The sequence below is a fragment of the Paenibacillus planticolens genome (genome assembly GCF_013141725.1).
Lineage (GTDB): Bacteria > Bacillota > Bacilli > Paenibacillales > NBRC-103111 > Paenibacillus_E > Paenibacillus_E planticolens.
Map to the genome: position 1 here is coordinate 1 of NZ_WHNZ01000010.1, position 57,671 is coordinate 57,671.

At 42.7% G+C, this 57,671-nt stretch carries 29 protein-coding genes and 1 pseudogene (1 of these 30 running past the window's edge); 4 read left to right on the forward strand and 26 right to left on the reverse strand.

Annotation, left to right across the window (positions count from 1 at the left end):
• The 4 genes from GC097_RS02495 to GC097_RS02510 all read right to left on the reverse strand — a co-directional run.
• Positions 1–4,617, reverse strand: a 4,617-nt coding sequence (locus GC097_RS02495; RefSeq protein WP_171681779.1) for a discoidin domain-containing protein, incomplete at its 3' end; no start/stop codon positions are given.
• Between the two features lie 192 nt (positions 4,618–4,809).
• Positions 4,810–6,399 carry a DUF3502 domain-containing protein gene (locus GC097_RS02500; protein WP_171681780.1) on the reverse strand — a complete coding sequence of 530 codons (1,590 nt, stop codon included), beginning with the start codon at positions 6,397–6,399 and terminating at the stop codon, positions 4,810–4,812.
• 183 nt (positions 6,400–6,582) lie between these two features.
• On the reverse strand, positions 6,583–13,119 hold the full coding sequence (locus GC097_RS02505; protein ID WP_246293904.1) for a discoidin domain-containing protein: 6,537 nt from the start codon (positions 13,117–13,119) through the stop codon (positions 6,583–6,585).
• A 279-nt stretch (positions 13,120–13,398) separates the two neighbouring features.
• Positions 13,399–14,988, reverse strand: coding sequence for an ABC transporter substrate-binding protein (locus GC097_RS02510; RefSeq protein ID WP_171681782.1), 1,590 nt, complete (start codon positions 14,986–14,988; stop codon positions 13,399–13,401).
• A gap of 377 nt (positions 14,989–15,365) precedes the next feature.
• Here GC097_RS02510 and GC097_RS02515 point away from each other — a divergent pair, with 377 nt between their 5' ends.
• On the forward strand, positions 15,366–16,355 hold the full coding sequence (locus GC097_RS02515) for an ABC transporter permease (protein ID WP_171681783.1): 990 nt from the start codon (positions 15,366–15,368) through the stop codon (positions 16,353–16,355).
• Between the two features lie 32 nt (positions 16,356–16,387).
• Positions 16,388–17,281, forward strand: coding sequence for a carbohydrate ABC transporter permease (locus GC097_RS02520; protein ID WP_171681830.1), 894 nt, complete (start codon positions 16,388–16,390; stop codon positions 17,279–17,281).
• Between the two features lie 130 nt (positions 17,282–17,411).
• Here the strand turns inward: GC097_RS02520 and GC097_RS02525 are convergent, their stop codons facing one another.
• The 9 genes from GC097_RS02525 to GC097_RS02560 form a co-directional block, all read right to left on the reverse strand.
• Positions 17,412–18,536, reverse strand: a complete 1,125-nt coding sequence (locus GC097_RS02525) for an ABC transporter ATP-binding protein (RefSeq protein ID WP_171681784.1) — start codon at positions 18,534–18,536, stop codon at positions 17,412–17,414.
• An 87-nt stretch (positions 18,537–18,623) separates the two neighbouring features.
• Positions 18,624–18,791 carry a hypothetical protein gene (locus GC097_RS02530; protein WP_171681785.1) on the reverse strand — a complete coding sequence of 56 codons (168 nt, stop codon included), beginning with the start codon at positions 18,789–18,791 and terminating at the stop codon, positions 18,624–18,626.
• 223 nt (positions 18,792–19,014) lie between these two features.
• On the reverse strand, positions 19,015–19,494 hold the full coding sequence (locus tag GC097_RS33830) for a helix-turn-helix domain-containing protein (RefSeq protein ID WP_216625627.1): 480 nt from the start codon (positions 19,492–19,494) through the stop codon (positions 19,015–19,017).
• Entirely contained in the window at positions 19,487–19,789 is a 303-nt protein-coding gene (locus GC097_RS33835) for a response regulator (RefSeq protein ID WP_216625628.1), read from the reverse strand. Before GC097_RS33835 ends, GC097_RS33830 begins: the two co-directional genes overlap by 8 nt.
• Positions 19,767–21,506, reverse strand: coding sequence for a sensor histidine kinase (locus GC097_RS34910; RefSeq protein WP_171681786.1), 1,740 nt, complete (start codon positions 21,504–21,506; stop codon positions 19,767–19,769). Before GC097_RS34910 ends, GC097_RS33835 begins: the two co-directional genes overlap by 23 nt.
• Positions 21,507–21,579: 73 nt before the next feature.
• Positions 21,580–22,644 (reverse strand): HupE/UreJ family protein, encoded by a 1,065-nt coding sequence (locus GC097_RS02545; RefSeq protein ID WP_171681787.1) that lies wholly within the window; start codon positions 22,642–22,644, stop codon positions 21,580–21,582.
• Positions 22,645–22,662: 18 nt separating this feature from the next.
• Positions 22,663–23,580, reverse strand: coding sequence for a TIGR03943 family putative permease subunit (locus GC097_RS02550; RefSeq protein ID WP_171681788.1), 918 nt, complete (start codon positions 23,578–23,580; stop codon positions 22,663–22,665).
• Positions 23,577–24,578 carry a permease gene (locus tag GC097_RS02555; RefSeq protein ID WP_171681789.1) on the reverse strand — a complete coding sequence of 334 codons (1,002 nt, stop codon included), beginning with the start codon at positions 24,576–24,578 and terminating at the stop codon, positions 23,577–23,579. The genes GC097_RS02550 and GC097_RS02555 overlap by 4 nt, the downstream gene beginning before the upstream one ends.
• 365 nt (positions 24,579–24,943) lie before the next feature.
• Positions 24,944–25,480, reverse strand: coding sequence for an S-layer homology domain-containing protein (locus tag GC097_RS02560; RefSeq protein ID WP_246293906.1), 537 nt, complete (start codon positions 25,478–25,480; stop codon positions 24,944–24,946).
• A gap of 238 nt (positions 25,481–25,718) precedes the next feature.
• Between GC097_RS02560 and GC097_RS02565 the strand changes: the two genes are divergently transcribed.
• Complete coding sequence (locus tag GC097_RS02565; protein ID WP_171681790.1) at positions 25,719–26,231, forward strand: sensor histidine kinase; 513 nt, start codon at positions 25,719–25,721, stop codon at positions 26,229–26,231.
• Here the strand turns inward: GC097_RS02565 and GC097_RS02570 are convergent.
• From GC097_RS02570 to GC097_RS02615, 10 genes and pseudogenes are all read right to left on the reverse strand, one after another.
• Positions 26,166–26,456 (reverse strand): annotated as a pseudogene (locus tag GC097_RS02570) (AraC family transcriptional regulator); the annotation flags it as partial. The gene GC097_RS02565 and the pseudogene GC097_RS02570 sit on opposite strands and share 66 nt — an antisense overlap.
• A 151-nt stretch (positions 26,457–26,607) precedes the next feature.
• Positions 26,608–29,376 (reverse strand): immunoglobulin-like domain-containing protein, encoded by a 2,769-nt coding sequence (locus GC097_RS02575; protein ID WP_171681792.1) that lies wholly within the window; start codon positions 29,374–29,376, stop codon positions 26,608–26,610.
• Positions 29,377–29,442: 66 nt separating this feature from the next.
• Positions 29,443–33,204 (reverse strand): GH92 family glycosyl hydrolase, encoded by a 3,762-nt coding sequence (locus GC097_RS02580; protein ID WP_171681793.1) that lies wholly within the window; start codon positions 33,202–33,204, stop codon positions 29,443–29,445.
• A 366-nt stretch (positions 33,205–33,570) separates the two neighbouring features.
• A complete protein-coding gene (locus tag GC097_RS02585) occupies positions 33,571–34,356 on the reverse strand; it encodes a response regulator transcription factor (protein ID WP_171681794.1) in 786 nt (261 codons plus the stop codon).
• A 358-nt stretch (positions 34,357–34,714) separates the two neighbouring features.
• Complete coding sequence (locus GC097_RS02590; protein ID WP_171681795.1) at positions 34,715–39,796, reverse strand: discoidin domain-containing protein; 5,082 nt, start codon at positions 39,794–39,796, stop codon at positions 34,715–34,717.
• 390 nt (positions 39,797–40,186) lie between these two features.
• Positions 40,187–41,854 (reverse strand): ABC transporter permease, encoded by a 1,668-nt coding sequence (locus GC097_RS02595; protein WP_312875599.1) that lies wholly within the window; start codon positions 41,852–41,854, stop codon positions 40,187–40,189.
• Between the two features lie 113 nt (positions 41,855–41,967).
• Positions 41,968–43,026 carry an ABC transporter substrate-binding protein gene (locus GC097_RS02600; protein WP_171681797.1) on the reverse strand — a complete coding sequence of 353 codons (1,059 nt, stop codon included), beginning with the start codon at positions 43,024–43,026 and terminating at the stop codon, positions 41,968–41,970.
• A 293-nt stretch (positions 43,027–43,319) separates the two neighbouring features.
• Complete coding sequence (locus GC097_RS02605; RefSeq protein WP_171681798.1) at positions 43,320–44,339, reverse strand: S-layer homology domain-containing protein; 1,020 nt, start codon at positions 44,337–44,339, stop codon at positions 43,320–43,322.
• 170 nt (positions 44,340–44,509) lie between these two features.
• A complete protein-coding gene (locus GC097_RS02610) occupies positions 44,510–49,399 on the reverse strand; it encodes a discoidin domain-containing protein (protein WP_171681799.1) in 4,890 nt (1,629 codons plus the stop codon).
• A 565-nt stretch (positions 49,400–49,964) separates the two neighbouring features.
• The gene (locus GC097_RS02615) at positions 49,965–51,524 is read right to left on the reverse strand and encodes an ABC transporter substrate-binding protein (RefSeq protein ID WP_171681800.1); all 1,560 of its coding nucleotides are present in this window, start codon (positions 51,522–51,524) and stop codon (positions 49,965–49,967) included.
• 223 nt (positions 51,525–51,747) lie between these two features.
• Between GC097_RS02615 and GC097_RS02620 the strand changes: the two genes are divergently transcribed.
• Complete coding sequence (locus tag GC097_RS02620) at positions 51,748–54,102, forward strand: helix-turn-helix domain-containing protein (RefSeq protein ID WP_171681801.1); 2,355 nt, start codon at positions 51,748–51,750, stop codon at positions 54,100–54,102.
• A gap of 501 nt (positions 54,103–54,603) precedes the next feature.
• On the opposite strand, the gene GC097_RS02625 is transcribed toward GC097_RS02620, so the two are convergent.
• The 3 genes from GC097_RS02625 to mglC form a co-directional block, all read right to left on the reverse strand.
• Positions 54,604–56,262 carry a response regulator gene (locus tag GC097_RS02625; RefSeq protein WP_171681802.1) on the reverse strand — a complete coding sequence of 553 codons (1,659 nt, stop codon included), beginning with the start codon at positions 56,260–56,262 and terminating at the stop codon, positions 54,604–54,606.
• 52 nt (positions 56,263–56,314) lie between these two features.
• The gene (locus GC097_RS02630) at positions 56,315–56,497 is read right to left on the reverse strand and encodes a hypothetical protein (RefSeq protein ID WP_171681803.1); all 183 of its coding nucleotides are present in this window, start codon (positions 56,495–56,497) and stop codon (positions 56,315–56,317) included.
• Positions 56,498–57,420: 923 nt separating this feature from the next.
• A protein-coding gene (gene mglC, locus GC097_RS02635; protein WP_171681804.1) for a galactose/methyl galactoside ABC transporter permease MglC crosses the window boundary here: on the reverse strand, positions 57,421–57,671 show its 3' end. 781 nt of this gene lie beyond the right edge of the window; only the last 251 of its 1,032 coding nucleotides appear in the window; its start codon lies beyond the right edge, outside the window; its stop codon occupies positions 57,421–57,423.

The window sequence follows — 57,671 nt, forward strand, 5'->3', positions numbered from 1 at the left end:
AATCGATTGGGGAAGAACGTCGGATTTATTCCACTTTGTATGCCAGATCGTATCTGGGTTTCCGTCCACAGCCATTGAGGCTGCGTTGTTTTCGCCAGCCGTTTCCTCACTTGTCGCCGTCGCCGTCATTTTTGACTGAGGGACAGTATCAACAACTGCATTTATGGTCATAGAACGACTTATAACGGTCACCCCGTCTAAAGTAACTTTTACAGCAACGGTTGCATTAAACCCAGTGCCAAGTTCACCTTTCGCAATGATCGTATTGCTGCCTTCAACAACGGATAACCTTGCATCGCTAAATTGATATTCTACAGCAGCCCTTGATAAATCAGCGCTGTCTCCTGTACTTAATAAGCCATTAATTGTGGCAACGATTGGATTGTTGAGTTTAATTGTATTTTTGTTCAAAGTTAAGTCAATTTTACTCAAATAGGGAGCTATAACTATTTTTCCTGACTCATCAACAAAAAGATAAGTAACCTCTTCAATAGAACGTCCGCCTATTGTTGCTCTTATGTGAATCTTTGCCATACCTTTTGAAACAGCGGTCAGCAGGTTTGAATCGCCCACCGTAATCACACCCTGGTTTTCACTTGTTACTGTGATCACCGCATCTTTCATATCAATCGGTGCACCAGCACCCGTAAAAGCCTTAATGTCATACTTACCTGTAGCAGCATTAGCCGGCTTAAACTCATATTGGAAGCGATCAAATAAATTGGACATATCCACTCCATTTATTGCCACTTCAAGCAAATCAATCGTTGAACCGTTTGAACCGCCGTCAAATAGTAATTTAACGTATTGAGCATCCGTGTTTAAAGCGTATTGGTCATAGAATCCAAAATTAGCAGTACCCGTCGGACCGTTAACGGTTTTGACATCAGTCCATGCCACGCCATCAGCGCTAGTTTGAATTTTTATTGTTTTAGGCGTATTGATATATTTTTGTTCCAAAGAATTGAAGTTAAGATTGATATTGGAAATCTGAGACTTTGTCGGCAGATTAAATTGAATCCACGCCTTTTCATTTGCAGGTGCCGACCATTTGGATTGATCAAAATGAATGCCTTCAATTGTTTTTCCATCAACTAAATGACTTACTGCATCTTGATTATGACTAGCTGTAATTTCAGTGCTTCCTGCAAGATTTTGGTATGGCAACAGGTCCATGAATATTTTATTTGTTGTATATGTTTGGCCGTCTAACGTTACATCAGCCCAAACGACTCCACGCGTAGGTTGTTCTACGAACGGCGCAATAATTTCATTTTTGTTGAAAGTAAATCCATTTGTTTCTCTGATCGATACAGGCTTATAATTGTCACCCGCTTTTAAATCAACGACACCGCAGTGCCATTGAATTTGTGCCGCATCAAGCCCTATTGCTCCGCCTTTCGATGATCTGCCTTCGATTTGATATCTGAGTTTTTCTAGTGTACCAACCTCGCCGTAAGCTTCCTTTCCATCCACGAGTAAAGTTGCGCCAATCATATTTTCCCCAACATAAATTTTGCCGTCTCTTGCTGTTACTTTTAATGTATCCTGTTTCGTTACACCTTCATAAGTACCGCTAACTGTGATCGTCGTTGTTCCGTTTGATACCGGTGTTACGATTCCGTTAGCATTAACTGCCGCTATTGCAGGATTCGCGCTATTGTATGTTAAACCTGAAAGATTTGCTTTGAGCGCCGTATATGTCATGTATCCCTCAGTGTTGATTTTGAGCGATGAGGGTGTCAACTGCTCGCCAGTTGCTTTGACATTAGTAAGCGAATATTTGCGTGCAGAATTATCCGTTACAATCTTGATGATGGTATCAATCGGATCCTCCTGGACATTGGCAAGATTGACAGTCAGATTATCTCCATTTTGTACAAAAGAAGTGACAGGAATATCCTCGTTCAACCAGCTTACGGATGTCACATGGTCTGGAACCGGACGAATGGTTAAAGACTTTCCGGCAATGGCATCAAACCCTTTTTTGCTGTCAGGTCCTTTCATAATATGAAGATAAACATTGTTGTCTCTGTACGTTGCGTATCCCCATTGTGGGCCTGTAGTACTGTTAGCTAAAGCAAATTTTTCATAATTGCCTTTTCCATCATCTTCGTAACCATAGCCCGAGAGGAAATATGGCATTGTACCTGTTGTTGACTCATGTCTTTCCGGTTTTCCTACAGGTGCAAACCATGCTGCCAAGCTTTCTCTCACATCAATGTATTCCTGTTCTGCTTTAGGATACCTTGTCGCAATTTCCTCAGGGGAGTTCCAATTGGGCCCGCGACTATCTACAGGTGTCTGATCATTATTATCCACATAGCCTCTGCCGGCATTCATGACCATTTCCTTGGCAACTTGCCTGTAGTCATCTCGTTTACCGTAATAGGGAGATAAGGCGTCTTTTGTGTGTATCATTTTCCATGGTTCCATCGTAGTACGTTTTAAAAGATGATTTGCAGCGCCATTAGAGTAAATACCAGATGCTTCTTCGGTTCTTAAATCAGGGTCTCCATACTCCGCCCCCCATGCATTGGAGTTTACGATAATGTCATCGCTATAATTGCGTACAACGCTGTATATCACATCAAAGTTTTGGTCTGGAATACCTTGCGGTCCATCAAAATAAAGATACGCAGGCGCATAGCGTTCAATCAAATCAGACACATTCTGAACATAAAGATCGGTTGTGTAAACTTGTACCCCGCCGCCATAATATAGCCCAAACTTCATTCCATGACGCTTTACTGCCAGTTCAAACTGTTTCAACCCATCTACTACCTTACCGTTTTCATTCTTCGGAAGATAAACATGCCTTTCATTTTTTGGATCCGCAAATTTAGACGGCCAGAAATAAGCTTGTTGTACCGATTCAATCGATACCAATGAATGTCCCTGACGTTTTGCTCTTTCAGCCCATAAATCAGCAGAGAAATTGGGGTCTACAAAGTAACTGTAAATTGGGATCGCATGACTTAAAGCGCCCACTCGCCCTTCTTCGAACCATTTATTGGGGCGATCCTTTACTGTAATTGTCATATTCTTTCTAGCCGTATTTCCATTATGGTCAGTTACTTGCACAGTAAAGTTATAGTCTCCAGGTTTGGAGTTAATACTGATTATACCTTTGCTGCTATTTAAATCGACATTTCCATTCACTAATCCATCTGCGATTGTGCCATCCGCATTTAATTCCAAGCCATCAGGCAGTTTGCCCTCAACGATACTCCAAGTATAACCTGGTGCTCCCCCGCCCGCCATAAATTGAAATGCCGATGCCGCAACACCGTATTTATTATTGGCCTTCGATTTATTCCATACATAAGGCCATTCTTTGTAGCCAATCGGCATATTTTGGGTTGGAAGTGGAGTCTTAATAGCATCCTCGGTTGATAGTCCTTGTGTTACAATTTCTAGAGCTGCAGCCTCGCCTTTAACCGAAGGAACAAGTCCATTTATTTTATTGCCATTTTGATCTGCGACTCTTCCATAGAACCCAATGTAAGCTACATTTTGATCTAATGGTGTCGGTACATTGTTTGAATTAACATCTTCTGTAAACGTATGCTTGATTTGAATCATCAGTTTATTCCAACCCTGTTTTAACAGAATCGCTTGTTTTGTCAAATCCTTTTGCACCTCCACAGGTGTGGTCGGTGTGGTTACAGCCTTATCGTTTACATAAAGTCGATATGAACCGCTGGCGCCTACATTAAAATATGCTTGCTGTTCTACTGGGCTGTATACGTATGTGTGAGCGTATACATATTTGTTTCTAGTATCGATACCTTTTTTCACAGCATAATAACCATATAAATCTTGATAATCATCGTAGTTTCTGTTATAAATGCGATCATCGAAATATTCCCATTTATGACTTTCGCTATTCAAGCTTAACGGATCGCCGATTTTGGGAGTGATCGTAGCAGCGCCAGAACCAGATCCGGTTGACGGCTTATTATTTACCTCTATTTCTGAAATGCCGGTTATGTTAGGGTATGGTGTTCGTCCTTTATCGATTTCAACTTTCATTTCAACTACATTCTTCAACCCGGATTGTATAGCATACACGGTTGGTGCGGATGGGTTGGAAGATGTACTATCCACCTTTCCGGATTCTACGATGCTGCCATCATTCAGCGTGAAAGTAAGATGATACCAATTGTTAACGTGACGCCCATCGCCCCATTGCGCTATTTTGACTTCATTAATAGCGATAGGCTCCTTCCATTTCAGCTTTACCCATGGATTAGCATCGTTTTCTGTCACCCACTGATTTTTTGTACTTCCATCAACTAGATATGAAACAGGGTTTACTGCAAGTGTTGAAGATGATGCTGTTATTTCGGATGCCAAAGGCGCGTAATTTACGTTTCCCCCCACTTCAGTTCCATAAATTTGGTCCACTACTGGCGAATCAAATGGACCTGATACCAACCACGAGTTAATAAACGGTGCATTGCCTGTCACTTGCTGTGCGTTTACTTTCGTGCTGGAGAAGGCAAACATGGATGTAGCGATCATCGCTGTTGCCAACACCACTGAAGTTATTTTTTTTAATTTTTTTATCATTCTTTTCTTTCCTCCTTTTGTAAATTCCCACTCGATTCTCAATCCCTCTTCTCAACATTTTGCCTTCAAAATAGCGAATCGCCCACAGATGTCAGGCGCTAGGTGAACACGCTTTCAAACCATTACGCAAGCAGAAGAGGAAGCGAGTTCAATCACATAACTGTGCTAAGTCTGCTTCCCCTCCCTTGATAAATCCAGCTAAATGCTAGCGCTTGTCATTCTTTGCTTCCATGCTTACTTGCCATTCTGCTTTCTCCACTCGTTGATCTGTTTCTGCTTTTCGGCGATAATATCGTCTGCTCCGGCATTCTTCAATTTTTTAATAAATTCCTCATAATATTTATCAGGATCTGCTGTGCCCGAATCGAGCGCATAGAGAAGTTCTTTCAAAGTCGCGTCAACGTTTGCCATTTGGGTTTTAACCGGTTCCGTATTAAATACAAATCCCATTACAGGCGATATCATGGCTGTCTTATCAGCTTGATAAATGATGTTTAGAGACTTTTCACGCGATTCGACATCGGTGTTCTGATCCCACAGCATCCTGCCATAAGACTGTCCGATTTCCCATTCAGACCAGTTAAAATTGTATTGGTCTTTGATCATGTCAATTTTCTTTTCGCCAATCTTCTTGTAGTCTTTCCCATCTTGACCGAAAGCCAGGAGATGGAATAGCTCGTCATTCGTATTCAGCAATTCGATCAGTTGAACCGCCTTTTCGGGATGCTTCGAGTTGGCGCCTACAGCAACTAGTGCAGTTGAAGGAGTATTGGCAGAGATAAAGGGCTCGGTAAACCTCTTGGTGTAACTGTATACCTTGTCATCGGGCGGCGCCATAGCCATGAAAGAAGAGGTGCTAAGCTCAGGCATGTCAACCAGGTCAGGATACGGGTTGGCATATAACGCGGCAATTCGTTTGGCTTTTCTGTCCGGTACATAATCCTTCATCGTAGCGGCATCTTTCTTAATGTAGCCTTTTTGATACCAGCTTCTGAACAATTTAAGATAATCCTTATATTCCTGAGTTTCGTATTGATTGATTACCTTGATATCTTTATCGTTATACCGAACCCAGCCGGGAATTTTATTATCTCCCACAGAATCCATGCCATAAACGACCGACATATCTGCAAAATTGTCTTGCTGAATGCTGTATTCCCAAGGAATCATATCAGGTTCGCCCTTTTTCACGGCATCCAGAAATGGCGTCAGGTCCTCCCATTTCTTTGCTGATTTCCAATCGAACTGGTATTTGTCGACGAAGTCTTTTCTAAGTTGCACCCCTCTGGCTCCGGCCATCCCCCATACCTGGTAATTAATAGATCCGAATATTTTACCATTCACTTTAATGCCTTGCCATATATTCTCGGGCACTCTCGACTTGGTCGTTGGAGCATACTTATCCAGAAGCTCGGTGATATCTTTGAAAGCTCCTTTGGAAGCATTCTGGAAATAGTTCAATTCTCCAAAACTTCCGGTAAAGGCGAGATCAAACGGTTCACCCGAGGAAATCATCAGATTAACTTTTTGCGGATACGTGCTCCAGTCGGTAACGACAAGCTTTAAAGTTGCGTTAATTTTTTCTTTAATGATCTTATTTGCCGCTTCCATAATTCTATCCATGTCTTTAACAGGTGAATTAGCAATATAAAATGTCAATTCTACCGGCTGTTCATTCTGTTGTCCTTTAACCTGGGCTGTCTGGCTTGGTGACACTTCCTCTTTTTTACCCGAAGTCGTATCTGTTCCGCATCCGGCGAGCGCAAGGGGCACAATGAGGGATAAAGCTATTGCTGATGCAATTTTCTTTTTCTGTTTAAGCATTTTGTCCTCCTTTTTTTTGATCCGCATTGACTGCAATTTCATAATAGTAGATTACGAAGATCATGAATGCAGAAAAAAATAATTTCCATTGATAATTCGCTATTGTGATCCTTCAAAAAGTAAACAATTCATTAATATGTGAAGGGGGAAATAATCTCCCCCCATTTCACTGCCGATCAATCCTCATTGCAAGATCGCTTTGGCTACAATGGCAAGGTCTAGAACGTCAACTTTGCCGTCATGGTTTACATCCGCTTTCTCATTCCAGCCCGCTTGACCTTGTTGTGTACCGTAAGCCGCAGCTACGATTGCCAAATCTCCAATCGTGACACCGCCTACTCCATTAATATTTGTGGATATCCGCTTGGAGTCAAACACTTGGACTGCCGCTTCCAATGCATCTTTCGCGCTATCCACCTGCTGCTGGGTGGCATTCGAATCGTTTACTGCCACTTTGGCTGCATCGATAGCTGACTGCAATTGTGCTTTGGAGCCAATCGCATACAGTCCATCTTCATTGCCTTCCACTGCTGCATCGTACTTCGCCTGGGCGTTTGCGATCGCCATGTTCAAGAGCGACTTGTCTACAGGTATACTAGATATAGTTATTTGTATATCACGGGAGGCTCCGCCGACTTTCAGCTCATTCCCCTCCCCGTTAGCAATAACAACATTGCCTACAGAAATTGTCGTATTGGTTGCCTGGGTTACAGATTTGGCCGTAAATTTGATTGCGAGCAAATCGCCTTGGGCAGGCACATTCGCGCCCACGCTGGCAGTCACAATCCGGAGTTGACCCGGCGCCGTCTCTTTTTTATCGATGACTTGGAACCCGTCTTTCAGGGATGTCACCGAATCGAATTGCACACTTGAAGGGTCATACTTTAATGTAAAATCCTGAGCGTATAGTTGCTGGTACACACTTTGCGTAACGTTCAATCCCATCGTTACATCAAATGTCTGGCCAGAGGTCACCTGCTGCGCACTCTTCAAAGTAGCTTGACTTGCCACCGGCTCATCTCCAACTACTCTGTAGATCGCTTTTGCTTTGACTGAGGTTCCAGCTACCGTGCCGTTTACTGTAAATACTCCTGCATGTGATACCATATCTACAGTAATGGGGGCCCATGCAACGTCAACTAATCCAGTTGTTCCATCGTTGTATACAGCCTCGATCTGTGCAGGCAGCGATGGTATTTCACCTAAGTTCGTATCCATAGCAACCGACTTGTAATCTACAATCGTCTTTACAAAATCTTTATTCGCTGCATATACCTCAAATTCTGAAAGACCAAGTTCACCCTGTTCAACTGGAGAAGAATTCGGGAACTTATTATCAGGGTCAATCGTGAATTTAATCCAGCTAGTCACAATCGGCGTATCAAAAATAACAAAGTTGTCAGGTTTACCTTCCCACTTGATATTCTCTACCTTCTTGCTTCCTCCTTCCCATTCCAAAATCCCCTCTCCAATCTCATTGATCTTGTGGCCACGGTCTACCAGGTTCACCTTACCAATTGTTAATGGAGCAGCGAAATCCAATTTAATCCATGGAGCCTTGGTATTATCATTGGGAGATGATGCCCAACTTGTATCCTTGTCACCATCTATCGCTTTTATACCAACATATCTGGAATCATCATACCTGACAGATATTACGGATACACTTGCTATATTCGCTATGTTTCCATCTACTAGAGCTGAAATCGTCTCCTGATTGGTCTCCAGGGTTACTCCATCCAGAGTTACATTTGCTTTAACAGTCGAGAGGAAAGCTCTATTCAAATCTCCTTTGATCACAATTGTGTTACTGCCCGGAACAGCCTCTAATCTTGAATCACTGAACACATAATGTACAGCAGCTCTTGATAAATCTGCCTGTTCGCCAGTATTTAATGTTCCCACTAAAGTCCCGACAATCGGTTCGTTCTTCTTGATGACTTTGTTATTAAAAGAAAGCTTAACATCTTTTAGAACGGGTTTTAAACCAGGTACTACTCTGCAGATCACTTTTGCTTGGACTGAGGTTCCTGCTACTGTGCCGTTTACTGTAAATACTCCTGCATGTGATACCATATCTACAGTAATGGGGGCCCATGCAACGTCAACCAATCCAGTTGTTCCATCGTTGTATACAGCCTCGATCTGTGCAGGTAGTGATGGTATTTTACCTAAGCCCGTATCCATAGCAACCGACTTGTAATCTACAATAGTCTTTGCCACTGCTTTTACTTCAAAGATATTGATCTCCGCAGCCGATGCAAAGCCGCCAGTACCCGCCGTTGCTTCGAGCTTGACATATGATGCATTTGTCGGTGTAAATGTCGCGAATTTCTCTTTATTGTCGTTTGCCCAAGTTCCGCTTGCAACCTTGGCAAAGTCCACTCCATTCGTACTTACATATACGTTATAGCTTGTAATATTTCCATTGCTGCCTCCATCTTGTCTTGGTAAATAGTCGATTGTATCGATATTGTAGGTTCCTCCAAGGTTTAACTTAATCGATTGGGGGAGTACGTCGGATGTCCATTTTGTATGCCAAAAAGTTCCTGAGTTTCCGTCAATCGCCATCGAGGCTACGTTGTTAGCCCCAGCAGTTTCCTGACTTGTCGCCGTTGCCGTCATTTGTGACTGAGGGATATTATTCCTAACTGAAGCAATTGTCATAGGACGACTTTCAACGGTTTCCCCGTCTAAAGTAACCTTCACAACAACAGTCGCATTAAACCCACTACCTATATCGCCTTTAACAATGATTGTATTGCTACCCTCAACAACGGATAACCTTGCATCACTAAATTGATATTTTACAGTAGCCCTTGATAAATCAGTTGTTTCTCCTGTATTTAATAGGCCATCAATGGAAGCAATGATTGGTTTATCGGATTGAATTGTAGTTTTATTTAGAGAAAGCTTTACTTCTTTCAGAAAAGGGTTTAGAACTATTTTTCCCTCAGCATCTACAGTAACATAGAAATAATCGCTTGCGATGTAGCCGCCCTTCTTAACAGATACATTGATCTTGGCCTTGCCTTCTGCCCCGGCTGTAATAACCCCATCTGCGCTAACTGCTGCAACGGATGATTTGTCGCTTGTGATCGTAATGTTCGCATCGGTTAGGTCAATAGGATCGCCTAGATAGGAAGAACCTTTTACTCCAACCGTTACCGTTTTGTTATCCGTTGCGATTTTCGGATCAAGCTTAATGCTGCCAAGCGCTGTTAAATCTGCTGATGAGAATACTTGAACATCCAGCACATCAATCGGGCTGCCGCCTTGACCGCCGCCAGGGAAGGATACTCTTACATAACGCGCCTGCACGTCGGGTTTGCTCGGATCAATGGGATAGTTGTAATACAAGCCCTCTTGCTCCCAAGCATACAAGGTTGTATCGCTTTTCGGAACTGCCAGTGTATTTCTCGATGTCGGCAATCCACCGCCGGACAATGTGTTTGTTTCGTTGCCTGCTATCCAATTTGTTCCGTCAACGCTATACTCAATCTTTACCTTATTCGGCACGTTGTAGTAAGTAACGTTGTTGGCATTCGGCATATGGTGATTAAAGAAGATATTAACGCGGTTAAGCTTTTGCAGTTTGCCCAAATCATACGTGATGCTCGGATTTGCGTCGCTTGCCGGCGCTACCCATTTTGAGAGATTGCCGCCGGTCGAATCGTTGATTATGCCGTCAGATAATTTGGCTGCGTTACTGCTGTCGCTTGTAACTGTTGGCGTAATTCCAACTGCAACGTTTACATCCGGGACAAGTGTAATGTAGTTACGTGTCGATGTATATGTCTTTCCGTCTACAGTGATGTCAGCCCAATAGCTGTACATCGTAGGAGTGGAAACTTTACTTGTAAATTGCATGGTGTTGCCATTTACAACGAACGGTACTTGATTTGCTGGCACTTCAGTTACAATGATTTTACTTGCAGGGTTGTTACGGTTACCGTCAACGGTTGCATAGTGGTACTTGATATTAGTGCCGCCCAGAATATCAACCGTGCCGCCCTTTTCTGTGAATCCCTGGAATGTCACAGCAATGTCTTTGTTTGTGGAGAATTGTCCCCAGAACAAAGCCCCATTCGTGAACATATTAACACCAACAAGCGGAAGTGCTGCTGAAATCGCACCGCCCGAAACCTTTACAGGATATGTGTCGGTCTTAACCTGAGGAGCGTTCACACCATCATCATAGGTTGCCGTAACTGTGATTGTAGCTGTACCGTTACCGACAGCTGTTACCAAACCTGTTGCAGAGTCTACAGTTGCTACGCTTGTTTTGTCGCTTATGTAGCTAAGTGTAGCAGGTGCGAAAACATTGGTGTAGTTATTCATATAGCTCTCTGCTCTAAGTTTCAGTTTGTTTGGTTCAGTTTGGCTGCTGAACAATTTAACACTTGTCATTTTGTATTTTCTTGCAGGGTTTTGTGTTGTAATTTTAATGATTGTATCAATAGGGTCGGCAACAACACTTGAGGTGTCAATTGTAATATAGGTTTTGCCATTGCTTTGTTGTGTTGTGAATGGCAGGGAACCACCCTTGTTCAGCCACTCGACCTTGTCAACCGGGTAATCGAAGGGACCAATTCCGCTCATCGAGGCTTGGCCGGTAAATCCTGCCTTGCTCGTATTGGGAATCAAGTTTTTGATCATGTGCATATAAACATACTGGTCACGAGACATGGCGTAACCCCAATCTGGACCCTGACCATTGGCGATAGCCTTCTGCGGATCAGTTTGCCAGCCTGATTTAATGGTGTAATCCATGGTGTATGGCAGGGTGCCGTACATGGACTCACGCAGGTCCGGACCACTGGCATTTGCCATCCATTTTGCAATGTTGCTACGCATACCTAGCAAATTCTGTGACTCAATAGGAATCATTGAGAAGATATTTGTGTTATCCAAATTACTAAACAGGTTATCCATACCGCGGGTTCTACCAATGGACTGGTCATAATTCATGACATAACCGTGTCCGTATTGGTCAATGATTTCCTTTGTTAACTGAATCCAATTGTCGCGTTCGTTGCCACCTGCGTATTGTGCCCAGACATCGAATGCAGTTGTAAATGGATCGTTCCATTCCTCATGGGCAACTTTTCTTGTTTGTGGTAAAATATTTTTTTTCCAGCCGTTGTTATAAGGTTCATCGTACCAGAATCCACGCTCCATAAGTGTAATATCTTGGTCACCCGTTTGAGCATTGGGGTTTGCATCAAATAAAATACGGTCGTTATAGTTACGGGCAGAACTCCACGACACGTCAAGATTGGTATCGTTCTGGGGGTTACCATCGACAAAGATATACCATGGATTGTATCTTGCTACCAAAGCTTGAATATCGGTATCAAAAACATAACGACCTTCATACAATCCCGCAACGTACAAACCGAACTTCATGCCATAACGCTCTACAGCCTGCTTTGCCTGCATAACTCTGTCTTGTACATGCCATTTGCCATCTTCAGACTTGTATAATGAGTTGTACTTGTACTGTACGTTACTGTCGCTCGGGGTTAAGTTTGCGTTGGGTGACGGCCAGTAGTAAATGGTGTTTTGCAAGGTTTCTGTCGAAAGCATGGTCATTCCCAATTCTTTAGCTGCCTGTGCCCACGCGTCATAGTTGTAGTTCGGGTCATAAAGATTCGGATAGGTGCCTGTCGTGTGTGACAGCGCCGACATCTTGCCCTCAATAAACCAATCAACCGGGTTTTCCTTGACCGTTATCGTATATGGATGTGTTGCAGTAGCACCTTGAGCGTCCGTTACCTTCACTGTGAAGGCATAATCTTTTTGTGATGTGCCTTGAGCGCCGTCTGCAACAATGCCGTCAATGTGACCGTCGGATGCCAATGTCAGACCGGGCGGCAACTGACCAGCGGCAATTTCCCAAATGTAGCTGGGATCTCCGCCCGCAGCCTGGAATGTAAAAGGAGACGCCTGCGCGGCACTAGAATCTGTATTCAGTTGGTTGTCGATTTTGGGAACCATCCATACATACGGATTTTCATCGTAAGCGTATGGAAGTGTGTTTGAAGGATAGTCGTTTGCCGGGACATTTGCATTGCGGGCATCAAATGCCTGTTTATCAATAGCAAGGCCCTGTGTAACAATGTTCAATTGGTTGTTTGTTACGTTTGGTCCCCATACGGAGTAGGTGAGACCGGGAATTGCGTTTCCTTTGCTGTCGCAAAGTCTTGTATAAAATCCTAGGAAATTCTTATTAGCGCCTGGGTTTTGATGCTGAATTTCGATGAGAAGCTTGTTCCAACCTTGTTTTAAATTGACTGTATATCCTGTACCATTCTTGTTCAGACGATCTGGTATCTGAGTTTGTTGTCCACTGAGAATATCGTTGGCAAAAAGTTTATACACACCCGAACCGCCTACCTGCCACTGAACCGTTTGTGCTGTGGGGCTGTAAACATAGGTACCGGCCACTACCCACTTATTGAGTGTATTCTGCCCCTGTTTGACATCAAAATAACCCATCAGGTCATTGTAATCGTCATAATTGCGGTTGAAGATACGGTCGTCGAAATATTGCCAGGTGGATGTTTCCGTGCTGTTCGGATCGGTAAAAGAATTGCCAATGACAGGAACGATGTTTCCAAGAGATTGCTCGTTGGTAAAAGGACCGGATACCGCCCATTGGTTCATGTAGGGCGCGGTGCCGTTCGTTTGAGCCGCTTCTACTTTATTAGTATTCATATACGAAAACGACGGAGCCATTATAGCGGTTGCTATTAATACAGAAAAAAATCGCTTTAATTTGTTTCTCATCAGATTATTCCTCCATTTAAGCTTCTTTGTAAAAGACTCCTTACTAGTCGTTTGGCCTGGGATGATACCGTTTTCACAAACACTCAGATGAACCATTACGCAAAGCAGAAGAGGAAGCCAGGTCAATCACATAACTGAGCTTAACCTGCTTCCCCTCCCTTGATAAATCCCGCTAAAAGCTAGCGCTTATCATTCTTTGCTTCATGCTTACTTGCCATTCAACTTTTTCCATTCGTTGATCTGTTTCTGCTTCTCGGCGATAATAGTGTCGGCTCCGGCATTCTTCAATTTTTTAATAAATTCATCATAATATTTGTCAGGATCTGCCGAGCCCGAATCGAGCGCATAAAGAAGTTCTTTCAAAGTCGCGTCAACGTTGGCCATTTGGGTTTTAACCGGCTCCGTATTAAATACAAATCCCATCACAGGCGATATCATTGCTGTCTTATCAGCTTGATAAATGATGTTGAGAGACTTTTCACGCGATTCAACATCGGTGTTCTGATCCCATAGGATCCTGTTATAAGACTGCCCGATCTCCCATTCAGACCAGTTAAAATTGTATTGATCCTTGATCATATCTATTTTCTTTTCGCTAAGCTTCTTGTAGTCTTTCCCTTCCTCGCCAAAAGCCAGGAGATGGTATAGCTCGTCATTCGTATTCAGCAATTCGATCAGTTGAACCGCCTTTTCGGGATGCTTCGAGTTGGCGCCTACAGCAATTAACGCACCTGAAGGTGTATTGGCAGAGATAAAGGGCTCGGTAAACCTCTTGGTGTAGCTGTAAACCTTGTCATCCGGTGGAGCCATAGACATGAAAGTAGAGGAGGCAAGCTCAGGCAAGTCAATCAGGTCAGGATACGGGCTGGAGTATAATGCTGCAATTCGTTTGGCTCTTCTGTCCGGTACATAATCCTTCATCGTCGCGGCATCTTTCTTAATGTAGCCTTTTTGATACCAGCTTCTGAACAATTTGAGATAGTCCTTATACTCCTGAGTTTCGTATTGATTGATTACCTTGATGTCTTTATCGTTATACCGAACCCAGCCGGGAATTTTATTATCTCCCACAGAATCCATGCCATAAACGACAGACATGTCCGCAAAATTATCTGCCTGATTGCTGTATTCCCAAGGAATCATATCAGGCTCGCCTTTTTTCACAGCATCCAGAAATGGTGTAAGATCCTCCCATTTCTTTGCCGATTTCCAATCAAACTGGTACTTGTCGACCAAATCTTTTCTAAGCTGCACTCCTCTGGCTCCGGCCATCCCCCAAACCTGGTAATTAATGGAGCCATAGATTTTACCATTTACTTTAACGCCCTGCCATATTTTCTCGGGCACTCTCGACTTAGTTGTTGGAGCATACTTATCCAGGAGCTCGGTGATATCCTTGAAAGCTCCTTTAGAAGCATTCTGGAAATAGTTCAGTTCTCCAGAACTTGCAGTAAAGGCGAGATCAAATGGTTCACCTGAGGATATCATCAGATTAACTTTTTGCGGATACGTGCTCCAGTCGGTAACGACAAGCTTTAAAGTTGCGTTAATTTTTTCTTTAATGATTTTATTTGCCGCTTCCATAATTCTATCCATGTCTTTAATAGGTGAATTACCAATATAAAAGGTCAATTCTACCGGCTGTTCATTCTGTTGTCCTTTAACCTGGGCTGTCTGGCTCGGTGACACGTCAGGTTGTTTACCCTGATTCGTATCTGTTCCGCATCCGGCAAGCGCAATGGGCACAATAAGGGATAAAGCTATTATTGATGCAATTTTCTTTTTCTGTTTAAGCATTTTGTCCTCCTTTTTTATGATCCGTATTTTGGACTGCTGTTTCACAATAATAGAATACGAAGATCTTTAAAACAGAAAAAAATATAACTTCCTTTAATAATTTGCTATTGTATTTCTTCAAAAAATATAGATTTCATAAATTTGTAAATTTTCCGATTCAAATCATTTTTGAATCTCAGCCAGCCACGGGTAGGCTCGTGAAGTTTGTTCTACCTTATATCAAAAATACAAATTAAAGAAAACATCATTTTTTATAGAGCTGTCATAACGAATTATTAAAGGAAAATATTTTTTTTACTGTTTTATGATTTTCATTGTTCAGCTATTGTGGAATTGTGACCAAGCATAGATGATTTTCATTAATGAGGAGTGGGTAAATGAATAACAATGTACAAGCCGCAATTACTGTAAAGAATGGTTTCAAAAAGGCCGGCTCCGTGCATCGGCAAAGCTTTTTATCGGAAATTTTCAAACGCTGGCCGTTCTACGTCATGGCTCTGCCAGGATTGCTTTATTTCATCATATTCAGTTACTTGCCAATGTTCGGGGCGGTGATCGCTTTCAAGGACTATAATCCGGTAAAGGGAGTATGGGGCAGCAAATGGATTGGGTTTAAAAATTTCGAGTTTTTTTTCAAGTCCGATGCGCTTTGGAGGGTTACGTTTAATACGATTTTTTACAACCTGATCATTATTCTGATGGTAACCGTTATATCCGTTGTTTTCGCCATCTTATTGCAGGAAACCGGCAGCCGGTTACGGACAGCGCTTTATAAAAGCGTGATGTTGCTTCCGTTTTTCCTATCTTGGGTAGTAGGAGAGTATATTGTGTACGCCTTGCTAAGCCCTGATCAGGGGGTACTGAACGCGATTCGAAGATCACTAGGATTAGAAGATATACAATGGTATGGTGAACCGCTGTATTGGCGTTTTATAATGCCATTGGCATTTATTTTAAAGTCAGTAGGCTATACTTCGGTGGTTTATGTTGCGGCTTTACTGGGAATATCGTCGGATTATTATGAAGCCGCAGAAATCGATGGGGCGAACAAGTGGCAGAAGGCAAGACATATTACGATTCCATTGTTGATGCCCGTTGTCATTATCCTCTTACTCCTTTCGCTCGGAAAGATTTTCAACGGCGGGCTTGGCGACTGGGGGGCATTTTACAATCTACCACGGGAATCGGGGATGTTATTTTCGACGACCGATGTTATCGATACCTACGTTTTCAGGTCATTGCGTACTGTAAACGATATCGGTATGTCATCTGCAGTTGGACTGTATCAATCCGTTGTTGGATTTGTGTTGGTGCTGATTACCAACTTTCTGGTCAAAAAATATGATTCCGATAGTTCGCTATTTTAGCGCACTAATATGAGGAGCGTGTAAAAGTGAAAATGGTATCCTTCACAGGATGGAATATAGTACCGAAGATTCTGATCAATTTAATGTTTGTCGTGTATAGTGCGATGTGCCTTATACCTATATTACTAGTGCTGTCCATTTCCTTAACAGATGAAAAATCACTCGTGACCGACGGATTTCACCTGATACCGAAATTATTTAGTCTTGTAGGTTACGAGTATGTATTCTCCGGGACTTCAACCATTTTGAATGCTTACAAGGTTACAATCCTCGTCACAGTTGTTGGCACATTACTTCACTTATTTGTGACCTCACTGATGTCCTATGCTATTTCCAGAAATGAAGTCAAATACAGGAATCAGATAGCGTTCCTTGTGTTCTTTACGATTCTGTTCAACGGAGGATTGGCTCCAACCTACATTCTGATAACCAGATACCTCCACTTGAAGGATACATTGTTTGTTCTAATTGTCGTGATGCTTGTATCGCCGGTACATGTGATGATCATGCGCAACTTTTTCAAAACGCTGCCAGACGCAATCATTGAATCGGCGAGGATTGACGGCTCGGGGGAATTCATGACTTATTTCCGGATTGTACTCCCTCTGTCTACGCCTGTTCTTGCGACGATCGGGTTATTTATTTCTGTCGCCTATTGGAACGACTGGTTCACCAGCGCGTTGTTTATAGAAAACAACAAGCTTTATAGTCTTCAATATTTACTACAGTCCTTAATGACGAACATTCAGAATTTGCAAAGCAACGAAAGCGCCTCAAGATCTATTGAACAAGCGATAGGTATGCTTCCGGGAGAAAGCGCCAGAATGGCTACCTGTGTATTATCTATTGGACCGATCATTTTAGCGTACCCTCTCTTACAAAAGTATTTTGTTAAAGGGCTGACTCTTGGAGCGGTAAAATCATAGAAGGAACCACATAGGCCTGCACGATGCGATCGTTAAGACAATTGAAAAAGCTCCCTGATATGAGAGGTTAGGCAGTCTCTGACCAATCCCCTCATCAGGAGCTTTTTTCTAATCAAATTTAAACTTGAATTTAGCCAAATTTAATCACGCCTTTGATTAAGCTCTGTTCTCCATCGTCGGTAAACACATTGATCTTATCTCTTTTCGGAGCCAGATAAACCTTTTCTTGAATATCGTAAAATTTGCTTGTATGCCCCAAATCCTGAACAAATTCACAAGTCAGACTCTCATCCATTGTGATATCTCGTTGGAATGTCACCTCATAATTGATATATTGTCCCAAAAAGGTGCTTTTGCTAATTCTAGCTTCCAAGCCGCTCTCCGCAATTGAAAATTCTTCGGGTCTAACCGATATAATAACGTTCTGTCCATCGAACACATCATCAACCAAATTATCCATAGGTATGCTATAGCCATTCTTGAACATGATGCATTTTTCAGTTGATTTTAGCTGGATTGTTCCCTTGAAAAAGTTGGAATGACCAATGAAGCTCGATACAAATCCATTGGCCGGACGAGTGTAGATATCTCTTGGCTTCCCCACTTGCTGAATCACGCCTTCTTTCATGACGGCAATTCGATCGGATATGGCCAAAGCCTCCTCTTGATCGTGGGTTACATAAACAGTCGTAATGCCTACGTCCCTTTGTATATCCCTGATCGCTGTTCTCATGTCAACTCTAAGCTTGGCATCTAGATTCGAGAGTGGCTCGTCCATCAGAAGAACACTGGGGCGAATGACAATAGCCCTGGCCAGCGCTACTCGCTGCTGCTGACCGCCGGAAAGCTTCTCAGGAAGTCTTTCCTTGTAATTGTCTATTTTTACAACTTTCATAATGGCGGCTGTTTTCTTCTGTATTTCATCTTTTGGAAGCTTTCTTAACTTCAAGCCATATTCTACATTTTGCTGCACCGTCAAGTGCGGGAAGATGGCATAGTTCTGAAATACCATACCAATATTTCTTTTGTGAGCCGGAATATCATTAATTACTTGATCCTCAAAAAGGATATTTCCTTCCTCAATCGAGTTAAATCCCGCAATCATTCTCAGTAATGTCGTTTTACCACAACCGGACGGTCCAAGCAGCGTAAAAAATTCTCCATTTTTTATATCAACGGAAAGCCCTGGAATAATTGTGATTTTACCATTATCGTATTTCTTGATGACATTTTTAACACTAATTGCTACGCTCATAACGTTCTCCTCCATTGCTGTATAAACCTGCAAACCAATAAGTCATAGGCTTAACCATTCATTAAAATCCATATTTCGCCAAAGTATTTAGTTGCTCGTGTAAATTTCTTTAAATTTGTCTAACAAATCCTGCGTGTTCGCAAGTCCGGAGTTGAGATCTTCTTTAACAATCTTGAATTCCGATACTTGCTTTAATCCTGGCGGCGGTGGAACATCGTTTCTTGAAGCACGCATATTGAGTTTATCGGTTGTCATGGTTTGCAAATCTTTGGATGTCAGGAAATCAACATTTTCATTACGACTCCTCCTATAATAATGTGCTTGCTACATATTTATTGTAGTGCAGGTGCATCTTACGGACAATCCGAAAAAAGGTACAACTATCCGTATAAATGAACACCCTGCTCAACAATCTATCTAAATAAAAAAGCTCATGAAAGGCGCCAACACCCTCATGAGCTTAAACTACTTCATTACTCTAATATTTATTCACTGATTCTTTGTTAACGACTCCCCGTTTACCGGGCTTCATAAAATTTGTCGGACTTGTGCCTGTATATTTTTTGAACACATTACAAAAGTACTTGTATTCACTGAAGCCTGTCATACTGGCTATTTCATATACCCGGCATTTGCCCGTGACGAGTAGTTCTACTGCTTTTTGAATCCTGTACTTATTAAGAATATCCAAAAAAGTTTGGGAGGTAACCTCTTTCAACTTACGACTCAAATAACTTGGGCTTACTCCCAATCCATCAGCAATAGCTTCAATGGTCAGCTTTTTATCGTATTCACTTTTGATTTTTTTGATCGTCTCACTGACATAATAGTTTTGACTTTGTTCGTCTTTTAGAAAACCATCCAAATCGATATGATGTGTATCGCCTATCGATTTAGTTATATGGTTGTTATCATCGTTAGCCTTGCCTTGACTAATGTTTCGCTTAATATTATTCAAACACCTTCAATGAAATTGCCTGCTTCGCATATTCAAATTCCGTATAACTGGTCAGGATGATGCTATGAAACGGATATATTTTCAAAGCCTGCCCCAACATCTCTATCCCATTCATAACAGGCATCCTAATATCTGTAATCACTAAATCGGGCCGGTGCTGCTGGATCAATTGGAGTCCTTTCTGTCCATCATCCGTATCACCTACAACTGTACAATGCATGGACAGCCAATCAACGGTATGAACAAGACCTTTTCTAATAATCTCCTCGTCTTCAACGATGATTACCCTCAGCATGCTCGCTACCTCCCCTATCAACCGGCATAGTGATCCTTACATTTGCTCCGCCCTGGTGCTCGCTTGATATGTCTAATCCATACTTTTCGCCGTAAATGAGCTGTACTCTTCTATGGACATTGTACAATCCAACATGGGAAGAATTGTTATTATTTTGATCCAGGATATTCCTTACTTTCTGCAGAATCCGCGGTTCCATCCCCTCACCATCATCAGCAATGCTGACGATCAGTGTATCCTCAGCAATACTAGCTTTGATCTGTACCCTCATGGATGAACGGTTAGCAAAGCCATGCATAATTGCATTCTCGATGATCGGCTGAACGATGAGCTTGGGAACAATACAGTCTAAGGTAGCTTCATCAACATGAATCTCGTAATCGAATTTATTTCCAAAGCGATACTTTTGAATGAAAAGATAGTTCTTGGTATACTCGATATCCTCCTCAAGACTCACATCCGTTATCGTACTATTGATACTGTATCTTAAGAGTTTAGATAGTACGACTATCATCGAGTTTGCAGAAGAAGGGTTCATTTTTACCATATAACGAATCGTTTCCAGCGTATTGAACAAGAAGTGTGGATTAAATTGGGACTCAAGCTGTTTAATTTCAGACAAAACGTTTTGTCGAGCCTTTTCCTTGTTCGCTTCAATCAAGTTTTTAATATCGTCCAGCATCTGATTGTAAGCTTCAGCAAAAACCTGAAACTCATCATTGGTATTGACCTTGAGTTGGGTTTCCAGATTACCGTTTTGAACAATTTCGATCGCCCTCACGATGTCGTCAATGACCTTGGTTTTACTGTCCGCAATTTTTCTTGCCGATAAGTAGGTTGTTAAAGTCAACATACCAAAAAGCAGACTTAACAACACACCTGCCAAAATTAGAATGGATCTGAAGTAACCGATAGAGGTAAGTGTATAAATACAGATTCCTCCATCAAGTATTTCCGTTTTCATCACATATTGACTGTCGTCATTCGATTGGACAACACCAGATTTATCTCTGAAATTCATGTCAATTTTCCCTAAGTCGCTAACTAACAAATCATTCGTGCTAGCAATCACATACCCGAAATTATCGGTGATCACGACGCTCGTCGAGAAATTTTTGCTGATCAACTTGACCAGGTCTCTCTTGTTAAAGTCAAAGGTGATAAATCCGGCAACCTGCCCCCCTATGACAATCGCTTTACCTACTGTCAAGCTTGGACTGTCGGCAGTAAAAGCTAACTGCCTAGCTATAACGACCTTTTCAGGCATGTCTAGCATTCTTCGGAGCGGTCCCCATTGTAAAGCGTTTTCGTCTTGCGCATATTCTGGGATATTGTTCGAGCTTTGTACTAAGGGCTTAAGCTTATCATCAAATAGGAAGAAGTTCGCTTTCGTTTCTCTTTGATTTATGAAATTATACAAATTTTCATATAGTTGACTGTTGGATAAATTCAACTCCATGTAGGACAACGTGCGTTCATCTTTTGAAAAATGATCCGCTTGTTCCTGGTAGGAACCAATAATTTTCCCTATTATTCGTGATATTTGTACATTGTAGTCGTGATTCCTTGTAACAATTGTCTTGTATAGGATGGAAAATGACAGAATATAACTTGTCAGCGTAATGATAATTACCGGAATAATCGCATAGATGATGAAAGTTTTTCTAATAACTTCCCTATAGTGCCTGAACTTTTTTGTCACTTCCGGATTATTCACATTTTATCACATCCATCCACTGTGATATTGAAACCTCGCAACTTAAATATCTTTCCCCATTCAAATAATAGCTTTATTGCAATCGTTGAATCAACCAATAAAAAGCTATAACAAAAATAAGGCAAGACGTCGAAATCATCATCTTACGATACCAAGGGAACTTTCGCAGCCAAATCAAGAGAGGCAATAATAGACATAAGATCATTATTTGCCCTGTTTCTACACCTAAATTGAAAGTAAGTAGCGCGCTAATCAGATTGTCCTTTGGAAGACCGGTTTCAGCCAAAGCCCCGGCAAAGCCCATGCCGTGGATCAGGCCAAATATAGCTGTCAATGCCCACCGCCATTTCGCCTTATGAACAAACATATTTTCCACAGCCACATAACAGATCGTCGCCGCAATCAACGCTTCGACCCAAGACGGGATGACATGAACGCGGCCTGACGCTACCAAGAATAGTGTGAGGCTATGGGCGAGTGTAAAAGCAGTAACAATTTTTAAAGCTTCCTTGAAGCGAGATGCGATTAATACCAAAGATAACAAAAATATCAAATGATCGTAACCTGTCAAAATGTGTTCGATTCCAAGTTTAAAGTATTTCCACAAAACAGCGCCAATCTTAGGTTGGGGAAGGTTAATCATAATATCTCGATTAGCACTATCAATTACATCATTCTGTAAATTTTCCCCTGAACGGACTATGAGTGTACTCGTATGAGCAGGCGCGTCATCAAACACTAGATTGTAATGAAGATTAAATTGTTCGATCACTTCATCGGCGGTAAACCTCAGTTGAAACAGCACAGTATTAGTGGTATCCCTTTGTGCCACCCTCATCGAAAGAATCTCCATCTTTAACGGCTTCGAATCCACATCTATATGAAGACCCTTCTGTATATACGATTCGAGACTCTCTTTTTGCGAGATCACTTCCTCGTTCTCCAGCTTATTATCACCGGTTGAATCGAAATTTGGTATCAAATCACTTTGATCCAAATAAAGTGCATAGAGTATCTCGTTCCCTTCAACATTTAACGACGATAAGCCCGTGCTTGAAGTGTGGGCAAGCGCTGTTGTGGCAAAGCCTAAACATAAAAAGATAATGATCAAGGACAAGAGTGATGAACGCAGCTTCATAGCGGTACCCCTTTTTGTTTAGTCAAGTTCCTTAAGTGGATCATAATTTGCGTGAAGATACGGCGCGTCCGGAGCAGCAATTTTCTCAATCTGGTCAGCCTTTATCATGAAGATATCTTTACCATTGTAACTGCCGCTTTCGACAGTGCCTGTGACCTTGACCCAAGCATCTTTGGGGTAATTCTGAGCTTCCGGGAAATCGATCATGGCCCCATATGGCATGGCATCCGCGGAGCAGCAGTTTATGACAAATCGTCCAACGACAAACTCACTGCTTTTCATGTTCTCTTCACGGTAAACAAAACCACTGATCTCGATCTTTTTATCTATGAAATTATTTTTGAACAAATCAATCGAGGAGAGAATTTCTTTATAAAGTGACGGTTTAACAACGATCAGATCTTTTTTGTAAAGATTCATCCCGATCTGAGATGATACCTTCTCCCAATCATCGTGGAACATTTGCTCAATCTCCGCATTGGTTCTGGCTGTACCTGCTGCTGCTGGAATCACCACAGGGCTAGAGACTGTACCGACACTGCTCTTGGGTCTCTCCTGCTTCACTGTTGAGAGATTCATCCCTTTGGCCGAAGCAATAGCGCTGCCTAATGCGGCATTCGGGAGACAAAAGCCGACTAGCAAAGGTAGAATCAGCAACCCGTACGACAACATACTCCGAATAGCAGACTTAGGGACAGGATGTTCACAGTCGCAGGCCACTTGTTTGCCACGGTAGATACGTATGGCCGAATAACCTTGAAAACAGGCAATAACATATAAGGCAACAGCAGCTACTTTGACATAAATCATCATGCGTGGTGCTAAGTAATACTGGAGTGCGTTCGTTTTGGTCAAAAATACGATATAGGACGAAAATCCAAGCAAAATAATCGTACGCAACAAAGAATGCAAGCTCAGCAAGAAATTCCCCTTCATGAAAGAACCTCCCAAAGCAGCGATCCCGCCAGCACGGTAATCGCAATCAGCATAGACAAGACGAGTACGAATCTTGCTTTAAAAACGGAGAGCAGCATTAAAGTGCTTTTGAAATCCAGCATTGGTCCTATCACCAGAAATGTCAGCAAGGACGACGAGGTGAAAGTTGACTGAAAGGATGAAGCGACAAAAGCGTCTGAAGTTGAGCATACTGACAGTATATAGGCGAAACCCATCATAAATAAATGTGAGCTTATCGGACCTTGCCCGACGGCGACCAAACTATCACGATGCATAAAGATTTGGATGACCGCAGTAAGCAGTGATCCGAAGACAAGGAACTTGCCCATTTCAAAAAACTCGTCCGAGGCATGCACAAAAAGAGTTGTTAATTTATTGCTTTGATGCTGATGTCCTTCCCCTGATGCATGCTCTGATAAGTGTCCGCGGCTGTTGCGCAGAGGGTTGTTTTTCAGGAACTTGTATATTAGCATTCCGATGACAGCAGCCGCAGCAAAAGCAAGCCCCATGCGCGAATAAGCCATGGCAGGGTGATTGCGAAAAGCCAAATACGTGGCGGAGAACACAATCGGATTAATGATGGGACCCGTAAGGATAAATACGACGGCGACATATACGGGCATACCTTTCAAAATCAGTCTTCTGACGACAGGAATCATGCCGCACTCGCATACCGGAAAAAGAATACCCAATAAACAGGCGAAGATAATGGCAAGAAATGGATTGGAAGGAATCCAGCGACGGATCGTTTGCTCCGAAACAAAACTTTGCAGCAATGCAGACAGTAATACACCGAGCAAAACGAAAGGGATAGCTTCCAATATAATACTGATGAAAATGGTTTTGAATGATTGTATTTGTTCGGTAGTCACAAAGGAAAGCAACGGCGCTCCTTTATTAATAATAACGAAGACGATAAGGAGGAAGCAGATTACCGTAGCGAAGTGAATACTGACTCGAGTATAAGTAGATGGCATATTCACAGTCTCCTTCTAATAATTATGACTATTTGTTAGTATAACTGGCCATATCAGCAAAGAAATGGGGAGATATTCTCCCCCCATTTCAAGGCCGATCAAACCGCAATTTCTCGAATCGATCAATCCAGCTTACCTCACATCCATCTTGTAGTCAGTTGCAAGAGGCTCTACAGTTCGACAAAATCATTCATGTTTCTCTTCATTTCTACACATCGATATAGTCCAATTTTAGTTTCCCGCCCTAACAAAAGGAACAACAAAATATTAAGTTTTCTCTAAAAAATAAATATCATATTTCAAAAGCAAGCATAATGGTTGCTTCTATGTTGGGGTTAAGGTTAACGATTGTAGAAGTTTGCGATTTACATGTTCTTATTTACTCTTCTAACAATTCGATCTGGAGACTGGAGGCGAAATCGATCATGAACAATAACTTGATCAAACCTTGCCTCTAAAACACCTGGAACCTCATATAATAAATAAGATACACCGTTAATTTCTCCTCGAAACGAAGCGGGATAAGACAAATACTCATCTTTGGACAGGATTGGAAGTACAGTAACCTCGCTGGACATTTTTCGATCCATCTTATAACGAATAACTGATCGTATATTGTTTTTTATTAGAATAACCTGTTCATATTTGTTATCATATAAGCAAAATTTCAAAGGATTCACCCTCCCTTTTCCGCTTGAAATCAGAATGACCGTAAGAGCCTCCGCACGTGTGGAGTTGCCATGCGGATCAAATATGCCATCATCCTTGCCGCTGATGAGGCCAGCTTCAGCCGCATCTTTGATTTGGTTTACTGTTTGGTCCGGGTGGAACGATCCATCCTCATACCCATCGATTACGTGCACTTCATATGCGTATAAGTCGCTTACTTGCTTTCCACTCACTGTTACTTGAAAATATCGCCTTCCGATAGCCTTCCGAGATGGAAAGAACCAAGGCTGGACCAGTTACACACGCGGAGAACGCTTTCTAATCCTTGAAGATACCGAATTAATTAATTGCCACTTGAAATACATCGAAAATGAAGTTTATAAATCGCAGTGTAAACACTGCTATTAATCTAATTTTAAATTTTCTGGTGTACATTGAGTATCCTAAAAATATATATAATTATCACTTATAGTGAACTTTTTCGATATTTACGATATATACAGCTGGCCCTTTGTCCTCGGCTTCAATGCACAATTTGGTATAAGAACACAGTCCCATACTGTCAGTAAGCTGGTTACGGCACTTGGAAGGTTCTTCAGATTCACCTTGAACTCAGGCAGAGAATGGATATCGCTTCAACAGGAAATGGAACATATTCAAAACTATTTGATCATTCAATCGTATCGATACCAGCATAAATTATTCAGCTATCAACTATCGATAGAGGAAACGATTCGTAATAATAGGATTATGCCGCTAATTTTGCAGCCGTTGGTTGAAAACGCCATTGAACACGGAATTTCGAAGCCGAGTGAGACGGGGACGATTTCGATCGTGGCGTGTAAAATCGGCGACAAGGTGTGCATCTCTATTGCGAATACAGGGGGGCGATTGGATCTGGAACATGTCAAGCAATTATTAAATGCCGATCACGCCAGTGAGCATGTTGGTTTGCGTAATGTTCAGCAGCGCATTCAAAGATGACCAATCCAAGTAATTTTGAATGCCTTCGCGAACCCAAACTTCATCGTCAACGACTACTGCTCGACAAAAATCCAGATTCATCGAAATCCCCCTTGTTTCAACATCCTTTATACGCATCCGTGATAAGTAATCGCTGAAGGATTGGCCAGTCTCCTGACGAAATAATCTACTCAGATAGTTAGGCGTTACAAATAGTTCATTAGCAATATCAGCCAAATTGATCTCTTCGGCAAAATGCGCGCCATATAATTCAGCGCCTTTTTAATAGTTTTCCCTAAAAAATAAAAGAAGCCCCACTGAAGGTCATAAATAGTAGCTTCCCGTTGAAGGCGTCTTGTTAGAAGAGGATGGCTATTATGCCATCCTCCACAAAGGGTTAATTCAGAATCATACTAGCTGTTGCCGCAAGGTCGGCAATGTCAATCTTTCCATCGTTATTGATGTCCGCGAGTTTATACTTTTCCCAGTCCAGGTCGCCTAACTTTTTACCGTACCAGGAAGCAACGATGGCCAGGTCGCCTATGCTGACTCTGCCGTCTCCGTTCAGATCACCTGAAGCCCGGCTGATGATCGAAGATATAAAGGCTTGCATGGCTGCATTCAATTCGACCGTCGCTTGCTCTACCTGTTGCAGGTCAGCTGCCGCATTGTCCGCTACCACTTTGGCTTTATCAATCGCTGCCTGAAGGGCAGCTTTCGACCCAATCGGGTACTGTCCTACTTTCGTTCCTTCTACTGTTGCGTCATGCCTGGATTGAGCATCGGTAATCAATGCATGCAAGGCTGCTTTATCGACAGCGATGATTTGTACATTGTGCGAAGTTCCTTCCACGTTCGTCTCCGGGCCATCAGCTCCTGCAACAACGAGGTTGAACAGCGTTATCGTTCCGGTAGTCGGCTGTATGGTAGCTTTAGCCTCAAAGAACAGCTTCAACAAATCTTCATCCGCCTTAACTTCTTGGCCGGACCCTAAGCTTGCAATAAGGATTCGAAGCTCGCCCGGCGTTTTTTCCTTCGTTTGCACGATAATAACCCCGGTCTTAAGCGATTCCGCCGAAACAAATTCAAACTGCGCCGGATTGTAGGTCACAGTCAAATCCTGAGCATAAACGGCCTGAATAACATTACGTAGGCCAAAGGTCAAGTCGAACGGCTGACCGGCGACGACACGGCTTGAACCGGATAAGGCGGCTTCCAGGTTTTTCGGAACCGATGTCAGAAGGAAATTGATCTTGTAGGTTTGTTTTGCGATGCCGTCTTCCGCCGTAACCTCAATCGTTGTCGTACCCGGCAGACGATCCGCAGCGCTTATTTTAACGGTTGCGTTCGAGTCTGTCGTTGCTGCGGTTACCATCGGTACGTCCTTGGTATCCTCAGGTAGTTGGACATCGTAAACGAGCTTATCCTTACTGAAACCGGCCAGCGATGTGGCGCCGATCCCAATACCGCTTAGCGTAGCATCGCTACTTAAAATTGCGGACGGGTCATCCAAGCTGCGCGCTTTCACAACTATATCGAACGTTTTAGTGCGGCTTGACGTACCTTTGCTTACGGTTGCAGTCAAAATTACCGCAGTATCAGGTTGATTTGCAGCCGGCCGAATCACTTTCCCGTTCTCGTCAACGACGTTTGGATGCGAACTATTCCAAGCAATCGTTATGCCATGCAAACCTGCTTTGGGCAGCGCCAGATCTCTTTTTACAGCTTCGAGGTCCACACTTAGTTGAAGCATCTCTATCGCTTCGTTCACCAGCTTCTGATCGGTAGATTCTGTGGTCTCAGCTTTCACCGTTACGTAAAACATTTTAATGTCCGATGCGTTGCCTTTTCTTACTTCTGCAGTCAACACTACGGTTACATCCCAGTCTCCAACACATGGACGAAATACTTGACCCATATGATTGAGAATCTGCGGATCCGAACTATTCCACGAAATGGACGTACCTTGCGAGCCGAGTGTTGGCAATGTCAAATCCCCTGTCACCGCGCTTGTGTTACCGAGATCAATCGCTGCGACAGCCGCTTGAACCGCAATCTCATCCGCAGTAATCGCCTTCACCGTCACTGTAAAAGCCTTCTCGTCGTTAAGGGCTCCCCTGCTGAGCTCAGCAGTCAAAGTCAAAGTAGCGTCAGGCTGTCCGATTCCGGGTTTATTGATGATATGCCCCTTATTGTCCATGATTTCGGGATTGGAACTTATCCAAGTTATTTCAGTATCCCTTATGGACGTAATAGGCAAGATCAAATCCCGAGTTACCGCGCTTGTGTCCCCCAGTTTAAGGGCCGCTTTAGCCTCCGCCAAAGCCTCGGCTTCAGTTAATACTTTAACCGTTGCGGTAAATTGCTTCGTCATACTGAATGTGCCTCTGGAACCTTTCGCCGTCAGAATTACATTTGCGTCCCCCTGCCCCGGATCCGGGCGCGTTACGTGTCCGCTCGTATCAACAATGGCTTTGTTCGAACTCTCCCATTCAATTTTAGTAGTTTCAACCCCAGTTGTCGGTAAGTTCAAATCGCTTACTACCGAGCTGACATCCCCAAGACTAAGTGCATTGATCGTTTGAGTTACTACGGCTTGGTCATCGAGAGCAGTAAACAGTTCGATTTCAGCAAGCTGTATCGCGTCAGTTGCCCCGTTATTAACGGTAACATTCCATTTGTAAAATTCGTATTCGGTATTGTTATTAAACTCATACAACTTTGTTTGAAAGCGTGAAGGGAATATCTCATTCGTTCTGGCATCCACCCGAGTCCACGAGGTTCCGTCGTTGGAACCTAGCAATTCCCAATTCTTCGGATCTCTTGACGCAGCGTCATTTGCCGATGTCAGGGTATATGCCCTTACTGCGTACTTAGCATGATTCTTAAATTGCATGCTCACCCAGCCGGTTGGCTGCTTTGTAAGCCATTTCGTACTCGTAGCGTTATCGAATAATTGATCAACGGTCTCGTTTGGCGGGTTATTCCCGCTTGCAGTCGCGATGATACCGTTATCGGTCATATCCGGCCATGGCCTAGGCGGCATATTCCCCGCTGCATGAGCCGTTTGTAAACCTAATGGGGCAAAGTACAACATTAGCCCCATTAGCAACAGCATCATGCTAACAACTGAAGTGGATGATTTCTTGAAATCATTTTTTTTCATTTTTATGAACCTCCATAAGATTCCTTATAATACAGACTCCATATGACATAATCGTTACATTGAAGATCAATTCGTGATTTCGACTAACCTCCATAATTGAGCATTAGTACCATTCCAGGTGTATATTTGAACCTTGGTCCCATCCGCAGTTCCAGAACTGGCTACATCCATCGCTTTATTGCTATTAGGATTTATCAATTGATAAATATCGCCGTTGCCGAGATTGGACACCTTCCATTTCTGAGAGGCTGAAGTGCTGTTTGTCGCGATGACTAAGCCTGTAGAATCATTCACTCCTCCGTTTAATGTATCAAGCGCCTTGCCCGTGGCCGGATTAATCAGCTTGTACGTCCCATCGTTATTCGTGGTTATTGTCCATTTTTGATTATCCGTACCTCGGTCAGTCCCGATTTGCACATTTCCGCTAGCAGCATCTACTTGCAGCGCCTTATTGCTGTTTATATTAATCAGCTTGTAAGTGACGTTCGCTTTAACAGATTTGGTGAACTTCCATTTCTGTGAATCTCCACCGTCGTCCGTCTGCATGATGGTTTTATTGCCTGTAACAGCAGCCAATACTTTACCGTTCTTTTTATTCTTTATTTTATAGTAGCCGTATTCTGTAGGAAGAATATCCCACATTTGTTTGAGGCTACCGTCAATCGAATTGATAATCGAATCGTCACTTGAAGCATCAATATCCAGTGCCTTATTGCTGCCTTCTTGAACGATAGCAACCGCCTGGCAGGACGGTCCTTTCAGCATCCATTTTTGACTTGAACTTCCCATATTCGTACCGACTTGTGTTTTGGTTCCATTCTCCGAGGCCGAACCGGGAGCTTCCAACACTTGATTAGTTGCCTTATTGGTTAATTGATATGTCACGCCAGAAGTCAATTGCGTACCCAACTCTTGGTAAGACGGCGGTGCATCATCAGGTGATGTTCCCCAATTTACATTAGGCTGCTCACCCAACCAAAATTCCAACGTTCCGCCATCGGCCACCTGCTCATAAGGCACCCATGTGTTTGTCGTTTCCACACCGTTCAATTTCATTCTTTGAATGTACTTGGCAGCGTCAGATGCACCATGTCCTATAATTTTGATCGTATTGCAGTTAGGCAAGTTGATCGTAATTTCCGGGAACAACGGAGCATTCACTGTAAAGCCCCCTACGCCCGGGATAAATGGATAAATTCCCATTGCGGCAAAAACATACCATGATGAAGTGGCGCCGGCATCATCGTTTCCGACAATTCCACCAGGACCGTTATAGAAAAGCTCGTGCATCACTCTACGCACAACATCCTGTGTCTTATAAGGAGCACCGGCAAAATTATAAGTCCAAGGGCCTCCGAAGCCCGGTTCATTTCCCATAAAGGCATGCGGCGAATCCGAGCCTGCGTTGAGTTCTTGGAAAAAGAAATCGAGTCGCTTTATGGCTTCAGTATTTCCTCCCATTTTTTCAATAAGCGCTTTGATGTTATGAGGAATCATCCATGTGTATTGAGCCGCGTTACCTTCATGAAAGCCTCTGCTGCTAGCAGGATTGAATGAGGTCTCAAAATTTCCGTTGCTTAATTTCGGTTGAATATATCCGGTTTGCGGGTTAAAAAGACGAGTCCAGCTTTGTGAACGGTTCAAGTAGGTATTGTATTTTTCCATGTCGCCCAGGGATTTGGCAAACTGGGAAATCGCAAAGTCTGATGAATTAAATTCCATCGTAATGCTCGCGGCTTGTCCGATACTTTCGATAGGAATATATCCATAAGACAGGTAATCCGCCAGACGATCACGTGGATTCATAGGCGATGGAACCGTTCCTGTCTTATCCAAAACCGCTAATGCATCCTTCGTATTGAAATTCTTCGCTCCGAAAGCGTACATGCTCGGTATCATGGCCGAAACCGGGTCTCCGGACATGACATAGGTTTCAGTATTGGCTATTTGCCACTGTGGCACATAACCATCGCGTTGAATCGCGTCATTCACGAGCGATTGCGCCATATCCCCCGTTTCAGTTGGAGCTAGCATGGCAAGAAGCTGCATCTGAGATCGATAGGTATCCCATGCTGAAAACAATGAATAGTGCGTATAGCCTTCCGCCCGGTGTAGCTGTTGGTCGGTGCCCATATAGTCTCCGTTCACGTCACTGAACGTACTTGGATGCATCATGGAGTGATACAAAGCAGAATAAAAGATTTTTTTCTGTTCCTCCGTGCCTCCTTGTACTTGAATGGTGTTTAATTTTTGCTCCCATTTGGATTTTGCTTCATTCTTGATGTTGTCAAAATTCCATCCTGAGTTTTCGGTTTTTAAGTTTAATTTTGCGTTTTCCACACTGGTATAGGACATACCAATCTTGACAAGCACTTCTTTTTTGTTAGTTGTATCGAATTGCACAAATGCCCCGGCATTCGTTGTATTTTTACGTTGCTTTATGGAAGTTGAAACGTCCGATCCTGCCCAAGTGCCTGAATTTGCAAACGGCTGGCTAAATTCCGCAGCAAAATAAACATTATACTTTTTATTTTCCGACAAGTTTGGGCCGTAACCAATTTCGCAAAATCCGCCTGTTCTGGTCCACCCGGTCACAACGTTATTGCCTTCAATATTGACTTCTCCGCCATAGACGTCGGCACCGGCTACTCCGGTATTAATCAATACCATTGCGTTATTCGTTGCCGGGTAAGTGAGTCTGCCAAAGCCCGTTCGTAATGTGGACGTCAGTTCGGCTTTAACAGCGGAACCATTCAGAAGCACACTGTAGTATCCCGGGGTTGCCTCTTCGTTGGCATGATTGAAAGTGGAAGCGTAATCTCCGAAATTTGTCCCTGGCGACCTGCCAATTTGTCCTACAACAGGCATGATCGGCAAGGCTTGCCCGATCCTGCATCCAGGTCCATCAACATGAGTCATACTAAATCCTTGTATCACATTTTTATTATAATCGTACCCGCCGCCAGAAGGTGAATTACCGCTATAACCATTATCCGGGCTCCATTCAACCATTCCGAATGGTAGGGTAGCACCCGGGAACGTATTCCCGATGTTTCCGCCAAATCCGTTCTCGAAACCAGTATCAACTTCTTTCGTACCGACAAGAGGATTGACATATTCCGTTAAACTGCGATCAGCGCCTCTGATTTGGATATTATCCAGGAACCCCCGAAATGTGCCTGGAGAATCCGATTGTTTGTATGAAATCAGAATACGCTTGATCGTTTTGCCGGCAGCAACGGAACCGATGTCGGACATGACAAAGTTCCACGAATCCAGCGCCAGCTTCCCGCCTGTCCCTTGATATTGCGGGTCCAGCTTAATGCCATACTGATCTACAGATCTGTCGTCGTGCAAGTAAGAGCCATCATCGAACGCAAGATCCACAGTGACATAGGTGCTGTTCTTCCCATTGTCTACTACATTCCCATTCATACTTGATTTTCCTTGCGGATATATCCAATACGATAAGGAAGTGTCAGACTCTACAGGAATATTGACATCGAACACTTTATTGTAGGCGAAAGACTTGCCTGTACCTGTGCTTTTACCGGAATATACGAGTGCCTTCTGACCGGCTTGGTGTATCTCACCGGAAATGTCCGTCTCCATCCCGTTTAGTTGACAACATATTCCCTCAACATTCTGACTACTTTCCGATTCATTCCTCCACGTCGGTTGAATATCTTGATCTTCGAGTCCGGAATGGAAATTTGCGGCTTTCGCCTCGGCTTTTGGAACGGGGGCAAACGGCAAGTTTAGAACTCCTGACAATAGAACAAAACAAAACATGAAATGAAACCACTTTCGTATGGTCCTTTTCTTCATCTAATGAATCCTCCTCGGTTTTTCTGTACCTATTTCTTACTGTTGCTCGATAACGTGTTTGCTGTCGCCCATTTTAGATCGACTTAAACACTGTTTAATCCAACCATCCTCCCACAACATTTGCGATGACGAATATAAAAGCGAGTAAATGAATCATGATCTAGCACAGCAAACTTCAACTGCGGTTCTTAGCGGCACATTAAACTTGCTGACGCCGAAATACCAGTGCTCTTTTTATTCCCCATTGAATCCCCCCTGTTGAAGTCTTGAAAGCGCTTTACATTTTCATCATAAGGGTTTAAGACGATGGATAAAACGTAGCAAATCTATCATTTATTCCGATTTACATCCAAAATCGAAAACGATTTAAGTATGTTTTTTGCGATATTCAACCGGAGACATACCTGTATTTTTCTGAAACCACTCTCTGAAACAACGAGGGTTAGTATAAGCAAGCATATCTCCAATTTGATAAATTTTCATGTTGCTTTCCACAAGCAAGCTGCAAGCTTTATTCATACGCATCTGTGATAAGTAATCGCTGAAGGACTGGTCAATATCCTGACGGAATAATCTACTCAGATGGTTTGGCGTTACAGATAATTCTTTAGCAATATCAGTCAAATGGATCTCTTCGGCAAAATGTGCGTGAATATAATTCAGCGCCCTTTTAATTAGATAAGAGCCCGGCTCTTCAGTTGGCTCTGTGCTACATAATTGTTTAAATTGAATGGCTCCGTTCGAAGTCCAGAGATGCTTAGCCTTTAATAGAGCATTCTCAATATCAACCAAATCCGAGGGCTTGAGCAGAAAGTCGACTGCCCCTAAGCGGAGGGCTTCCTGCGCGAATTTGAAATCGTTGTAACCGCTTAAAAATATTGTTTTAATACGGGAGAAATCGTTCGCCGCACTCTCGCTTGCGCTGTCGCGAAGCTTGGCCAACATTTCAAGTCCTGTCATATTGGGCATGCGTATATCGGAAAGAATAATATCCACCGGTTCTTCTTTCAGATAGGCAAACGCATCGGCCCCATCATGAAATACTTTAACGAGAACGATACCGAGCTTTTTCCAATCGATATGTTCACTTAACCCTTCACGAATCCAAGCTTCGTCGTCTATAATTACCGCTCTGCATTCCACATTAGTCATTGTGCTTACCTCACATTCATCTTGTAGTCATTTGCAAGAAACTCCGTGATTCGATGAAATCGTTCATACTTTTCTTTCTTATATCCAATTTTATTTTCCCGCCCTAACAATAGGAACTACAAAAAATAAAGTTTTCTCTAAAAAATGCATATGATAATTTAAAAGCCTTATTAAGCGCTTTTCAATTCGATGCCGAATTCTTTAGTGGATTATGCACGTTTAAAAAATGAAGTATATAAATCGTAGTGCAAGGCAATAGTTCAAGTTCCACGCCCTAATGAGAAATGCGGGGAGATCCTGGATCTCCCCGCATTTCTTTAACGCTCAACCTTTATGATTCTTAACTAATTAAGCATTTCTATTGCAAAATCGCTTTAGCTACAATGGCAAGGTCTACAATGTCTACTTTGCCGTCATGGTTGATATCCGCTTTCTCATTCCAGCCTGCTTGACCTTGTTGTTTACCGTAAGCAGCTGCAACCATAGCCAAGTCTCCGATTGTGGTACTTCCTGTACCTCCTCCATTGATATCTGTAGTTATTTTCTTGCTTTCGAACACTAGGATTGCATCTTCCAATGCAGCTTTCGCGCTATCCACCTGCTGTTGAGTCGCATTCGAATCGTTTACTACCGCTTTGGCTGCATCGATAGCCGACTGTAATTGAGCTTTGGAGCCAGTCACATACAGTCCGTCCTCATTGCCTTCCACTGCTGCATCGTACTTCGCCTGAGCGATCGCAATAGCTGCGTTCAATAGCGATTTATCTACAGGTGTACTAGGTACAGTTATTTGGATCTCACGGGAAGCTCCGCCGAGTTGCAGCTCATTTCCCTGTCCATTAGCAATCACAACATGATCAACAGAAATTGTCGTATTGGTTGACTGCGTTACAGATTTGGCCATAAATTGGATTGCGAGCAAATCGCCTTGGGCTGGCACGGTCACGCCTACACTGGCAGCCACAATCCGGAGTTGACCAGGCGCCGTTTCCTTTGTATCGATGATTCGGAACCCGTCTTTCAGGGATGTCACCGAATCGAATTGCACACTTGCAGGGTCATACTGTAGTGTGAAATCCTGGGCGTACACTTGCTGGTATACGCTTTGCGTAACGCCGGCCAGTCCCATCGTTAGCGTGAAGGTTTGGCCAGAAAGTACCTGCTGTACACCTGTCAATGTAGACATTGGTGTTGCTGGCGCTGGCAATACGGTTACGCTGACGCTTGTTGTCAATGCTACGTTATTCGGGTTTACCACTCCTGCAGGTAAAGTTACAGTTCCACTTACGGTGAATACCTGCTGAGTCCGTACAGCCGGATCATAGCTTGAACCATCAACATTCCATGTAACATCAGTGTTCATGCTTCCCGTATCGGTAACCAATTCTACGGTGGGTAAACCAAGGGCAGCTGCTGTCTTCGCCGTACCGTTCACCACCCCTGTTATTGCCGCAGGTGTTGTAACCCCCATAAGCGTTTTATCCAAAGAAGGAGCTACTAATACTTGAAACTCATAGATTCTTGCCGTTTGATTCGTATCTTGTGTTGGAACGGGAACGTTCAATTTGATGTATCGAGCCGAAATCGCGGCTATGCGATCTATCGTTATGCCGTTCGTATTATTGGTTACGTTAACTACCGTACTCCAGTTTGTGCCGTCACTGCTGACCTGAATATTGTACCCCCTCGTGTTCCAGTTGGCAGGCTCCCCGCCTTCCGAAGCATGCTTGATGATAAACCCGTTCACGCTCTGCATAGAACCGAGATCAATTTGCAGCCAACGGTTGCTGGATTTGGAGCACCATTTGCTGTTCCCAGTGACGATACCGTCAATGGCTTTAGCCGCTGATTCTGAGGCTGAGCAAGCACTGTCCGCTGTTGCCGTCATTTGGGATGAAGGGATCTTATTAACAGTTACGCTAACGCTTGTTGTCAATGGCACGTTATTCGCGTTTGCGACTCCACTAGGCAGGGCTACGGTTCCTGGTACCGTGAAGGTCTGTCCCGCCTTGGTAGCTGGATCGTAGTTAATGCCGCTTAAATCCCAAGTTACATTCGCATCCACATTTTCGGATTCAGTAACAAGCACGGCATTTGCGGGCAAGCCAAGAGCTGCTGCTGTCCTGGCCGTTCCGATGTCTAGTCCCGTGATCGCTGCCGGCGCTTTGATGCTCACGAGATTCGGCAGTACCGATGGTGCCACAGTTACACCGATCTCCGCAGCGCTTGCAAACCCACCGACGCCCGCTGTTGCTTCGAGCTTGACATAGGATGCATTTGTCGAAGCAATCGTTGCTATTTTCTCTGTAGCGTCGTTTGCCCAATTTCCATTTGCTACATTTATAAAGGATACACCGTCCGTACTCACATATACGTTATAGCTTGTAATAGTTCCATTGCCGCCTCCTGGCCTTGGTAAATATACAACTTTATTGATATTGTAGGTTCCTCCAAGGTTTAAGGTAATCGATTGGGGGAGAACAGAACCACTCCACTTTGTATGCCAGAACGTTGCCGGGTTTCCGTCAATCGCCATAGAGGCTGCATTGTTAGCATTAGCCGTTTCCTGACTTGTCGCCGTTGCCGTCATTTGAGATGAAGGAATCTTATTTACAGTTACCCTAATGCTTGTTGTCAATGGCACGTTGTTCGTGTTTACGACTTCAATAGGCAGGGTTACGGTTCCTGGTACCGTGAAGGTTTGCACCGTCTTGATCGTTGGATCGTAGTTAATGCTGCTTAAATCCCAAGTTACACCAGCATCCACATTAGCTATATCGGTTACAAGCGATACTTTACCAGGCAATCCCAGAGCTGCCGCTGTCTTCGCCGTTCCGATGGCCGCTGCTAGTGGTGCAGGCTCTGTTATGCTGTTCAATTCCTTTTGTGGAATCTCTGTCAATTCAAACCAGCGCAAAGCCCAATAACCTGTATTTAAATTCAGCCTTATTTTATGTGGGCCTGCACTCAGTGCGACCACCGGATCGGATATATTGCGATAGTCGTTCCAATGGTCGGTTTTGAATGATGTCTTCTTTTGAGGTACGCCATCTACCAGCAGTTCAATTTCTCCCGTAAACGACTGTCCTTTTGTTACTGCCCTGTAAGTGACTTGATAGAGTCCCGTTTTTGCCACATCTAGGTTATATTCCAGCCAGTTGCCAGGATCTATCGAATTAATTCGCCATGTGGGTCCGCCATCATCAACGGGTTCATTTCCAAGTGTTTCACCATGTTTCGAATTGTAGTTTGCAGCTAATATCCTTCCAGGCACGATTGCTGAACCAGGCACCTCATTAAGCGTATTTACATTAAAGCTAGTTGTCTTTGAACCTATAGCCACAGTCAGTTGCTGTTCTGCTTTAAGAGTGGAATTATCATAGCCGGTAATATTATCAACCGTTACATTCTCCACTTTGGTTGTTCCATCACTGTAAGTTCCTGTCACAACCAGCCCTTCAAGCATAAGCTTTTCACCTAGCAGGTAATTCAACTTTGTTGGCAGTGTCGTTATTGCGATGCTTTGCAGCTTAGCGCCAGAAGTCTCTTTGGCAATGGCCATGATCTGATCGGTTGACAATGCTTGATTGTAAACTCTTACAGCATCGATACGTCCGTTGAAGCTTTGTTTGCCGCTGCTGTCTGCGCCTATATACGTTCCCGTTGTTGGCGTAGATGGAGCTGCCATATTATTGGTTATTGGTGTATTCTTGCCATTCAAATAAAGCTCCCAAGTGCCGCTTCTTCTTGTCGCGGTAACATTAGTCCATTGACCCGACGTCAATGCGGTCTGCGATCCCAGCATCGTCTGTCCGTCGATTGCAATGGATACTTTATCGCCCTGGCTATGGTCGAGTACGATGGAATAACCATTGGTGAGGCCGTCGCCATTGGTCAAGATCTGCTGCGATCCCGAATTGGCGCCATTCCATTTCACCCAAGCTGTTAGCGTTACATCGTCTGTTTTGGATGATGCAAGGCCTGCACTCGCATAATTGCCGTCAACACCGTTCAGGCTGAGCGAAGCTGAACCTTCCATTTTATCGGTCGTATCATAAGCAGCGCTTCCTTTCAAGACTGCATTGATTCCGTTCGCGATACTGTCGTTGCCATTGCCGTTAAATCCCCACATCGTGCTGTAATTGGCGCTATCCATTACTTGGAGTTTATCCATGTTCACGCCCGCTGCACTACCATCGCTTTGGATGACAATTTTGTTATTTGTACCCGGCTTCAGCTCAATTGCTACTGCCAGATCGCTATACGAACTCATGCTTCCGGTAGTCGGGAAGTTGATCGCCTGTACTTTGGATCCATTTACATATATTCCCTCATTGACATTGGCAGCATCGGTAGCATAGCTTATTTTCAATATTTTATTGCCGCCAACAGCTCCTCCGTCAACCTTGAGCGACTCAATATATGCTCTTCCATCGTTCATATTCACAACCTTACCGCCAGAAGCATTAACATCTTCACTTTGGGTAGCATATGTAAATACACTATCCTCGGCTTCATACGTACCGGTTGTATTCGGTTTCAGGCTTATCGTACCTTCCCAAATGGTTTGTTGTGTACTTACATCCCTTCCCTTTAAATGCACCTTGTCTTGATATACATCAAAAATCATAGCTTGATTTTCTACAACGGCACCGTCTCTTACTGCCGAGAATTTCCCAGCGTACAAGTTGCCTTGTAGCTTAATATCGTCGTGAAGATGTCCTGTTGTTAAAATAGCCTGTGGATATTTTTCAAGAATATTCTTGAACTTCTGTTCCTGAACAGTATTTTGTTGACTACCAACAGCCGAAAATGTCCTGGATACGGTCTGGTAAATAGGCTGATGATTGAACAAAAAAATCGGCTTGCCCGAAACAGCATCTGCAGCAAGCGTGCTATCCAACCAAGCTAACTCATCGTCGGACATATACGCGTTATTGGACAGTTTACGATCATACGCTAAAAATATGAAGTCATAGCCTTGTACTTTCCGGCTGTAATACAACGTACTTTCTGGTATTCCTATCTTTTGTTTAAATCTGTTCGTCATTATTGTAAAATTAGCACCATCATCCCAATCATATTCATGATTTCCAATTGTATAATACACTTGCGGATGATAATTTACCGAATTGATCGCATTGAATATGGAGTCATATTCACCGGGATCCCCCTGATTGGTTATATCCCCGACTAAAACCATGGAACTGATATTATTAGCAACAGCATCCTTTACAGCATTAATCGTATTCCCCGTACTACTATGCGTGTCCGACATGGACATAAAGCTGAAAATCGGACCTGTCGAAGAGGCATTAGCCCCTGCTGCTGAGCCTTCTGACTGAAAAAGAACAGTGCTAAGGCCAGTACCGCCTACCAAAGCTGTGATTAGCAGAAGTAGTGATAGAAATGACTTTTGGAACCTCTTTATGAAAGACATTTTTGTACCTCCATTGATTATTTAAATAATACCTCAGTTACCATTGAATCCATCAGTATTGAGCTAACTTTTCCCTTGTAATCCCCCCTCCGATAATTCAAGTTTCTCGAAGCAAATCCGAAAAGAGTTTTGTAAACGCATTGTAAACGTTTACCGATGATTGCATGTGAAATATTCTTTTAGCGGATCATGCAGAACTTTAAAAAAGATGACCAAAGTTCGCAATTTTAAGCAACGCTAATGATTCAATAATAAATTTTCAGTTAAATATTGAATATCCTAAAAACATAGACAACCACCGTAAATAACTGAACTTTTTCGATATTTACAATATATTAAAAAAGTAGTATTCAACAAGATATCAGGCCATCCTCAATTTCGCTAATCGCGTTACATACTGATGGACCTGTTGCCTGTCAATTTGAAGAAGATCAATAAAGAGATAATGGTAGTGGCAATAAGAATGCTTGATAGCGCTGCCGCTGTTCCATAACTTTGCTTGACTACTTCCGCATATATAGCAACGGACATTGTCTTTGTGCTTCCGGTATACAGGATTACGGATGCGCATAACTCATTAATGACGGTGATCCAACTCATGATCGCACCGGCAAACACACCAGGCAGCATCATGACGGCTGTAACTTTAAAGAAAGTTTTCATCGGGGAGCAACCCAAGCTGACGGATGCCTCTATCAAGCTTGGACTGATCTGGTACAGGATCGCCGCACTGGATCGAAGTGTGTAAGGAAGCTTTCTTACAATATAGGCTATGACCAAGATCGTAATCGTTCCGCTCATCAGCATCGGCTTTTTGTTAAAAGCCAGAAGAAGCGTTATGCCCAGTACAGAACCCGGTAAAATATATGGGAACATTGTAATCGTGTCGATCGTGGAGGTAAGCAGATTTTTCTTCCTGGTTGACATATAAGCTATGAACATTCCCAGAAGCACAATAATGGCTATTGCTACCAGACCGTACAAATATGTGTTGGCAACAGAATGCCACAGTCCTCTAAATACCGTTCGGTAGCTCTCCAGCGATAAGCCTGCCAGAAATCTGGAGCCTTTCGTCTCCATGAACGATGTCACCACGACGGTCAATTGAGGGATCATAGCCAGGAACACAACGAGATAAATAGCGATATGACCCAACACCCCTTTAAGGCCATCAAATGCTACTGGCTGTATCGGCTTTAAGGAACTCATTGTAAAAGATTTTTTATTGATCATATATTTCTGACCAATAAATAGCAGGGCTGTTATGAGCACCATAATCGTAGCCATAGCCGCCGAAAAATTTGCTTGACCGCCTACTTCGCTGATAAATTCGGAATAAATCATGACCGGCATGACATTAAAACCTTCCCCAATCAGCATGGGAGTGCCAAAATCCGCTATGGCATTCATAAACACCATCAGGGAACCTGCCAGCAAGGTTGGGGTTATCAATGGAAGTATAATGGTAAATACCTTTTTAACCGAATTACACCCCAGGCTTTCGGCAGCTTCGCTCAGTGATACGTCAAGCTTCTTCAAAGCTCCAGATACATAGAGATAAATAAAAGGAAATAATTTTAAAGTTAACACGATCAGAATGCCCCCAAAGCCGTAAATGCTTGGCATCTGAATCCCAAATAATTGAAAGAATTTCGTAATGATACCGCTGCGACCACATAAAAGCACCCAGGAATACGCACCGATAAATGGCGGTGACAACATTGAAATGATGATCAGGATCTCAATCAATTTCTTTCCTTTGACTTTATAAGCAGTCGTTAGATAGGCCAATGGGGCTCCGATCAAAACTGCAAGTAACGTGACGCAACAGCTAACCAAAAAACTATTAAGCAGTCCTTGATAATAATATTTTTTTTGGAAAAACTTTGTGAAATTATGAAAGGTAAATGTACCTTCGACCGGGCTTTTGAACCCACTCGCCAACAAAGATAACATAGGATAGAGCAGAAAAATGGCAAATAATATGGCTATGCACAAGGTTATTACTGTCCAAAAATCAAATTTAAGCTTAAATTTTGTCATACTTCTCACGCCCATGTAAGGCTACTCTCACTATAATTCCTCCTTTGCTGTGCAAGCCTGCAACACATGTGCTACAGACTAGTACAGCAATTCTATATGTGTGATCTAGTTGTTATCCCTGTATACTCTTAATTGCTTGTGTAGACATCTTTAAACTTATCGAGCCATTTCTGATTGTTGATCAGTTCATAGTTCAGATCTTCCTTAATGATCTTGAAATCTGTAACCGGTTTTAAACCCGTCGGCGCTTGAACATCACCCCTGGAGGCGCGCATATTAAGCTTGGTTGCTGTAAGGGCTTGTAAATCTTTGGACGTCAGGAAATCGACAAACTTTTTGGCATTATCCATATTTTTCGCGCCTTTAATGATTTGCACGGTAGCCGGAGATACAATAACGCCCTCTTTCATATAAACAACTTCCACAGGAGATCCTTGTCTAACTGCAGCAGAAGCTAATTCTTCATGAGTAATTCCGACCACATACTCACCGTCGGCAACACCCTTAGGCACTGCTGCTGAGCTTGAAATCAGCTTACCGTCGAGATTCTTTGTCAGGCTCTTGATATAATCCCAGCCCTTATTCTCATCTCCCGCACCAACGGTCTGTAATATGTTAGCGATATGAGTTAATCCTGTTGACGATTTGGATGGATCAGGAAAAGCGATCTTGCCTTTCAGCTTCGGACTGAGGAGGTCCTCATAGCCTTCAATTTTAATATCGCCAACCAGCTTCTTGTTCACCAAAAGCACCATAGGAATTACGTTGTTTCGAGTAATCGATCCCTCTGCATTTTTGGCCGAGTCTATAATTGCGGTCTCATTTTCTGATTTATACGTTTCAAACAACTGTTGTTTGGGAGATATAACCGATACCGTGCCTCCCCATTCAACATCGCCCAACGGTTTTTCCTTCTCGGCTTCGATCCTTTTTAGGAGTTCTCCTGTTCCTGCCGTAATAACTTCAACTTTAATCCCCGTTTTATTTTCAAATTCGGGAATTACCACATTCATGACATCCGACGCCGCCGATGTATAAACGACAAGGGACTTGGATGGCTCGCTTTTGCCTCCTTCTTGGCTTGTGGGACTTGAAGCAGCGCCAGTTTGTGTAGTCGGCGAGCTTGAGCAAGCTGCGCTCACTAGTAACATGCATGCTGTTAATGCAACTGTGAAAAACTTTTTCATTCTTACTCCTCCATATCTAATGTTTGTGTTACATAATCATCTTAATTGAACCGTCGTCCGTGATACTATCCAAAAAAACGGTACAACTATCCGAGAAAATGAACAGTCTATTAAAATGAAGAAATATAAAATTTTTGTAAAAACCAAAGTTCATTTTATTCCCTCTACTATCAACTAAATAGGTTGCCTTCATTTTCTGCAAAATAAAATAAGGGACTGTCCCTTAACCATACTTTATGGATATAGGACAATCCCCTTACTAATGCACAGGTTTACATCGGCATATCAACGATCTATTTTTTGATGGCTGAGAGAATTAATTTAACAGCTTCCGCTCTCGTGGATTGCTCTAGCGGAGCGAATTGATTGCCGTCTCTTCCCTGAATAAAGCCCGCCTTATGCGCCGACGCAACGTAGGTGGCAGCCCAGTCAGGAATTTGAGAGGCATCGGAGAATGTAGATACAGCAGTTGAATCCAGGTCTAACTTCAATGCTCGCGCAACCAAAGTCGTCATCTCGGCACGGTTAATGCGGTTATCAGCGCGGAACGTATTGTCATCATACCCATTCACAATGCCTGCCGTCACGGCTGCAGATATACCCGGCCTTGCCCATTGCGGAATGCTATCGTCATCTGCGAAGTCCGTCACTGCATCCTCAAGGCCAGGGAGTTGAAGCGCTCGAGTGAGCATAGCCGTAAATTCCGCGCGGGTAACGAGTCCTTGCGGGCGGAACGTATGGTCTTCAAATCCGTTCACGAAACCTATTTTTACCGCTTGCTCAATCGCTTCTTTCGCCCAATGATCGGCAATATCCGTGAATGTTACAAGCTTGCCGCCCTGGATCTCGGTTGTAATTCGGGCGTCGGCATTTTGTGTAACTGAAGCCAGTTGACTGCTTACCAGCTTCACCTCGTTCAATTCTACTTTAGTTTTGCCATTGCCAATTGCATCAAATACTAGTGTACATAGGAGTGCATCTCCATTCTTCCCGGCTTTATCTCCGATCATGGTGCTCGCAAATTGAATACTGCCGTTCTTCACGATTGGGGTAATGGACATGCCGGTGATATCGCTCTTGGCTTGCTTGAAACGTAATAGTTCGGGATCATAGCCCAAGTTGACTTCATACGCATATAAGTCCTTAAGATCATGCCCTTTTACGCTAACGATGACCTCTTGGCCGGCTTCCGGCTTTTCGTTTGAAATCGTTAAAGTAAATGAGGCACTGTCTGCAGCAAACGCCGCAAATGGAATCAGAAAGCTGAGCAGCATTAGGGTCAGGCTAGCCGTAAGAAGAAGTTTTCTTTTCATTTGAGATTATCCTTTCTAATCTTTGATTAAATCGCTAGGATGTGGGTCATCATTTAATCCTGTATTTCATTAAAAAATTTGCGGGCATGGTAACCATGCCCGCAACTCCATCTTATTCATTTACACTCCCATGACAATGAGCATACAGTCTGTCAATCATTTTAGAGCTTTTAGTTCAAAATCGCCTTGGCTACAATGGCAAGGTCTACAATGTCAACTTTGCCGTCATGGTTGACATCCGCCTTCTCATTCCAGCCTGCTTGACCCGGTTGTTTACCGTAAGCAGCTGCAACCATAGCCAAATCTCCGATTGTGGTACCTCCTGTACCTCCTCCATTGATATCTGTCGTTATTTTCTTGCTTTCGAACACTTGAATTGCCGCTTCCAATGCTGCTTTCGCGCTATCTACCTGCTGCTGGGTGGCATTCGAATCGTTTGCTGCCGCTTTGGCTGCATCGATAGCTGACTGCAATTGCGCCTTGGAACCAATCGCATACAGTCCGTTCTCATTGCCTTCCAAAGCTGCATCGTATTTCGCCTGAGCGCTTGCGATCGCCTCGTTCAAGAGCGACTTATCTACAGGTATACTAGTTACCGCTATTTGTATCTCGTGAGAAACTTCGCCGACCTGCAGTTCATTCCCCTGTGCATTGGCAATCATTACATGGTCGACAGAAATCGTCGTATAGGCTGCCTGGGTGATAGATTTGGCCGTAAATTGGATTGAGAGAAAATCGCCTTGGGCAGGTACGCTCGCACCTACGCTGGCAGCCAAAATTCGAACAGTTCCTGGCACTGAAACATCTTTATCAATGACTTGAAATCCGTCTTTCACTGACGTTACTGAATTAAACTCCAATTTTGTCGGATCAAAGTGAAGCGTCAAGTCTTGAGCATACACTTGCTGGTATACGCTTTGTGTAACGTCGGTCAGTCCCATCGTCAGAGTGAAGGTTTGGCCAGAATTTACATTCTCCGTACCAGTTATAACCGTTTTCGGCACTAGCGGCGCTACCGCTGGTTCCGCAAGTACACCGATCTCAGCGGCGCTTGCAAACCCACTATTGCCCGCTGTTGCTTCGAGCTTGACATAGGATGCATTGGTCGAAGCAAACGTTGCATATTTCAACACATTGTCGTTTGCCCAATTTCCATTTGCAACCTTAGTAAAGGATACACCATCCGTACTTACATACACGTTATAGCCTGTAATAATTCCATTGGTACCTCCTGATTGTCTTGGTAGATACGCGACTCGATTGATATTATAGGTTCCTCCAAGGTTTAAGGTAATCGATTGTGGGAGAACGTCGGATCCACTCCACTTTGTATGCCAGATCGTTCCTGGATTTCCGTCAATCGCCATGGAAGCTGCGTTGTTAGCCCCAGCCGTTTCCTGGCTTGTCGCCGTTGCCGTCATCTGTGATGAAGGGATCTTATTTACAGTTACGCTAATGCTTGTTGTCAAAGGTACGTTGTTGGGATTTTCTACCCCTGTTGGCAAAGCTACAGTTCCATTAACAGTGAAGGCCTGTGCTGTCTTTACAGTGGGATCATAGTTTGTTGCATCTACATGCCATGTCACATTGGCATCCACACTCTTTGGATCGGTAACCATAACTACTGTCTTTGGCAATCCTAGAGCGTCTGCTGTCTTTGCCGTTCCGATGTTCACTCCTGTGATGGCTGCCGGCGCTGTGATGCTCAAGTCTTTAGGAATCTTATAATCTTGGCCATACAATATCAGTTCAGCCATACCTACTCTAAATCCACCACCGGCAAGTATATCCTTAATAGTTACGCGAACATAATTGACATTCTTAAATGGATTAGCAAAAGCCTCCGGTGTAAAGTGTTGCCCCCCTACAGTGTAGTTATCAAGAGCTTTACGCCATACAACGCCATCCGTTGATACTTCTAAATCATAGGTATACCAGTTACTATCTTTTTCCCAGAAAATGCGGCTCCCCGCTACAGTTTGGGGTGTCTTAAACTTAACAGTAACGGACTGCGGTAGTTCATTTGATTTTGCCAACCAGCCTGTTCCTATGTTTGTATCTCCATCTCTTAACTTATCCGTACCTCGACCATCTTCACTTTCCGATGTTGCTGTTATTGTGTCGATGGCATTATCCGTAATAATATCATCCGGGATTTGTTCATCTGATGGTACAACCTTAAACTCATTCAGGGATGCCCAGTAATTGTTAGTAATGCTGCCTACAACGGATAACCTTACGTATCTGCCTCTGGTGTCAGCCATAGCTGTCTCTTTACCGTTTTTAGAAGTATTGGTTGATTTATCGATAACCTTAGTCCAATTCACGCCATCTTTTGAAACTTCAATGTAATATTTATATACAGCATCTGATTTCTCCCATAGCATCTGGAAGCCTTGCAAATTGTAATTTTTCCCTAGATCAACCTGCAACCATTGGGGTAAAGAACTTCCATTTGCAACCCATCTTGTAGATTCACTATTGTCTACTGCATTCGTAGCAGGGTTTCCTGGTTGCTCCGAAGATGCTGTAGTGGGTTTTCCAACAGCAATATTTTTAAAGAATGAATCTTTAGGTTCGAACTTCTCGACTCCGCCAACCCATGGAGTATGTTGTGCGACTGACACAAACTCTCCTTGGTAGGGTAACGTGCTTACCGTTGTCGTTGCTGAGGTGAGACCTTCTGAAGTAGCAGTTATTTGTATATCCCCACTTATGTCAGAAGCTCTTACAAAAGCAAAGCCTATTCCTGCTTCAACATTCTGATCTTCAACGCCAATTCTTGGCATACCTTTTCCTACAAGCTGACCATTTCCTGTTACATCGATATGAATGGAATTTAACGCATTTGGAATTACTGTACCGTTTGCATCCACAATCTTGAAATATACAGGTATTAAGTCAGAACCGTCTGCAACAGGTTTAATACCTTTATCGCGAACCTCAATTTCAAGTTTGTTTGCCTGACCAGGTGTCTTAACCGTGTGCGTTTTTACAACTTGTCCATCTAAAATAGCATCGGCTCTAAGTTCTCCCGCTACAAACTGTGACAATGTAAATTTGAATATCGGGCTGCCACCTTTTGCTACTGTATTAGGAACATCCGTTGCAGCCTGTACTCTTGTAATTTCTTTCACCAGTACATTGTTTTGATATAGTCTAACAGAATCAGCATTGCTGAAAACATTGACATTAAGACTTGATGTTGGGGAATATGAGCTTCCTATAAACACCATTGGTCCATATACAGGGTTTCTCGCTGATTGCATGGACTTCAGCCAATAGAAACCGTATTTTTCATATCTGTCTATATCTACTGATCCGGCTCCTGCTGTCACAGAGTTTGACCCACGAGTATGGTCATTCCAAACCCACATGAAATAACCGCCTATTCTCGGATTGGCATCAACCCCGCCCCAGTCAGAATAACCATCACCATTCAGCATTCTCTGACGGTTAAGAAGTGCGGATGTAACAGCAGCTTCGCCTTGTGCTCTCAAAGCCCTGCTGCCATCTCCCCAGTCACCCCATTCACGTGTTAAGAACGCTTTATTGGGAGCAAAATCCGTCCATTTACTTGGATCTGCTTGCCAATTCGTATCAACTGCCTTGTAATTAACGTCATAGTATTCACCATGAAGCCCATAGTCGTTCGCCGTATACATCTGGTTACCCGGATATTCCGAATGAGCAATTTGAGTTACTGCTTGGTTCCATGTTGCCGGAGCAGTTGGTGTTTCATTCAACGCTGCTTCCCATAAAATGACTGAGGGTCTGTTCCGATCGCGCCTTATCATTTCACGTGTATCTCTTAATGTTAAATCATAAAATTTAGTGGTGTTTGTCCAGTTCTGCCAACCAGGCTGACACTCTACGACCAACAAGCCAATTTCATCGGCTGCATCTAGAAATGCAGGATCATTCGGATAATGGGCAGCCCGCACCGCATTAAATCCATCTTCTTTCATTAGCAATGCATCGCGATATTGCATGGAATCAGACGCTGCATCCCCTATATTTTGATACTGTTGATGACGATTAGCTCCACGTATGAATATCTTCTGACCATTGATATATAAACCATCTGGCTTATACTCTATCGTTCGGACACCTATTTTAGTAGTCGTAGAATCTACTAAGCTCGAAGCATTATAGACTTCGCTTACGAGAGAATATAAATAAGGAGAATCCGGACTCCACAAACTTGGATTGGTTACAGTTATATTTTGATTGAATTGATAATCTCCGCTCGCAGCTATACTTGTTGGATCGGTTTCACCTTGTGCAACAACGTTTCCGTTCTTATCTACAAGCTTGCTGATTACTTTGGCCTCGGCGGAAACAGTATCTGCATTAACGACATGCGTTTTCACATTAACCGTTGCGCTTGAGCTTGTTACCTGAGGGTAAGTAACAAAAACACCGCCACTAGCTGTTTTATCTGCCTGTAAAGCATCGGAAATGTGCAAATTGTTCGTAATTCTCATTTTTACATCTCGATAAATGCCACCGAAGTAATGGAAGTCAAGACCCGCATCAGGTTTCCCAGGCGGCGTATCCGGATTGTCCAAACTGGATACCCTTACCGCCAGAACATTGGTTTGGCCATATTTTACCTTATTAGTAATGTCCACTGAAAAACCAACATATCCGCCATTGCGAGTGAAAACTTTTTCACCGTTCAAGTAAACATCACTATCTATCATTACACCTTCAAAATCAATATTTATTGTTTTCCCTCTATATTGCTCATCAACTGTGAAATAATTTCTGTACCAACCAATCCCTTGGTAAACGGACTGTGCGCCATTTGCATGTTTTTTTTCAAGTCTCATCGTATGAGGAATTGTAATATTGGCAAATTTGCTATCGTCGAAGACTGGGGCCTCTGCGCCAGTTAAGTCACCTTGGTAAAATCCCCAATTATTGTTGAAATTTAATATTGTTCTTTGATTCGCCCCATTTGTTTCCTGACCAGCGCTTGCGGAAGCCTCTGAATTTGGGAGGAACATTCCTAACATAAGAGTAAAAAGTAGAAGCATAGGAGTTATTTTCTTCAATGTTAGCACCTCTTTCTTTAATTTAAACATACTCGACTATCACAAACCGTTTTACTTGCTACAACTTTTTTTGAATGCGCTTACATCCCTCCTAACACATTCTCGCCCCTTGAGAAGTATTACTGATTTAGAAAACCTTCAAAAAGCGGCCTTCTATTCAAAAGTAACATATTATATCATAACTTTCTCTTAAGAATAATGACATTTCACATGAAATTTCTCACTAGATTTGGACGGTTCAGGAAAAGCGATCGTGCCTTTTAAAAAAACTTTTCATTCTTACACCTCTATTCTCATAATCATCTTAAATGAAACGTCATCAGTGAAAATATCCGAAAATTCGGTACAACTATCCGAAAAATCGATAATTTCTATTAGTTGCCCCCATAATTTCCGTCATATCGCTATCATAAGCAATGTGAACGTATATCCTGAACATCAAAAATACATGAATTCTTCAAAATACAAAGAATATGCGTCTACTTTTTTTAAAGTTTTCTCTAAATTCTGCACCATCAGAAAATGAAAAAGTCTCCAAAACCCGAGTGGGTTTGAAGACTTTTTACTATTTCCCATTAACTTTACGCCATTCGTCCAGCTGTTTCTGTTTCTCGGCGATAATCTTATCGACACCGGATTTCTTCAGCTTGCCAATAAATTCCGGCTGAAATTTGTCAGGATCGGCTGTTCCTGTCGTCAGTGCAGATAAATATTGGTCGATCACGACCTGGCACTGCGCGACTTCAGATTTGACAGCTTCCGTATCAAAAGTAAAACCGAGGATTGGTGATAAATCGGAATTTTTATTCAATTGATTCCACATTTCATCCTTATTAGAAGTATCGTTCTCAGTTTTCCATAAGATTAAATTATTCCCGAATACCCATGGAAAATTCGGATCATATCCGCTATCTTTGATCCGCTCTATACGTGTATCGGATATCTTCTTATATTGTTTGCCTTCGATACCGAAGTTTAATAAATTGGCAATTTGTGGATCGCTGTTCATCAGTTCGAGAAACATCATAGCCCGCTCTGGATTATTGGACGTACTTGAGATAGCCGTGATTGTTGCCGCAGCACGGTCAGTCGTTATGATTGGCTTGGTAAAACGTTTTCTGTACCATTCCACCCCCGTTATCGCCTTCAACCCCCCGCTACTAAAGGGATCTTCAGTCGAATCCAACGTTTGGTATGCTGGCATCGCCATTGCATATCTGGCTGCTTTTCGGTCAGCTGCTATCTCTTTCGTTGTGGCAGCATCTTTTCGAAAATAACCTTTTTCATACCACTTTCTGGTTTGTACAATAAGTTTCTTGAACTCCGGAGAGTCGTATTGGTCAATTACTTTCAAGTCTTTATCGTTCAACCGAACCCAGCCGGGCAATTTTTGGTCGCCGATAATATCGAAACCATACAAGGGTGCGGCGCCTACAAAAATGTCTCCAGTCGTCGAGTATTCCAGCGGAATCTTGTTAGTCTCCCCTTTTTTCACAGCATTCAGAAAAGGCTCCAAATCTTCAAATGTTTTTACATTCTTCCAATCAAAGTGATATTTATCAGCAAGTTCTTTCTGTACATCGAATCCATAGCTAGTAGCCATAACCTGGTAGTTGATCACACCATACAACTTGCCATTCACTTTGGCAGCGTTCCATATATTAGCCGGTACACCGGCTTTTGTTTTGGTGCCATACTTATCAAGTAATTCGTCAATCGCTACATAGGCTCCTTTGGAAGCATTTTGAAAGTAGTTATTGATCCATGTTGATGTAAATGCCAGATCGAATGGTTCGCCCGAAGCGATCATCAGGTCCATCTTCTGATCATAATTCCCAAGGTCAATCATGTTTAACTTAACTGTGGCATTTATTTTGGGTTTAATTAATCTGTTCAACTCTTCATTAATAGCTTGCAGATCCTTTTGCGGCGGGGAAGGGAAGTAATAAACCAATTCTACTTGCGGCAGATCTTTCTGACTTGGACGATCAGTTACCAAGACTTGATCAGTTCCAGATATATCTTTGGTCGGTTTATTGGAGTCACATCCTGAAATCAAAGATACCGCAGCAAATAGGATTGCCAAAATCAATACAGGACACTTGGATTCCCTTTTTCTTAACATATTTTAACCTCCAATGGAGATAATAATAACCTACGTGCCAGTATTCTACATTTTCCAATCCAATTACGCAATACATGGAACCGTTAATGACGTTCTCCAATAAATGCATTTTTCTACAAATTGTATTGTTTTTCACATATCGAGAAAACTCTTTGAAGGATTACACCACAGAGTTGGAGAAGTGACATGTACAACAAACTATCTTAAGGAGGTTAACTCCCGCATGCCGTTCCCGCTTAAATCTCCTCGCAAGACCTTATTTGCAAAAATGTTGTTTGCTCTTACGGTAACGGTTACTTTATTGATTATAGGACTGTCGTCACTTCTCTATCGAAATTTCTTTACCGCTTCTTTGGATAATATCAATCGAATGAATACTTCTATCCTGTCCCAAACCAGTTACAGCATGAAGTACATGGATACTTTGGTTAGCAAATTTATAAATACTGTTATGATGAGCCCATATACATCCGTACTACTGCATAATCAGGAAAATGATATGGTTATGCTCGGAAATGCCTTGCGCAACCTTGATAACCTTTCACTTCCACACGATTATGTACACTCGGTATATACGATCAATCTAACCTTGGACCGTATCATATCCACAGAGACGGGCAGTTTTTATACAAAAGAAAATTTCTATGATCAAGGCATTATATCATTGTTGCAGACGGTGAACAAAAATTCTCTTGCTGAAATGCCTATTGCCAGAAAAATTCCAAAACCCCAAGCCGCAACAGATTCTGAACTTGCTAATGTGTACACCTATATCATGCTCGATAGTCTGGATACGAATCAAAAATCACGCATTGCAACTGTCATCAATATCAAAGCAAGTGTTCTTCGCGATCTTATCGCTTCGTTGAATGCCAAAATAGCAGGATCTGGAAACGAAATTATCGTGATTGATTCCAATGGAACGATTGTGAACCATACCTCAGAAAGCATGTTTCTGCATAATGCGAACCAAGAATCGTATATCCAAACTATTCTTGCGGCCGATCAAGAGTCGGGGAGCTTTAAGACGAACCTGAACGGTCAAGATTATCATGTTACCTTTGTTTCTTCCGATAAACCAAAATGGAAATTTATTAGTTTGACTTCATATAAAACATTTATCGGCGCAGCTGATGCAACCAAAACTTCTACACTTTGGATATGTCTAACGATCCTAGGTCTCGGTTTATTCTTCTCATTCATCTTGTCAAGATCGCTTTATATTCCTGTCGGCAGACTTGTAGAGACAGTTAGAGGACATCTCACAAACCCTCATCATAAGGATCATTCGACAAATGACATCTATTTTCTGCAAAACGTTTTTAAAGAAATGATTACAAAAAATAATGAATGGGAAAACAAGCAAAGAGAACAGCTCGCTCCCTTAAAAAACAAGTGGCTTCAAGATATGCTGCTTGGTATCCGATATATTGATCAAGAAGCGTTGCAGGTTTCTCAAAAAGAGCTTGGCATCCATTTGAATCTAAATGGCCCGCTCAGGTTGTTACTTCTTCGCCTGGACAACTATCGCGATTTCCTCGACCGATATGATGAAAAAGACCGTTGGCTCTTAAAATTCGGCATTGCTAACATCGTTAATGAAATCATATCAGAAGGATATAAATTGGAAAATATTTATCTTGAAAACAATCAACTCCTGCTGCTTTTGGAAATCGACTCCTCAGAGAATATTGAAACTACAGAAGGTACCTTAAGAGGCCTAATCGAACTAGCGCAACACGCTGTAAACCAGTACTTGAAACTCTCGTTTTCCGCAACTCTAAGCAGCCCTGTCTATTCCTATTTCCAACTCAATGAGTGTTATTCCAATACATTGGCACTATCTTCTTATCGGATCATAGCAGGGCATAGCAGCTTCCTGACTCCAACTTTCCGAAGTTCGATCAAGGAAACACTAATTTCCTTTCCCGAGAGTAAGGCCAAAATGTTACTTGATTCCTTGAAGTTGGGCCATCTGGATAAAGCCAACGAAGCGTACTACGATTTTATTAGCCAACTTTCCGGAACGACTTATGAAAACTTGCTTTCGTCCATTATGCAGCTAAGCTTCATGTTAAGAACAACCTTTAATGTCATTTTAGAAAATCATGAATTTCAAAAGCCTGAGCTATTCCAGATTGTTTCCAGAAATATAGAGCAGTTCGAAACCATTGAAGAAATTCATGAAACCTTCTTGTCCATATTTTCCGAAATCATCCGCGTCATGGAACAAAATAAACATAATAAACACAATTCAATAATTTCAAGAATCATAAAAGTGATCGAGGAACAATACCGTGATAATAACTTAAATCTACGTCTCATCTCAGACGAGTTTCAAATGTCAAACGTTTACTTGGGGAAAATATTCAAAGAAGCTACAGGTAAATCCGTTTCAGAGTATATTACTGACGTGCGAATGAATCATGTCAAACAATTGCTGGACAACAGCAATCTTTCAACCAAGCAAATTTTAGATCAATGCGGTTTGGAAGAGACAAACTATTTTTATACTATTTTCAAAAAACGCTTCGGCGTTTCGTTGTCTCAATACAAGATTGAGAAAAATAAAACGTGAATTGCCCCGCTCCAAGAAACAAAAATAACAAAAGGTATACTCTCCTCACAGTATGAGGAAGTATACCTTTTACATTAACACAATTGATAAGAAAAATATTGATCGAACCGATCATAATACAATGTGGAAACGTTACGAGCATGTGTCGGGACGAGCAGTTCCCAACGTTCAACCATGCCGATCCGAAGAGCCGCGAGGAGTCATTACAGAAAAATATTGCTGATATTCAAAAGGATATTGATACCCACGATCAGCTTTTGAAAAGTCGACTTAGTTATATGGTACTTGGCCAAGATAAGCAAATTATCGATAATGAACCATGTTTTATACAGTAAAAGCAGGGGAATTTTTTCCTCAGATCTGCCACAGACTCCAAGTAAAAATTAAGAAATTAACGATTTAACGCATAGTTGTCCCATTGTTGTGTCCAGCAGCACCTCATACAAAGACTGATAAAGCTCTTACTCTTCGTATCAAAACTAACCCCCCGCTCCTTATCACCTACTGCCCTTTAGTACTGTTATTGCGATATTCCTTGGGGGAAACGCCGACATTTTTGCGGAACGAAAAACTGAAATAGTTCGCATCGGCATAGCCTACCTTTTCAGCGATCTCCAACGCTTTCATATCTGTGGTGCGTAGCAGCTCCTTCGCCGTCTCCATGCGGATATGGTTCAAATAGTTAACGAAGGTCATTTTTGTTTCTATTTTGAAAATTCTACTGAAATATCCCGCGCTAATATGCAAATAGCCGCACACTTTATTAATCGTAATATCGCCTTCATGATAATGATTTTTCGTATAATCTTTGGCCATTTCCACCAGATTCTTATAGGTATATTGGCGGTCCGTAGCGATATGATTCATTATCGAGGCGCACAGCTCGGCAAGCCAGTGCTTGGCTTCTTCTAAGGATGTGAACTTATTGATCTCTGTAAAAGGAATGAAGTTGTCGCCGAATACCTCATCCACATTCAAATTCGAATCCTTGGCCGCCTTCAGAATGGAAGTCAAAATTTCGAGCAAATAAATCTGGTAGTCCTTAACGGAGACAGCCCCTTCAATCCCATGAAAAAGCTCCTCCATCGTCACCCGGATCTCCTGATTCGTCCCGAACTTAATACAGCGCGTCAAAGCGTGCTCCTTCACATCGTCAAAGCGGACCTTCTCCACGCTACGCATCTCCACGTCATTGATGGAAATGATCCGGTTATTGCCAAGAATAAGTCTATAATCCAGCGCCAGCACCGCATCTTCATACGAATAGCTGATCTTCGTCACATCCTTCAGGACAGTGCCAATACCAACCGTTAAAGTGAGCTTCAAATATTTCTCCACATTCTGCCGCACTTCTTCCAGCACCTTCATTGTCTGTTGCAGTGCGGCTCCTCTGTCCTCGCTTTCTCTCGCAGCCAATACAACCACTTGATCGTTATGCATGAAAACAAGGCCCAGACGGCGTTTATCGATAATTTCCTCTGTAATATTTAATAGGGCGAAGTATTTTAGCGCTTGATCCTTCGAATATTTCAATGAAACCGACTTGGATAGCTCTTCTCGATTTTCCAGGTCCTCTTCAGGAATTAGCACCCCGTCTATACATATGACAGCAGCGACGAAGCTTTTACCATTTAGCTCAATTCCGTAGTTGGCCGCTTTCTCATACACTTCTTCACGCGGGAGTTTCCGGTTCATGAGTGTCGCTAGAAATTTCTCTTTGAGCACAGGCATGCTTTTCCGGTAATGCTCCATGAGGAGCTGTACATTTTCCCGGTGTGCCTCTTCCTCCTGAATCTGCCCCTTCACCTTCAGTAAAATATTGATGAGCTCTTGCGCGGAAAAAGGCTTCAGCACATACTCGTCAATATGAAGCTTTATCGCTCTTTGGGCATAGTCGAACTCATCATGCCCCGTGAGGATGATGAGCTTAATAGTAGGAAAGCGCTCCCGAATCGCTTCAGCAAGCTGAAGTCCATTCATGAACGGCATCTGAATGTCCGTTACCACAACGTCAGGCAGCAGTCTTTCTACCATTTCCAGTGCTTCTCTACCGTTCTCCGCTTTCTCAAGAACCTCGAAGCCGATTGCTTCCCAGTTCACTTCGCGGACGGCCCCTTCCCGCACATCTTCTTCGTCATCCACTAAAATCAGCTTGTACATAATCGTCCCCCAAAACATTTACATATATAGTTTATTTGTAAACAATTAGAAATTAACTACTTTTGGAATACACAACCGGCTTACACCAAACTAAATCGACTATCTCAACCAGCCTAAATGCCTCTGCCCCATCATGGAAGACCTCATCAAGAATTATCCATAAATTTACATTTAAATGTTCTCTATGCACTTCCCGAATCCAGGCTTCGTCGTCTTTAATTACCGTCTTAGCCATTATGCTTGCCTCACATTCATCTTGTAGTCAGCTGCAAGAAACCCCGCGGTTCGACGAAAACGTTCATACTTTTCTCCCTTTCTACACATCGATGTAGCCCAATCTTAGTTTCAAGTCCTCACAAAAGGAACAACAAAAAATTAGATTTTCTCTAAAAAATAAGAAAAAAAACCTCTGAGAGCCATAAATTATATCTTTCTCGTTCGTCTCCTGAGCAGGCATTCCAAATTTACCAAAAGGAGGATCAGTCAATCGATTTGGAAATCATTCGAACCGTTCACGTGTAAGGATCGTAAATCCCAATATAAACAATACGCCGTCCACTGGAGTTGAAATTACCACCACAGAGCGCAAAAAACCTTGATTAACAAGGTTTCGTTGTAGGTATTTTCATGTCGTTAGATTGCAGAAAAAAGATTCGTGTATTAAGCTGATTGGCAAATTGACCGCATGAATTTCAATGTTGAAATTGCTCAAAACACTCCTTAACCCCAGGTATGATTGCTTTTATGTCGAGGTTAGAGTTGAAGTTCGTAGCAGTATGTGATTTACATGTTTATATCTACTCTAACTACATTTCGATCCTGAGACTGGATGCAATGTCTTATCCCGAACAATAACTTGATCATAACTTGGCTCCAAGACACTCGGAACCTCATATAGGATTAGTCCAAGCTGTCCAAGAGTGTTTTCAACTGAGGGGGGCAAGGAGCAATGCATTCAGAGTACTGACCAACCTCATCTTGGATTTAATTCGCTGCAAGTCGTTTTATCGACAAATGGGGAATAAAGGAAATTGGCTTAGGAAAGGGGTCACTTCAAAACCATAAAAGTTATGTGCTCCCCATAGCCCAAATTGTCACCTTGTGAAACGATAACCAAAATTCCAAAAAAATCCACACGATAGCTGGTATTTAATCAACTTATTTAGAGTTCATGTATTTACGCATATCAAACGCTACTGCCGCAACGATAATGATACCTTTGATGATCAACTGCCAGTAAGGGCTAATTCCGATAAACGTCAAACCGTAGTTGATTACGCTGAAAATTAATACCCCAGCAAGAACGCCTGGAACCGTCCCGATACCGCCTGATGTAGATACGCCGCCGACTACGCAAGCTGCGATCGCATCAAGCTCGTACATGTTTCCGTAGTTATTCGTCGCACCGC

What these genes read in the sequence shown, in the direction of transcription:
- GC097_RS02500 (WP_171681780.1), bottom strand. Translation starts at nt 6,399, where the DNA reads ATGCTTAAACAGAAAAAGAAAATTGCATCAGCAATAGCTTTATCCCTC.
- GC097_RS02505 (WP_246293904.1), bottom strand. Translation starts at nt 13,119, where the DNA reads ATGAATACTAATAAAGTAGAAGCGGCTCAAACGAACGGCACCGCGCCC.
- GC097_RS02510 (WP_171681782.1), bottom strand. Translation starts at nt 14,988, where the DNA reads ATGCTTAAACAGAAAAAGAAAATTGCATCAATAATAGCTTTATCCCTT.
- GC097_RS02515 (WP_171681783.1), top strand. Translation starts at nt 15,366, where the DNA reads ATGAATAACAATGTACAAGCCGCAATTACTGTAAAGAATGGTTTCAAA.
- GC097_RS02520 (WP_171681830.1), top strand. Translation starts at nt 16,388, where the DNA reads ATGGTATCCTTCACAGGATGGAATATAGTACCGAAGATTCTGATCAAT.
- GC097_RS02525 (WP_171681784.1), bottom strand. Translation starts at nt 18,536, where the DNA reads ATGAGCGTAGCAATTAGTGTTAAAAATGTCATCAAGAAATACGATAAT.
- GC097_RS02530 (WP_171681785.1), bottom strand. Translation starts at nt 18,791, where the DNA reads ATGACAACCGATAAACTCAATATGCGTGCTTCAAGAAACGATGTTCCA.
- GC097_RS33835 (WP_216625628.1), bottom strand. Translation starts at nt 19,789, where the DNA reads ATGCTGAGGGTAATCATCGTTGAAGACGAGGAGATTATTAGAAAAGGT.
- GC097_RS02545 (WP_171681787.1), bottom strand. Translation starts at nt 22,644, where the DNA reads ATGAAGCTGCGTTCATCACTCTTGTCCTTGATCATTATCTTTTTATGT.
- GC097_RS02550 (WP_171681788.1), bottom strand. Translation starts at nt 23,580, where the DNA reads ATGAAGGGGAATTTCTTGCTGAGCTTGCATTCTTTGTTGCGTACGATT.
- GC097_RS02555 (WP_171681789.1), bottom strand. Translation starts at nt 24,578, where the DNA reads ATGCCATCTACTTATACTCGAGTCAGTATTCACTTCGCTACGGTAATC.
- GC097_RS02575 (WP_171681792.1), bottom strand. Translation starts at nt 29,376, where the DNA reads ATGAAAAAAAATGATTTCAAGAAATCATCCACTTCAGTTGTTAGCATG.
- GC097_RS02580 (WP_171681793.1), bottom strand. Translation starts at nt 33,204, where the DNA reads ATGAAGAAAAGGACCATACGAAAGTGGTTTCATTTCATGTTTTGTTTT.
- GC097_RS02585 (WP_171681794.1), bottom strand. Translation starts at nt 34,356, where the DNA reads ATGACTAATGTGGAATGCAGAGCGGTAATTATAGACGACGAAGCTTGG.
- GC097_RS02590 (WP_171681795.1), bottom strand. Translation starts at nt 39,796, where the DNA reads ATGTCTTTCATAAAGAGGTTCCAAAAGTCATTTCTATCACTACTTCTG.
- GC097_RS02595 (WP_312875599.1), bottom strand. Translation starts at nt 41,854, where the DNA reads ATGGGCGTGAGAAGTATGACAAAATTTAAGCTTAAATTTGATTTTTGG.
- GC097_RS02600 (WP_171681797.1), bottom strand. Translation starts at nt 43,026, where the DNA reads ATGAAAAAGTTTTTCACAGTTGCATTAACAGCATGCATGTTACTAGTG.
- GC097_RS02605 (WP_171681798.1), bottom strand. Translation starts at nt 44,339, where the DNA reads ATGAAAAGAAAACTTCTTCTTACGGCTAGCCTGACCCTAATGCTGCTC.
- GC097_RS02615 (WP_171681800.1), bottom strand. Translation starts at nt 51,524, where the DNA reads ATGTTAAGAAAAAGGGAATCCAAGTGTCCTGTATTGATTTTGGCAATC.
- GC097_RS02620 (WP_171681801.1), top strand. Translation starts at nt 51,748, where the DNA reads ATGCCGTTCCCGCTTAAATCTCCTCGCAAGACCTTATTTGCAAAAATG.
- GC097_RS02625 (WP_171681802.1), bottom strand. Translation starts at nt 56,262, where the DNA reads ATGTACAAGCTGATTTTAGTGGATGACGAAGAAGATGTGCGGGAAGGG.
- GC097_RS02630 (WP_171681803.1), bottom strand. Translation starts at nt 56,497, where the DNA reads ATGGCTAAGACGGTAATTAAAGACGACGAAGCCTGGATTCGGGAAGTG.